This is a genomic window from Bacteroidia bacterium, assembly GCA_023228875.1.
In the GTDB taxonomy this organism is placed as follows: domain Bacteria; phylum Bacteroidota; class Bacteroidia; order NS11-12g; family UBA955; genus JALOAG01.
The window spans coordinates 1-57,671 of the sequence record JALOAG010000006.1; the positions used below are offsets into that span (position 1 = coordinate 1).

At 35.3% G+C, this 57,671-nt stretch carries 51 protein-coding genes, 2 tRNA genes and 1 pseudogene (1 of these 54 running past the window's edge); 30 read left to right on the forward strand and 24 right to left on the reverse strand.

Features of this window, described 5'->3' with window-relative positions; all coding sequences use genetic code 11:
• A partial coding sequence (locus tag M0R38_07565) for a hypothetical protein (GenBank protein ID MCK9481600.1) occupies positions 1-1,504 on the reverse strand: 1,504 nt, incomplete at its 3' end.
• Between the two features lie 156 nt (positions 1,505-1,660).
• Here M0R38_07565 and M0R38_07570 point away from each other — a divergent pair.
• On the forward strand, positions 1,661-2,509 hold the full coding sequence (locus M0R38_07570; GenBank protein MCK9481601.1) for a S1-like domain-containing RNA-binding protein: 849 nt from the start codon (positions 1,661-1,663) through the stop codon (positions 2,507-2,509).
• 68 nt (positions 2,510-2,577) lie between these two features.
• On the opposite strand, the gene M0R38_07575 is transcribed toward M0R38_07570, so the two are convergent.
• From M0R38_07575 to mltG, 5 genes are all read right to left on the reverse strand, one after another.
• Positions 2,578-4,557, reverse strand: coding sequence for a T9SS type A sorting domain-containing protein (locus M0R38_07575; GenBank protein MCK9481602.1), 1,980 nt, complete (start codon positions 4,555-4,557; stop codon positions 2,578-2,580).
• A gap of 8 nt (positions 4,558-4,565) precedes the next feature.
• The gene (locus M0R38_07580; GenBank protein MCK9481603.1) at positions 4,566-5,210 is read right to left on the reverse strand and encodes a PASTA domain-containing protein; all 645 of its coding nucleotides are present in this window, start codon (positions 5,208-5,210) and stop codon (positions 4,566-4,568) included.
• Positions 5,194-7,899: a D-alanine--D-alanine ligase gene (locus tag M0R38_07585; protein MCK9481604.1), complete on the reverse strand. Its 2,706-nt coding sequence runs from the start codon at positions 7,897-7,899 to the stop codon at positions 5,194-5,196. Before M0R38_07585 ends, M0R38_07580 begins: the two co-directional genes overlap by 17 nt.
• A gap of 317 nt (positions 7,900-8,216) precedes the next feature.
• Positions 8,217-8,732, reverse strand: a complete 516-nt coding sequence (locus tag M0R38_07590; protein MCK9481605.1) for a hemerythrin domain-containing protein — start codon at positions 8,730-8,732, stop codon at positions 8,217-8,219.
• Between the two features lie 32 nt (positions 8,733-8,764).
• Positions 8,765-9,811 (reverse strand): endolytic transglycosylase MltG, encoded by a 1,047-nt coding sequence (mltG, locus tag M0R38_07595; GenBank protein MCK9481606.1) that lies wholly within the window; start codon positions 9,809-9,811, stop codon positions 8,765-8,767.
• Positions 9,812-9,881: 70 nt separating this feature from the next.
• On the opposite strand from mltG, the gene dapB reads away from it, so the two are divergent.
• From dapB to M0R38_07640, 9 genes are all read left to right on the forward strand, one after another.
• Positions 9,882-10,622: a 4-hydroxy-tetrahydrodipicolinate reductase gene (gene dapB, locus M0R38_07600; GenBank protein MCK9481607.1), complete on the forward strand. Its 741-nt coding sequence runs from the start codon at positions 9,882-9,884 to the stop codon at positions 10,620-10,622.
• Positions 10,623-10,653: 31 nt separating this feature from the next.
• The gene (locus tag M0R38_07605) at positions 10,654-11,457 is read left to right on the forward strand and encodes a hypothetical protein (protein ID MCK9481608.1); all 804 of its coding nucleotides are present in this window, start codon (positions 10,654-10,656) and stop codon (positions 11,455-11,457) included.
• 13 nt (positions 11,458-11,470) lie between these two features.
• Positions 11,471-13,951, forward strand: a complete 2,481-nt coding sequence (locus M0R38_07610; protein ID MCK9481609.1) for a M1 family metallopeptidase — start codon at positions 11,471-11,473, stop codon at positions 13,949-13,951.
• An 89-nt stretch (positions 13,952-14,040) separates the two neighbouring features.
• Positions 14,041-14,373 (forward strand): hypothetical protein, encoded by a 333-nt coding sequence (locus M0R38_07615; protein ID MCK9481610.1) that lies wholly within the window; start codon positions 14,041-14,043, stop codon positions 14,371-14,373.
• A gap of 86 nt (positions 14,374-14,459) precedes the next feature.
• On the forward strand, positions 14,460-14,630 hold the full coding sequence (locus M0R38_07620; protein ID MCK9481611.1) for a hypothetical protein: 171 nt from the start codon (positions 14,460-14,462) through the stop codon (positions 14,628-14,630).
• Between the two features lie 99 nt (positions 14,631-14,729).
• Entirely contained in the window at positions 14,730-14,924 is a 195-nt protein-coding gene (locus M0R38_07625) for a hypothetical protein (protein ID MCK9481612.1), read from the forward strand.
• Positions 14,921-15,322, forward strand: coding sequence for a lactoylglutathione lyase (locus M0R38_07630; GenBank protein ID MCK9481613.1), 402 nt, complete (start codon positions 14,921-14,923; stop codon positions 15,320-15,322). The genes M0R38_07625 and M0R38_07630 overlap by 4 nt, the downstream gene beginning before the upstream one ends.
• A gap of 373 nt (positions 15,323-15,695) precedes the next feature.
• Entirely contained in the window at positions 15,696-15,860 is a 165-nt protein-coding gene (locus M0R38_07635; GenBank protein ID MCK9481614.1) for a hypothetical protein, read from the forward strand.
• Between the two features lie 207 nt (positions 15,861-16,067).
• On the forward strand, positions 16,068-16,793 hold the full coding sequence (locus M0R38_07640; GenBank protein ID MCK9481615.1) for an NERD domain-containing protein: 726 nt from the start codon (positions 16,068-16,070) through the stop codon (positions 16,791-16,793).
• A gap of 43 nt (positions 16,794-16,836) precedes the next feature.
• Here the strand turns inward: M0R38_07640 and M0R38_07645 are convergent.
• Positions 16,837-16,907: transfer RNA gene (locus M0R38_07645), tRNA-Cys, on the reverse strand.
• Between the two features lie 143 nt (positions 16,908-17,050).
• Between M0R38_07645 and M0R38_07650 the strand changes: the two genes are divergently transcribed.
• Positions 17,051-17,728, forward strand: a complete 678-nt coding sequence (locus M0R38_07650; GenBank protein ID MCK9481616.1) for an SDR family NAD(P)-dependent oxidoreductase — start codon at positions 17,051-17,053, stop codon at positions 17,726-17,728.
• A 210-nt stretch (positions 17,729-17,938) separates the two neighbouring features.
• On the opposite strand, the gene recA is transcribed toward M0R38_07650, so the two are convergent.
• The gene (recA, locus tag M0R38_07655) at positions 17,939-18,961 is read right to left on the reverse strand and encodes a recombinase RecA (GenBank protein MCK9481617.1); all 1,023 of its coding nucleotides are present in this window, start codon (positions 18,959-18,961) and stop codon (positions 17,939-17,941) included.
• A 214-nt stretch (positions 18,962-19,175) separates the two neighbouring features.
• Between recA and M0R38_07660 the strand changes: the two genes are divergently transcribed.
• Positions 19,176-20,849 carry a hypothetical protein gene (locus M0R38_07660; GenBank protein ID MCK9481618.1) on the forward strand — a complete coding sequence of 558 codons (1,674 nt, stop codon included), beginning with the start codon at positions 19,176-19,178 and terminating at the stop codon, positions 20,847-20,849.
• A gap of 6 nt (positions 20,850-20,855) precedes the next feature.
• Here the strand turns inward: M0R38_07660 and M0R38_07665 are convergent, their stop codons facing one another.
• The 3 genes from M0R38_07665 to M0R38_07675 form a co-directional block, all read right to left on the reverse strand.
• On the reverse strand, positions 20,856-21,950 hold the full coding sequence (locus M0R38_07665) for an acyl-CoA desaturase (protein MCK9481619.1): 1,095 nt from the start codon (positions 21,948-21,950) through the stop codon (positions 20,856-20,858).
• A gap of 146 nt (positions 21,951-22,096) precedes the next feature.
• Positions 22,097-22,678, reverse strand: a complete 582-nt coding sequence (locus M0R38_07670) for a 7-carboxy-7-deazaguanine synthase QueE (protein MCK9481620.1) — start codon at positions 22,676-22,678, stop codon at positions 22,097-22,099.
• Between the two features lie 19 nt (positions 22,679-22,697).
• Positions 22,698-23,582 (reverse strand): bifunctional 5,10-methylenetetrahydrofolate dehydrogenase/5,10-methenyltetrahydrofolate cyclohydrolase, encoded by an 885-nt coding sequence (locus M0R38_07675; GenBank protein ID MCK9481621.1) that lies wholly within the window; start codon positions 23,580-23,582, stop codon positions 22,698-22,700.
• Positions 23,583-23,774: 192 nt separating this feature from the next.
• Between M0R38_07675 and M0R38_07680 the strand changes: the two genes are divergently transcribed.
• Positions 23,775-25,616 carry a S9 family peptidase gene (locus tag M0R38_07680; protein MCK9481622.1) on the forward strand — a complete coding sequence of 614 codons (1,842 nt, stop codon included), beginning with the start codon at positions 23,775-23,777 and terminating at the stop codon, positions 25,614-25,616.
• Positions 25,617-25,675: 59 nt separating this feature from the next.
• Here M0R38_07680 and M0R38_07685 read toward each other — a convergent pair.
• A tRNA-His gene (locus M0R38_07685) sits at positions 25,676-25,751 on the reverse strand.
• A 136-nt stretch (positions 25,752-25,887) separates the two neighbouring features.
• Here M0R38_07685 and M0R38_07690 point away from each other — a divergent pair.
• The 5 genes from M0R38_07690 to M0R38_07710 all read left to right on the forward strand — a co-directional run bounded on the left by M0R38_07690 (position 25,888) and on the right by M0R38_07710 (position 31,491).
• Complete coding sequence (locus M0R38_07690) at positions 25,888-26,769, forward strand: DMT family transporter (GenBank protein MCK9481623.1); 882 nt, start codon at positions 25,888-25,890, stop codon at positions 26,767-26,769.
• A 72-nt stretch (positions 26,770-26,841) separates the two neighbouring features.
• Entirely contained in the window at positions 26,842-28,041 is a 1,200-nt protein-coding gene (locus M0R38_07695) for an acetyl-CoA C-acyltransferase (GenBank protein MCK9481624.1), read from the forward strand.
• Entirely contained in the window at positions 28,041-28,796 is a 756-nt protein-coding gene (truA, locus tag M0R38_07700) for a tRNA pseudouridine(38-40) synthase TruA (GenBank protein MCK9481625.1), read from the forward strand. The genes M0R38_07695 and truA overlap by 1 nt, the downstream gene beginning before the upstream one ends.
• A complete protein-coding gene (locus tag M0R38_07705; protein ID MCK9481626.1) occupies positions 28,789-30,558 on the forward strand; it encodes an ABC transporter ATP-binding protein/permease in 1,770 nt (589 codons plus the stop codon). The genes truA and M0R38_07705 overlap by 8 nt, the downstream gene beginning before the upstream one ends.
• A gap of 60 nt (positions 30,559-30,618) precedes the next feature.
• Complete coding sequence (locus tag M0R38_07710; GenBank protein ID MCK9481627.1) at positions 30,619-31,491, forward strand: hypothetical protein; 873 nt, start codon at positions 30,619-30,621, stop codon at positions 31,489-31,491.
• Between the two features lie 3 nt (positions 31,492-31,494).
• Here M0R38_07710 and rho read toward each other — a convergent pair whose 3' ends face one another.
• Entirely contained in the window at positions 31,495-33,102 is a 1,608-nt protein-coding gene (gene rho / locus M0R38_07715; GenBank protein ID MCK9481628.1) for a transcription termination factor Rho, read from the reverse strand.
• A 241-nt stretch (positions 33,103-33,343) separates the two neighbouring features.
• On the opposite strand from rho, the gene rbfA reads away from it, so the two are divergent.
• The 5 genes from rbfA to pth are packed head-to-tail and all read left to right on the forward strand — an operon-like array spanning position 33,344 to position 37,054.
• On the forward strand, positions 33,344-33,697 hold the full coding sequence (gene rbfA / locus M0R38_07720; GenBank protein MCK9481629.1) for a 30S ribosome-binding factor RbfA: 354 nt from the start codon (positions 33,344-33,346) through the stop codon (positions 33,695-33,697).
• Positions 33,698-33,746: 49 nt separating this feature from the next.
• The gene (locus tag M0R38_07725; protein ID MCK9481630.1) at positions 33,747-34,511 is read left to right on the forward strand and encodes a class I SAM-dependent methyltransferase; all 765 of its coding nucleotides are present in this window, start codon (positions 33,747-33,749) and stop codon (positions 34,509-34,511) included.
• On the forward strand, positions 34,508-35,704 hold the full coding sequence (locus tag M0R38_07730; GenBank protein ID MCK9481631.1) for an FtsX-like permease family protein: 1,197 nt from the start codon (positions 34,508-34,510) through the stop codon (positions 35,702-35,704). Before M0R38_07725 ends, M0R38_07730 begins: the two co-directional genes overlap by 4 nt.
• Complete coding sequence (locus M0R38_07735) at positions 35,680-36,531, forward strand: hypothetical protein (GenBank protein ID MCK9481632.1); 852 nt, start codon at positions 35,680-35,682, stop codon at positions 36,529-36,531. The genes M0R38_07730 and M0R38_07735 overlap by 25 nt, the downstream gene beginning before the upstream one ends.
• On the forward strand, positions 36,494-37,054 hold the full coding sequence (pth, locus tag M0R38_07740; protein MCK9481633.1) for an aminoacyl-tRNA hydrolase: 561 nt from the start codon (positions 36,494-36,496) through the stop codon (positions 37,052-37,054). The genes M0R38_07735 and pth overlap by 38 nt, the downstream gene beginning before the upstream one ends.
• Here pth and ftcD read toward each other — a convergent pair.
• The 9 genes from ftcD to serS form a co-directional block, all read right to left on the reverse strand.
• Positions 37,051-38,082, reverse strand: a complete 1,032-nt coding sequence (gene ftcD / locus M0R38_07745; protein MCK9481634.1) for a glutamate formimidoyltransferase — start codon at positions 38,080-38,082, stop codon at positions 37,051-37,053. The two genes, pth and ftcD, sit on opposite strands and share 4 nt — an antisense overlap.
• Before the next feature lie 65 nt (positions 38,083-38,147).
• Positions 38,148-39,002 carry a gliding motility protein GldN gene (gene gldN / locus M0R38_07750; protein MCK9481635.1) on the reverse strand — a complete coding sequence of 285 codons (855 nt, stop codon included), beginning with the start codon at positions 39,000-39,002 and terminating at the stop codon, positions 38,148-38,150.
• Between the two features lie 20 nt (positions 39,003-39,022).
• Positions 39,023-40,621 carry a gliding motility protein GldM gene (gene gldM / locus M0R38_07755; GenBank protein ID MCK9481636.1) on the reverse strand — a complete coding sequence of 533 codons (1,599 nt, stop codon included), beginning with the start codon at positions 40,619-40,621 and terminating at the stop codon, positions 39,023-39,025.
• A 37-nt stretch (positions 40,622-40,658) separates the two neighbouring features.
• Positions 40,659-41,321, reverse strand: a complete 663-nt coding sequence (gene gldL, locus M0R38_07760) for a gliding motility protein GldL (protein ID MCK9481637.1) — start codon at positions 41,319-41,321, stop codon at positions 40,659-40,661.
• A gap of 46 nt (positions 41,322-41,367) precedes the next feature.
• On the reverse strand, positions 41,368-42,699 hold the full coding sequence (locus M0R38_07765) for an SUMF1/EgtB/PvdO family nonheme iron enzyme (protein ID MCK9481638.1): 1,332 nt from the start codon (positions 42,697-42,699) through the stop codon (positions 41,368-41,370).
• Between the two features lie 165 nt (positions 42,700-42,864).
• Positions 42,865-43,953 (reverse strand): PorP/SprF family type IX secretion system membrane protein, encoded by a 1,089-nt coding sequence (locus M0R38_07770; protein MCK9481639.1) that lies wholly within the window; start codon positions 43,951-43,953, stop codon positions 42,865-42,867.
• 93 nt (positions 43,954-44,046) lie between these two features.
• The gene (locus tag M0R38_07775; protein MCK9481640.1) at positions 44,047-44,892 is read right to left on the reverse strand and encodes an MBL fold metallo-hydrolase; all 846 of its coding nucleotides are present in this window, start codon (positions 44,890-44,892) and stop codon (positions 44,047-44,049) included.
• The gene (locus tag M0R38_07780; protein ID MCK9481641.1) at positions 44,889-45,380 is read right to left on the reverse strand and encodes a T9SS type A sorting domain-containing protein; all 492 of its coding nucleotides are present in this window, start codon (positions 45,378-45,380) and stop codon (positions 44,889-44,891) included. The genes M0R38_07775 and M0R38_07780 overlap by 4 nt, the downstream gene beginning before the upstream one ends.
• Before the next feature lie 3 nt (positions 45,381-45,383).
• Positions 45,384-46,652 carry a serine--tRNA ligase gene (gene serS, locus M0R38_07785; protein MCK9481642.1) on the reverse strand — a complete coding sequence of 423 codons (1,269 nt, stop codon included), beginning with the start codon at positions 46,650-46,652 and terminating at the stop codon, positions 45,384-45,386.
• 89 nt (positions 46,653-46,741) lie between these two features.
• Here serS and M0R38_07790 point away from each other — a divergent pair, with 89 nt between their 5' ends.
• From M0R38_07790 to M0R38_07800, 3 genes are read left to right on the forward strand one after another with little or no spacing between them, the layout of a single operon-like run.
• Positions 46,742-49,726 (forward strand): tetratricopeptide repeat protein, encoded by a 2,985-nt coding sequence (locus M0R38_07790; protein ID MCK9481643.1) that lies wholly within the window; start codon positions 46,742-46,744, stop codon positions 49,724-49,726.
• Between the two features lie 23 nt (positions 49,727-49,749).
• On the forward strand, positions 49,750-51,534 hold the full coding sequence (gene argS / locus M0R38_07795) for an arginine--tRNA ligase (GenBank protein ID MCK9481644.1): 1,785 nt from the start codon (positions 49,750-49,752) through the stop codon (positions 51,532-51,534).
• A gap of 6 nt (positions 51,535-51,540) precedes the next feature.
• The gene (locus M0R38_07800) at positions 51,541-52,683 is read left to right on the forward strand and encodes a glycosyltransferase (protein ID MCK9481645.1); all 1,143 of its coding nucleotides are present in this window, start codon (positions 51,541-51,543) and stop codon (positions 52,681-52,683) included.
• Between the two features lie 21 nt (positions 52,684-52,704).
• On the opposite strand, the gene M0R38_07805 is transcribed toward M0R38_07800, so the two are convergent.
• Positions 52,705-53,868, reverse strand: a complete 1,164-nt coding sequence (locus tag M0R38_07805) for a DUF1343 domain-containing protein (GenBank protein ID MCK9481646.1) — start codon at positions 53,866-53,868, stop codon at positions 52,705-52,707.
• 65 nt (positions 53,869-53,933) lie between these two features.
• Here M0R38_07805 and M0R38_07810 point away from each other — a divergent pair, with 65 nt between their 5' ends.
• Positions 53,934-55,136, forward strand: a complete 1,203-nt coding sequence (locus M0R38_07810) for an ABC transporter permease (GenBank protein ID MCK9481647.1) — start codon at positions 53,934-53,936, stop codon at positions 55,134-55,136.
• A gap of 11 nt (positions 55,137-55,147) precedes the next feature.
• Here the strand turns inward: M0R38_07810 and M0R38_07815 are convergent, their stop codons facing one another.
• Entirely contained in the window at positions 55,148-55,846 is a 699-nt protein-coding gene (locus tag M0R38_07815; protein ID MCK9481648.1) for an SMUG2 DNA glycosylase family protein, read from the reverse strand.
• Between the two features lie 178 nt (positions 55,847-56,024).
• On the opposite strand from M0R38_07815, the gene M0R38_07820 reads away from it, so the two are divergent.
• The 3 genes and pseudogenes from M0R38_07820 to plsX form a co-directional block, all read left to right on the forward strand.
• Positions 56,025-56,564, forward strand: coding sequence for a DUF177 domain-containing protein (locus M0R38_07820; protein ID MCK9481649.1), 540 nt, complete (start codon positions 56,025-56,027; stop codon positions 56,562-56,564).
• Positions 56,565-56,576: 12 nt separating this feature from the next.
• Positions 56,577-56,699 (forward strand): annotated as a pseudogene (rpmF, locus tag M0R38_07825) (50S ribosomal protein L32).
• An 83-nt stretch (positions 56,700-56,782) separates the two neighbouring features.
• Positions 56,783-57,671, forward strand: partial view of a phosphate acyltransferase PlsX gene (gene plsX, locus M0R38_07830; protein MCK9481650.1) — the 5' portion only. The gene runs 62 nt beyond the window's last position; the window shows 889 of its 951 coding nt (coding positions 1-889); it begins with the start codon at positions 56,783-56,785; its stop codon lies beyond the right edge, outside the window.

The window sequence follows — 57,671 nt, forward strand, 5'->3', positions numbered from 1 at the left end:
TTGATGAGTTTATATAGCTTGCAGTGAGCGTACCTCCGGCACTTGGCGCAGATGAAAATTCAACCGTAACGAATTTTTTGTTATTATTTGATTCCAAAGGAAAAAGACCTGAACTGCTTCCTGAATTGGTGCCATCAAACCAACGAACAAATGTACCTTTGATTGAACCACTGGTATAACTTAGACTTCCTTTATTCGCAGTGGACGTTCCTAAGCATAGTTTGAATGTGTCTGTAATAATTACACCTTGATTTAGTTTGAGTGTTCCTGATATGGTCAAATCATCTTCCAAATACAATAATGAATCAATATCTATTTCCAATGTTTTACAAACGGTTGGGATTGAGCCTGTACGTTGTGATTGGGCTGCATTGAAAATCAAATACTGTTCAAATGGAGTTTCAAAATTTACATTTCCAAAAATATCAACGCCATTCTTATGATTCGTCTGTAAAACCGCTTGAGAATGTATAAAAACAACACTACTGAGTTTAGTTAGCACTGTAGCGTCTCCATTGTAAATTAACTTGGCATTATTTTCCACAACAAGATTGCGGTTTGCAGCATCGAAAACAGTGATATTGCATTGTGAAAAACTAAGTGTGCCACCGCTTTGGACTAATATCCTGTCCAAATCGGCTGCATGTTCGATTTGTACATGATGCCCACTTTGGATAATAACGGAATCAAGAAAATGAGAAGGAAGTAACGTAGCGTTTACCCAATTAATACTACTTGTCGGAGAAAATTCCCATATTGCGGTATCGTGCCAAGATCCACTTTTCTTAGTTCTAAAAATAAGAGCTTCATTTTTAAGCGTAAGATGAACATTATCAATTGCAATCGCTTGGGCATTTGTTGTTCCGCCAACACCTTGATAAACCCATTTTAGATAATAATCAGTGCCATTGGCTATTGAAAGACCCGAAATCACAACGTGTTTTGTAAAAGTTAGAGGAGGATTCACCGCAGTATTTCCGGCATCGGCAATAAAATATTGATCTCCTTGTGTAGCAGCGTTGCTTATAGATAATGGATTGTCGCCATGGAACAAGGAAAGCGACCAATCGCGTGTACCTTCACGGTATTTCTCATAATCAAACCATAAATCTAAAATATCAACAGTAGCGCCTGTATTATTAGTAAATGAGCAAATCAACTCATAAGCAGACGGGCTACTTATATTGGATGAAGTAATAAATCCTAAAGCTCTGTCTGTTGCTGTAGAATTGACTCCATGACCACAATTATATACGCCAAAAGAACTAATAGCACTAAAGGCATTTAATCCGGTTGTTCCGGCAAATTCTGTTGTCTGAGAAAAATTTCCTTTAGAAGATTGAACTTCAAAACCTAGAGGTAGATTAGCTGTTTTTGAAGTTCCTAAAGAGTCAAATTTTTCTTCATAAATTGTATTCAATTTAGAAAATACAATTTGAGCAAAAGAAATTTGTATAGAACTCCAAAAGAACACACCCGATAGCAGTAAGCATTTTTTATGCATAATGAACTACAATTTTGGATTCATACAAATTACAGTAAATAGACATACATAAGCAAACTTTAAATAATACTTTTAGAGCATATAATTAATATTATGTTAAGTATAAGAAAAACAGAAATAGATATATATTGAATTTTGCACCCTACTTTTGCAAGCATGTTTGATGTTGGAAATTATAATGAACTTGTTGCAGATGAGTTTACTACGCATGGTTTGTTTTTTGTGAATGAAAACGTTCAAGATAAAAGAATACTTCTTCCCGGTGTAGAATTATCTCAAAGAGAAATTCAAATTGGAGAAAAACTTAATCTCTTTGTTTATTTGGATTCAGAAAATCGTCCAACAGTTACACTTAAAAAACCACATCTCACTCTTTTTACATTTGGATATTTATATATCAAGGATTTAAATCAATTAGGTGCATTTGCTGATTGTGGACTTCCTAAGGATTTATTTATTCCATACAGAGAATTAAGTGAATCCGTTGCTCAGGGAAACTACGCGATTGTATTCATGTATTTTGACACTGAAACCAAAAGATTAGTTGGAACTACAAGAGTAAACGCTGTGCTCAGCAATGAAAAAATTGACTTAACTGTTGGTCAAGAAGTTGATGCAATGGTTTGGAAAAGAACTGATTTAGGATATAAACTCATTTTGAATGACTTATACGAAGGTTTGGTATTTCATTCAGACATCTTTAAGGATATTCAAATAGGACAAAAACTAAAAGCATATATCAAGCAAATTAGACCTGACAACAAGATTGATGTATCCTTTCAAAAGATTGGAGAAGATCAAATCAAAGAGGATGCATACTTTATTTATGGAGAACTTTTAAAAAATGAAGGAAAACTACCCTATTCAGACAAGTCCGATCCTGATGCAATTAAAGAAAGATTCGCGCTTAGTAAAAAAGCGTTTAAGAGAGCCATTGGAAGTCTTTACAGAGACAAAAAGATTCAGATAGAAGAAGATTCCATTCTATTGGTTAAAAAAAACTAAAGGATCCAAAGTAAATGAAGTAAAAGGGGCTAAATTGCTTTTAAGCCCTGCTCCTACACCACAAATAGTCATTCCTTGATTAACTTTTCAAATTGCAAATTATCTCCTTCTTGGATATAAAGAACGTAAATACCGCTTGCAAGTGAACTCATGTCAATTAAATTTCCGGTTATCACCTCACCGTGCATTATCTCACGCCCTTCTATTGTTCTAATCGAATAGAAAGTATTAAGGCTTTGTTGATGAATATTTCTAATCTCAAAGAAACCTTGATTAGGATTAGGCAATACAACAAACCTATTGTGTATATTTTCCTTGCAGGAAGGATTTTTTACTTGCAGCGCCCATTGTGAGTATTCACCAATTAAAGGTCTAATCATAGGAGCACCTTTTATACTTATATCTACATTTTGCCACACTCCTGTCAGGTTATACAAGATATTAGAATTTCTTTGCTCCTTTCCTTCTAATCTGTAGTTATTGTCATATCCTACGTTCAAGTTAAAAATGGCGATTTGAGACCACCCTACATAATAATCACCTTTAGGCAGTACAATGGTTGTATCAAAAACATAATAATGAAACCCATTAATGGAGTCAGTATAAGCCGGTGCTAATACAGAATACTCATAAATAGGTTCATCAATGACACTGCCGTTGCTTAAATTCTTCCAAACACATAACTTGAATTGTCGCGCACTCACATCTTCTTTAGATTGATTGAAAAATATTGCTAATCCTGCAAGAGTGTCAGCTTTTGTCAAATTGTATTTTACAGCAAATGTTCCCCTACCGGCCGGCAGTCCTTCATAATTTAACCCAATACCTCCTTCTGCGGTGCCATCATCATAAGCATAATAATTCTTGAAGTCCTGGTATTGGATGTATTCATCGTTATTTCCAAGTGAATTATAACCGGACGGGGTGTTATTACCTGCCTGTGGGTTAATTTTAAATACATTTTTTATATGGACATATTCATTTTGTTGCAAATTGCCAAAACCAAATATATTGAATGACTCAGAGGTGTCTGATGTGGCAAAAATATTTCTGCTGCTAACCGAAAAAGGATATAGTGCGAGTTGATTACTTTTGTGATAGGCTTCAAACTGAAATTGTGTGTTGATTATGTCCACATCATTATTGCGAATCCCAATTGAAAACTTGTCGGTTTTTTGGTTTGAAGAATCAGCTACAAAATGCGTATAAGGCATTGCATGATAGTTTTTTAATAAAGACCATGCTCCTTTGTTTATTGCCACATCCCTGATTAACGTATCATTCGCATTGCGATTTCTATTCATTCTGACATAATCAATATGCAGTTGATTAAGATTGCCCAAGGCTGACGTGTAATACAGTAATCTAAATTGAAAGGCTTCCCAAAGATAGTTTGAGTCTAAGACTCCAACTAACACTTGCTTAAAAGGGTTCATGCCAATTTGTGAAGTATTCCATACGCTGCGCCAGTTATTATTTTTTAGACGGAACTGCAGGACAAGTGAATCTTGCGTTTCAGGTCGGTCTCCTACCCCCCCTCCTTGATAGAAAAAACTTAAGTAAATGGAATCCGTCAAAGTATAGTTAAACTCATTAGGTCCAACAAAGTAAGTTTTCAAATTAATAGGTTTAGAAGTCAGTGTATCCCATGCTTGAAAAAGGTTTGCGTTTAGTTGACCCGAATACGGGTTTCCTTGTTTGTCAAGATTGTCAAATGTTGCAACACCATAAGACGGAGGGGAAATTGGAAAATTATTATTTACAAAAACAAAACTATCCATCCACAAACGCATATCAGGGTAAATAACACTTGAAGTAAAATCATCGAAAAAAGGCAATGTAAGCGTGTCACCGGCATCGCGTCTTTCTATATGCAGATTTGTTGGTACAGCCATTTGAGGGTAAATAGCACCCTGAATTGCAGCTTTTAAAGTTTGGTTATTATTCAGCGGAGAGATGAGAACTCCGGGTTTGTTTTGGGCTTGTATTAAAGAGCCGATTATAAGTAAATTGAACAAACTGAAATATCGCATAAATTGTAAACGCATCCTCTGTCTTAATTGTTGTCCGGTAAAATTGTAGAGCTATCATCGGGTAGAATCAGATTGCCGTTTTCGTCAAAAACATCATTTGCTTCAGGTTTGATACTCACAATGAGGTCAATGGCGGTACCTTTATATACCATAGTATTAGGTCTGATAGTGTCTCCGTGATAGAGTTGAGCTAAAACAAGATTGTCTCCAAATATAGTTTTCTTTGTTTCAATATTCCCCACCCTTAATCCGGCATTCTTTAATAAAATCTTGGCTAAATTTAATGATTTATTAGTCAGTCTTGGCACTTGTACTTTAGGTCTATCAAGCGAATTTACAATCAGATAAATCTTTCTACCTTTCTTAACAAAACTGCCTGCTGCAGGGTCTTGCTCTACAATATCCATCTTTTTCATCGAATCTCTATAAACAGAGTCAATGATTTCATACCTGAATTTACCATCTTCTAACATCTCAATTGCCTTATCCATCCTCACTCCAATAAGATTAGGGACTTCAATAGCTTCCCCATGTCGGGTAAAGCTATGCATCCATGTATTAATGCCCCATATTACAATAACAAATGCAATAAAAGCAGCTAATATATTCAGTGCTACAATTAAATAATTTCTTCGCTTTGGCGGTTGATTCTCAAATAGTTTTTTCATTAGCTCTATATGCTTTTCTTGCCTTGCCAAATTTAAGAATACTGTCAATAAATTCAAATGGCTTTAGATTTTCAATTGCAGCCTGATGATAAATACAGGTGGCAGGAGTCATACCGGGTAGAGAATTAACCTCAATCACAATCACTTCAGCCTTTGGACCATCAAAAATTCTGACAAAAGCATCAATGCGGCAGTACCCTTCTATGTTTAGCAACTTAGCAACACTTAACAGTTGTGCTCTTACTTGTTTTGAAATTTCGGTTTGTTCGGATTTATCTGACGCATATCTGGCAGGTGTGATATTTTGTCCTTGACCGGCTAAAAACTTCTCCTCTAAAGAAAGTATTTCTCCTTCTGCTAAGGCTTCACTCGGTTCAAAAACCAAATATTCCACTGTACCTTCCGGTGTAAAGTGAGTAAGTAATCCTCCGGTAATTTCTAAAAAGTGCTTTGCCCCTGCCCTGTCAATAAATGTTTCTACTAAAAAAGAATCTTTCTTTGGAAATTCATCACATTCTCTCACACCTAAAGCCTTTCGTGCATCCAAAAACTCAGAATCATTTTGTCTAAAAATCAAATTTGCATAGTGTCTGATTGACTCCTCATTTTTAATTTTAATTACAGCTGCACTACAACCATCGTCATGCGGTTTAAGAATCAGCGGAAAGCCCATCTTTTGTTCAATTTCAGAAATTATATGATTGGGGTTTGAAATCCAGTCTTGTTTATAAATCATTTTTTGAGCAGTAACCGGGAACCCTGAATCCTTGAGCAATTGAATGGTTGCATATTTATCAATAGTTGTTGCAGAACTATTGTATCCTGAACCATTATAATAGATTCCCAATCTGTCAAATTCTTTTTGAATTGTTCCATCTTCACCCGGACGACCATGTAACGCAATAAAAGCACCATCAAACAATCTCGGCAACTCATCAAGCGGTATTTCTTCCGGTTCAAAAATAATTTGTCCTTTCACGTATTTCTTTGTAATGATATCAAAGTCATGGCGAATGTTCTTTAGTACTTGGTTTTCCTTAAAATTCATCACCTTATCTCTAATGTCATCTGCATTATCTTTTAACAACATGCTAATCGGCAATTTGAAAAACCTCATACGATTGTTTGTATAATCAAGGAATAAAGGTATTGCATTGTATTTTCCGGATGAATTTATTTTTTCAAACACATTGCGCCCACTCTCCACTGAAATGTGTCTTTCAAAAGAATTTCCACCCAGAATCACGGCTAAATTCTCATTCTCCCCTTGTCTGCTTTTCATGCTTTCAATTGAATCATTCAGTATTGAGAGCAACTTTTCAATTTCAAAACTCACTCCTCTTGTTCTCATTCGTTCGGCTAGCGAAGTCCTGATGATGTAGGTTAGAAATTCAGAAGGACTCAATCCAATTTCTGCTGCTTGATGAAAGAAAAATGAAGAAGGCATCATGCCTGAAGTAGTATTGGGGTCATTTAGAAAGATTGCATGATTACTTGTTAAAAAACCATCAATTCTTGCATAAACCCTGAATTCAAAAAACTTCATTAACTCTTCACAGCTTGAGCGTATTGCATTTACAATTAGCTCGTCTACATTCATTGGTGTAACTTTTCTTGAAAGTCCCGGTAGATATTTAGAACGATAATCAAAGAAATCTTGTCTTTTAACAATCTCTGTAGGCGGTAGTGCAAGGACACTTCCATCCTCTTGTCTTAATACAATACAGCTAAATTCCCGTCCTTGAATATAAGGTTCAAACAGTACTTCGGTATCATGTTCAAACGCGATTAATTCAATGAAAGCCTGCTTGTCAGCCAATGCAGAGAGTGAGTCAATTAATGTTTGTGGATTCCTAACAATTTTATTTCCGACAATAACCGGCAACCCTAATCCTGAACGTAAGTCTATCAATTCTCGAACAAAGTCTATCTGTTGTTCATTTGAAAGTGAATTCCAATAAGTGGAGTCAATGCGTTCACAAAATAATGAGTGATTTACTTTCTTCTCAAAGTCATCAAAGTCATCTTCTTTTATAAAAGAGACCCCAATGCTTGAACCTTGGTTAGCAGATTTAACCACAATTGGTAGTCCAATCTCTTTTTTAATGCTTTCAAAAAATGCCTTTCTATCAAACTTTTCGTAAAACCAATGTTCTTTATCAATAGATTGGCATTGTAACATATTAAACCCCTTTCCGGTGGGAGCAAGTTGCTTTTGCAATCTCTTGTTCATCCCAAGTGAAGTTCCAAACACACCACTTCCCGAATAAGGAATATCATACCATTCCAACAACCCTTGTATCGAGCCATCTTCGCCATAACTACCATGTAAAGCCAAAAAAGCAAAATCAAATTCATTGGCAAAATCTTGCGGTTGAATGATTCTACCAACCGAAGCCGCCATGGCTTCTTTCTCTGTTGAATTTAGTTCCAGACTCTCTGCATAAATCTGAACTTTAGGAGGTAACACAGGCAAGAAAGCTGAAGGAGGATAAAAATCTCTGATTGTGCCTTTGTAAACATAGTGCCAATCCAACACAATGAATTGATTAAAACTATCCACAAAAATTGGTATAGCTTCAAATATAGTTTTGTCTAAATTGTCATAAACAGTGCGACCGCCTGCAAAAGATACTTCTCTTTCGCGCGACCTGCCTCCAAAAAAGATTCCTACTCTAATCTTGTCCATTCAGGCAACAAATATAAAGTTCCAAATTGCACAAGATATTTTGTTTTTCCACTAAGGTGTTTGCAAATACTGACAATGAGATAATCCATACTTCAATTTAATGGGAGGTCAATGTTTATTAGGAAACGCAAAACACTATTCCTTCACTTTGTTTACATTACTTGGAGAATGAATTAAAATAGTTCATTTTCAAAAGCACGTAATATGTTATTTCAACTCTCAATCTCATTATCTTACTTGTCAAGCAGCCCTCTAATTCTTAATAGAGAGAGAACTCTGCCTTTTTAATTTTATTCAACTAGGTATCTATTGAACATTTATATTACTCCTTTTACAATGATATCATAGTCAAACCCTGCCCTCTTTAGTGACCTTTTAGCTGATTCTAAGGCAAAAGGAGCCGGGTTAAATTTAACAACGGGAACAGGAGGAGTTTGTCTTAAGTTGTTCAAGAGTTCTTCTGTCTTCGCTTCTGTTAAATTTTCGCAAATCTCATACATCCCTCCTGCATCTTCTTCTAATCGGTCATGCGCTTCAAGCACAAAACGAATCACTCTTATCAATTCCTTTGTAGGCGGAGGCACCATTAAAGCAGTGATGGCACCATGATCCAATCTTAATTTTGCTTGCAATGCTAATGCTACTCCCCCATTGGCTTCTTGTGCTGCCGGAAACAATACTTTTTCTTCCATTTTTATATGAGTTAACAAACGTGTTCTGAATTCATTATAAGGTTGCATCTTGATTGCATCACTTGCGGAGTCTGCACTGTCTAATAATGATTCAATTTCTCTGTGGTCGTTAGTAAAAAAGTGAAAAAGAGCCTTGTTCATCTTACATGCAAAGGTATGGCTATACGGTAGATTTACTTTGGGTTAGCATTTTTTTCTTTTTCAAGTTTATTCAGAAACTTGTGATAAATAGCTGCATTGCGATTGTGTGCATCAAGCGAAACAGCAAAAACATGGTAGCCTGAAAAATCAGGTCTGGCACAGAAATACATAAAATTATGTTTTGTGTAATTTAATACTGCTTCTTGAGATTGTACCGAAGGAATACAAATAGGACTCGGTGGCAATCCATCAATAAAATATGTATTAAAAGGATGTTCTATTTTGGTGTCTGAATTGTAAATGCGTGTCATTGACATGCTGTCAAGTGCAAACTTAACAGTAGGATCTGCTTGTAATTTCCATCCATTTTTCAAACGATTCAAATAAACTCCGGCTATCATGGGCATCTCATCAACTTGATTTGTCTCTTTGTCAATGATTGAGGCTAATACGGCTACTTGTAAGGGACTCAGACCAAGAGAGTCTGCTTTTGCTTTTTTAGTAGAATCCCAAAATTTTAAATACTCTTGGTGTAATTTAGTTAGCACCTCGTCAGCGGTTGTGTACCAATACATATTGTATGTGTTGGGAATAAACATAGCGGCTACCGACATTGAATCAAATCCGAAGTTTGATAAATACTTGTTGTCATTCAACAAGGCTTGAATCTCATCTTCAGCGGGTTCTATTTTATCACTTAATACTTTTGCTATTTTCCTCACGTCTTGTGATCCTCTAATAACCACATCCACAGTGTAAGTGCCACCCTTCCTAAACAATATCGCCAATTCGCGATTGTTCATACCGGGCTTTATTTCAAATTTACCCGGACGCAAATTCTTCTCTACATTCATTCTTTGAGCAAGCAACATGAACACTTGAGGATATTCCAAACCGGCACCATCTGACAAACGTTCTGCTATACTTTGTAAATTATCTTGCCTGTTTACAACAAATTGTATTGGTTCTGAAATGTTGATTGCCGGTGAAAAAATCAAGTGCCATACCAAAGCGGCAATACCGCCTGCAAGCAAAGTTAAACTAACAATAACCCAAAGGAGAATTTTCAGTATTTTCATTTCTTTAAGTGAGTTAGCAAAAGTAAGAATACAACGTGAGCAAAGACACAAAATAAATTAGTTTTGTGCCATGAATAAAGCATTAAAAATTGCACTTGTGGGTTATGGAAAGATGGGTAAAGAAATAGAAAAAATCATTGTAGAGCGTGGACATACAGTAGCTGCCATTATTAATTCTAAAAACAATATTAATGATTTGTTGAAAGTGCAATGCGATGCAGTGATTGAGTTTACACAACCTGATGTGGCAAAAACAAACATTGAATTTTGTGTGCAACATCAAATTCCTATTGTGGTGGGCACAACAGGCTGGTATCAAGATTTTGAAAGAATTAAGCAACTAACGGTACAACATAATGCAGCTTTGTTTACCGCAACTAACTACAGTATTGGAGTAAATATTTTTTTTCATATCAATACTCGTTTAGCCAAAATCATGAACCGATATAAAGAATATCAAGTCACAATAGAAGAAATACACCACAAACAAAAGAAAGATGCTCCAAGTGGTACAGCAATTACAACAGCAGAGCAAATTTTATCTCAGCTTGATTCACACAAAAAATGGATTAGTATTGAAGAAGGGAATTATCATGACGTGAGCAAAGACGAATTGCCCATATACTCATTCAGAGAAGACAATGTCCCGGGTTTTCATAAGGTAAAATGGGAAAGCGATATTGATGAAATAGAGTTGTCTCACAATGCGCACAACCGAAGGGGGTTTGCATTAGGCTCTGTGCTTGCAGCAGAGTGGCTTGTGGACAAACAAGGTGTATTTGACATGAATGACATGTTAGGGTTTGACTAAAAAAGTTACTTTTGCAAAGCAATTTAAGAAAATGAAAAAGATACTTCTATTTACAGCCTTATTCAGCTTTACGCTTGTAGGATATTCACAAGCGAATCCCATTTTAAAGTCCAAAAAAGGAACTTACATTTTGCCACAAACCGGAGATTGGGGAATTGGAGCGAGTGTCAATCCGTTTTTTTCCTATTTAGGAAACATGTTTACATCCAACAATGTGGTACCGGGTTTAGATTTTCAAAATATCAATTTTAAATATTTTAAAGATGAAAAGAATGTTAGAAGAGCCGGAATCACCATTCAAAGCCACTTTCATACAGAGAAAATACAAGTTAACAATTTAGACCCTGATGCAGAACCTGGTTCAACTGTTTATGATAAAATCTCTCAATCAGAATTAAATATCAATCTTACTTATGGACTTGAGAAAAGACGCGGTTCAGGCAGATTGCAAGGTGTTTATGGCATTGAAGGACTTGTGGGATATGGAACAGGAAGCAAAACAAGAACAAAATACGGAAACAGCATGGAGTTTTACGCTAACGCAATTGGACCTAACCGTCCTACCTTAAACTCTTCTACTCCTTCTGCATTAACATTGGGCGCACAAGCATTTTTGGGATTTGAATACTTTTTTGCACCTAAAATTTCTGTTGGCGGGGAGGTTTATTTAAATGCAAGTTACACATTCGGAGGTAAAGCAATCAACAAATCAGAGGTTTGGGATTCAAATGAAGGCAAGTCTAACATTGTGATGTCAAGCCTCAATAACAGAACAGGTGACTTTAACTTTGGTATCAGAAACTGGAGTAACCTCAGGTTCATGTTTTATTTTTAATAATTAACACAAAATGAAAAAGCTATTTTTTACCGGGCTGATTTTATTAATTGGCGGGGTTCTACACGCCCAACAAGAATTCTCAATTTACTATGCTGACCCTAATGCTGCCGAGAGAGAGCACTACGCAGACATTACCAATATGAAGGTTGAAGTCAGTTTTGATGTCAACCATAAAGACGGAGGCATGGTAATTGGAAAAGTTACCCATAGTTTTAAACCATTAATCCCTGCGGTGGATTCAATGTTTTTTGATGGTCCCGGTATTGTAATCAAGCAAGCTAAGTTGGATGGAAAAGAGGTTCAATATAAAACCAATAAAGAGGGTGTTACAGTTTACTTCTCTCCTGCCCTTTCATGGGACAAGAGTTACAATCTTGTTTTTGATTATGAAGCACATCCGCGCAAAGGACTTTATTTTATCGGCTGGGATAGACCGGAGGCAAGTGGCAAGCCGGACTTATTCAAAGTAAGAAGGCAAATTTGGTCACAAGGTCAAGGCATCGACAACAGATATTGGATTCCGATGTATGACAACATGAATGATAAATACACAACAGAAACTGTTATTACATTCAAAGAACCATATAAAGTGCTGTCAAATGGGAAATTAATTTCTCAAAAGAAAAACAAAGACGGAACAATCACTTGGAATTACAAACTCGAAAAACCACATGCCGGCTATCTGTTGATGATTGCAATCGGAATTTATGAAGTAAAATCTACAAAGACAAAGCGAGGCACACCCGTTAATTTTTGGTATTACCCTGAATTTAAAGACAGAGTTGAGCCAACGAGTAAATATACAGAACGTATTATAGAATTTTTGGAAGATGAAACTGGAGTCCCCTATCAATGGGGTTCATATAGCCAAGTTATGGTACAAGACTTTTTGTATGGTGCAATGGAAAATACATCTGCAACTGTTTTTGGAGATTTCTTTTTTGTAGATGACAGAGCTTATGAAGACAGAAATTATATTGGAGTAAATGCACATGAATTAACCCATCAATGGTTTGGCGACCTGATTACTGCTCGTTCTGCTAATGACATTTGGATGCAAGAAAACTTTGCAACTTATTATGCCAAAATATTTATTGGTTCTCTTCCCGAATTTGGCGCAGATGAAGCAAAATTGAACGAATTAGGTGAATACAACTCTGCATTTGCCGCCACTGAAAAGGACAACTACCCTATTCGTCATACGCAATCAGGCTCTGCTCGCGCTTATCCTAAAGGATCTGCTGTACTCCAAATGTTGCGCTATGTTGTAGGAGATGAACAATTTAAGCAGGCAATTAAATTTTACTTAGAAAAACATGCTTTTACCAATGTCGAAGCTGCAGACTTTCAGAATGCTTTTAAAGACCGTTTAGGAATGAACTTAGATTGGTTCTTTGACCAATGGATTTTGAGAGGTGGAGAACCTCAATACAAAGTGAGATGGAATGCCATAGATAAAGCCACGCTTGTTACTGTAGAACAGATACACAAAATGGATTACACAACCGGTGTGTTTAAGATGCCTATTCAACTTGCAGTTTACTATACAGATGGAAGTGTAGCAAGGCAAAGAGTGATGATTGACCAACGTTTTCAACAAGTTTCAATACCTAATCCCGGTAACAAGAAAGTAAATTTTGTTGTTTTTGATGAGAATGCCGAGATCATGAAAAAGTTGTCCTTTGAAAGAACAGCGCAAGAGTTATCTGAACAAGCTATCAAGGCAGTAAACATGGCAGACAGATTAGAAGCAGTACAATCCTTAGCCTCTTTTAGTTTTTCAGAAAAGAAAGAGGTATTGGAGAAAATAATTTCGAATGAACAAGAATTTCATGCAGTAAAAGCGGAGGCATGGAGACAATGGCTGAAAGCAAATAGAAATTCTAGCAAATTGCCCTTTGTGGATTTTAAAAAAGAACATAGAAACGTACGTCAAACCATAGCATCCAACCTCAACCCAAATCAAAATGAACAAAGAGCATTGTTGCAACAATTATTACAAGATAATTCTTACCAAGTAATTGAATCTGCATTGGATAACCTATTCTCTTCTATCGCAATGCGTGTAGATGGAGGATTTGAACAGATTGCACGCTTATGGCTTTCAACAGTAAAAGATGTGGAAGGCATGGGCAAAGCCATTAGGATTAAATATTTGGAATATTCATTGACCTTGTCAAATACAAAAGAAGATGCCAATAAATTACTTGCAGAAATCATTAGTTACAGCAGCCCGGATTACGAATTTAGGACCAGAGTGAATGCAATCGAAGCACTGGGACGTTTGAACCTTGCAAATGAAACTTTGTTTAACAATATTTTTGAAGCAATCTCTCGCCCAAACTCGAGGTTAGCAGGACCCGCAATGGCAGTATTTAGAAAGTTTGAAGCTCAATATCCATTTAAATTGACCATATACTTGACATTGCAAAATCAGTCCCCGTTGATGAAGCAGTACCTCAAAGCAAAAGGCATCTCTGTGGATGACTAAACTTGTAGCTTATCATGCGTCACTGACCATTTGAAAAACGGGGCGGACACCTAAAAGCCCCACGAGTAGGAATTTTAAAATTTAATAAAATGAAAAAAATAATTTTAGGAAGTTTAATAGGTATGACTTTGACATTATTAGTTGCTTTTACGGTTGCTAATTACGAGCCTAAAAAATCGACAGCCGAAGTAGACCAAATACAAGGTTTTTACCTTTTTGCAAAAAGTAAACCAATGAAAGAATTTGAATATTTAGGGACAGTTAAAGGACCTTTAATTGGAAATCATGAATTTGACAACTTAGTTGAACTCATGGTGAAAATTGCGAAAAAGAATTTTCCAAATGCAAACGCTTTAATTTTTGACGGAGTAATTAAACAAACGCATAATACCAAAGTGAGTGCTGTAAGAATTAAGGACTAAATAAAAACCTACCACTACATAGGTAACCGTTGCACAATTCTCCACAACTCTCTAATTAGCTGTAAACCGTTCCAAACTAACGCACAATGAGAATTATCAGACAAACTGAATTAAAAGACAAACAAAAGGAAGAAATCTTAAAACTCTGGAACAACGAATATCCTGAAAAACTTGCATACAACTCAATTGCAGATTTTGAAAATTATCTAAACAAATTGACTAAACAAAACCACTATTTGTTGGTGGACGAAAATTGAAAAATTAATGGTTGGGCGACAACTTTTATTAGAGAAAACGAAAAATGGTTTGCAATTATCATTTCAGAAAAACTTCACGGTAAATGTTTCGGAACAAAAATGCTAAATGAACTAAAAAGCGATGAAAATGTTTTAAACGGTTGGGTAATTGACCATAATTCTGACATAAAAATAAACGGGAACTTTTATCAATCACCTTTGAATTTTTATTTGAAAAATGAATTTGAAATATTAAATGAAACAAGACTTGAACTAGAAATAATGTCAGCTGTAAAAATAAAATGGAAAAAATGAAGCATATTCAATTTATAGAAACAATACTTTATGTAAATGACCAACAAGCAAGTGCTGACTTTTACACAAATTTATTTCGACAAAATCCTGATTTGAACGTACCCGGAATGACAGAATTTAAACTTGCCGGAAACTACAAGTTAGGATTAATGCCTAATAATGGAATTGCAAAAATACTTTCTGACAAAACACCACATCCAGAAAAAGGAAACGGAATTCCAAGATGTGAACTTTACTTTTATGTTGAAAACATTGAATTCGAATTTGACAACGCAACAAAAATTGGAGCAAAACTGATAAGTGAAATTAAAGACCAAGAATGGGGCGACAAAGTTTGTTACTTTGCAGATATTGATGGACACATAATTGCATTTGCAGAAAAACTGAATAAAAAATAAGACGATGGCAAATCGGGCTATAGCTAACATGAGTAGCCATTGCACAACTCTCTAAAAATGAAAATAGAAGCAAGGACGGCTTCATTTGAAGCGTTTTATGCACACTTGATTTTTGGATGGTTTATATTGGAGTTGTGAGCGTTGTGATGTAGTCAATAATAAAAGACATTGTAAATCATCGTATTTTTAATTTTAGGAAATATACTTTTGAAAAAAGGTTCTCTAAAGTGGTTTAAATTAGGACTAAATGAGTAGTTTAGCAGCGGAATTAACGGAGAAAGGAAGTTTTGAGACAGACTGCCGTTATAGGTTACGCCCAGACAGCAGCAGTCAGTTGTTTCAGCGATAGCCAACAGTAAAAAATAGTGACAATATGAAGAGTATTATAATTTTTATAAGTGGCTGCGTAGTAGGAGTTGTTGCAACGTTATTAGTTCTCTTTGTCATTAGCATTGGAATTAGACAAAATGCGACAGATAGCGAATCGTCCTTTTACGAAAGGACAGCAGAAATTCAGTACATTGAAATTAGGGGCTAGAAAGGAGAAGTTATTTTGCATACAGGTATGCCAAAAGATTCCGTAAAAATTCTCGTAGGAAAACCTGACGATATATATTTACACTCAATCGGGGTAGTACAGCATACGAAAAATGGGGTTACAAAATTCGCAATCAATATCTTTTATACTTGAATATAGATTTAAAAGACGGCAAACTTGAATAGGTGCAACAAAATTAAAATTTGAATGGAAGCCATAGTTGCAGTTATTATTCTTGTTTTTTTTTTAGTTGTACTTCGTTTTTTAAAATCACCGAAAACAAAAGGGGCGGTAGGCGAATTATTAGTAGAATTAAGCTTGGGTGGAGACATTCCAAATGAAAAATATATTATCAACGATTTGTTGCTATATAATGACAGCAAATCACACCAAATAGACCACATAATTATCCGTAAGACAGGTGTTTTCGTTATAGAAACAAAACACTATTCAGGACAAATATACGGACAAGACAACCAAAAGGAATGGACACAAGTTTTAGCTTACGGACGAGAAAAATACCGATTTTACAATCCAATACACCAAAACAAAAGCCACATTTACGCATTGAGTAAAATTGTAGGCAGAAAGGATTGCTTTGTTTCTATTATCGTGTTTCCAAAAGCCGCTATAATGACATATTTTGATGCTTATGTAGGCTCTATTTCTGATATGAAACGGTGGCTCAAACAAGACAGAGAAGAAATATTAACAGTGACAGAGATTGAACAAATTTACAACCTACTAATTGACCACAAAAACAATCCTCAACTGACAAATGTTCAACATATTGACAACATTTCCAAAATGCGGCAAAACATTGAAAATAACATTTGTCCGAGATGTGGCAAAAAACTTGTGATACGAAAAGGAAAATATGGCTCATTTTATGGTTGTAGTGGATACCCATATTGTAAATTCATAAAAAAATAGAACAAACAAAAAACGCTATCTTTTGGGATAGCGTTTTTTGTAGAGGTCGGAACCGGATTCGAACCGGTGTAAAGGGTTTTGCAGACCCGTGCCTAGCCCCTCGGCCATCCGACCTTTTCTTCTTTAAAGGTCTGCAAAAATAGTGTTTTACTTCTGCTTTTTCCAAATTGTTTTATAGATTATTTCTTTGGTGATGTCGCAATGAGTTTGAACAAAAAGGCAGATTGAAAAATAATGTATTTTCGCAAACGAGAGCTATGAATACAATCGTTGTAAGTGGAGCCAATGGGAATTTGGGACAAGCTGTTGTTTTACACTTTCTCAATATAGGTTGGCAAGTAGCGGGTCTTGTGTATAGCAAACACTCCCCTATTTGTGAGCATCAACATTATCGCGAATTTAGGGTTGATCTAAAAAGTGAGTCAGAAAGTGAAAAATGCGTACAACAACTCATTGATATTTACAAAAAGATTGATGCTGTTGTAATGACAGCAGGAGGATTTCGAATGGGTGAGTTTGCTCATACTACGCTTCAAGATTTAGATTTTTTATACAAACTCAACTTTACAACTGCGTACAACTTGTCTAGGCATTTAATCACGCATTTAGAAGGTGTTGGAGGAAAGTTTGTATTTATTGGGTCGGCACAAGGATTTGACACAAAAAAAGGAAAGTCAGCAGTAGCATATAGCCTTTCTAAGTCCCATCTTTTTCAATTGGCAAATATTATTAATGCAAGCTATGCAAACAAAGATGTTAGAGCTTGTGTCATAGTGCCAAGTATTATTGACACACCTCAAAATAGAGATGATATGCCTAATGCTGATTTTAGCAAATGGGAAAAAACAGAAGATATAGCCCGGGTTATTGCAGATTTTATATACAATAAAATAACGGATTCTGTAATTGTGGTGCAAGCGGTTTTGAAGCAATAGGGTTTCAATCGTCATGGTTCGATACATTCAGCTGCGATGAACACTCTCCATGACAGGGCGGTTACAACTGCGTTTCATACTCGCATGAAAGATTGGGTGAAGCTGTGCTGGATATTCACTAAGAAAGAGAGTTGTGGCTAATAAAAACAGGAAAGCCCCTTGGGGAGAGGGGCTTTTATTCCTGTTTTGCATATAAATAATAATGAAGAATCATTCATTCTCTTCAGGCAATGGAGCACCACCCAATATTTTTTCTTTTAGTTTGGATTCAATGTCTGCAAGTAGCTCCGGATTGTCTGCTAATAGGTCTTTAACCGCATCTCTACCCTGCCCTAATTTAGTATCAGCATAACTGAACCATGAACCACTTTTGTTCACAACACCGGTATCTACAGCCATATCTAAAATTTCGCCAACGCGAGAAATCCCTTGTCCATAAATGATGTCAAACTCTACCACTTTAAATGGAGGCGCTAATTTGTTTTTGGCAACTTTCACTTTGGTTCTGTTTCCGGTAATATCATCTCCACTTTTAATCTGACCTATTCTTCGAATGTCTATTCTAATAGAGGAATAGAATTTTAGAGCATTACCTCCTGTTGTTGTTTCAGGATTTCCAAACATCACTCCAATCTTATCTCTAAGTTGGTTGATAAAGATGCAAATACAACCGGTTTTATTGATGGTACCCGTTAATTTTCTCAATGCTTGTGACATTAAACGCGCTTGTAATCCCATTTTTGAATCACCCATATCGCCTTCAATCTCTGCTTTAGGTACTAAGGCTGCAACAGAATCGATTACAACTACATCCAAAGCACCGGAACGGATTAAATTGTCAGTCACTTCTAACGCTTGTTCTCCATCGTCAGGTTGGGACACTAAAAGATCGTCAACATTAATTCCTAATTTTTGTGCATACAATTTATCAAAGGCGTGTTCAGCATCAATAAATGCACACAATCCGCCATTCTTTTGTGCTTGTGCAATACAGCTAAGAGCTAATGTGGTTTTACCTGAAGACTCAGGTCCGTATATTTCCACAATTCTGCCTCGTGGAAATCCTCCTATGCCTAATGCTAAATCTAATCCAAACGAACCGGTAGAAATCACGGATACATCAGCAATTCCATGCTCATCCATTTTCATCACGACTCCCTTTCCATAAGTTTTTTCAAGTCTGTCAATAGTTAACTTAAGTGCCTTAATCTTTTCTGCTTTGCTGTCTGCCATTTCTATACGTAAAATTCAAGCATGCAAATACGTATAATTAGATGGGGCATTATCAACATTTATAGAAAGGATATTCACAATTTTTACCATTAAAAGACAGTGCTGACCGGTGTTCTTATATTTATACAGAAACGTGTATAGCTCTCAACATTGTTGAGAAGTTCAATCTGATTCCAACTTTGAATAGATTCACTTTTGTGAAGTTATGTATGCAATGAAAAACAAGAAGATTCTTCTACTTACTTCGCTTTCAATATTCTGTACTCAAAGCACTGAGTTGTTTGCACAAAAAGATACTTCAGGAGATAATGTATATATTATAGTCCCAACAAATCCTTCTTTGTCTGAAGGGCGCAAACTTGAAATGCTTCCTAATACAACAAGGAATACACGTCAAAATTTACCGATTTTCACTTTTAAAACATTGGATAAATTTTCTCAAACAGGCAAAGAGATATCAGTGTTTCCCCCTGTAACATTCTTTCCTGAACATAAGCAAGTGCTACCGAATGGATTAGCTCAACTTGGATATGGTAATCTTAATGCTATTACCGGAAACATCATTTTCAACAATTTCAGCAACCCTAACAATGCTTATGGCGGTAAATATTCTCACTATTCAACAAATATCCCTAAATCTAATAAGGATTTTAGCAGAAATGAAGCAGGAGCTTTTGCTAAGATTTTTAGCGGCAAAGAGGAATTTGGAGTAGCGTTTGATTTTGCAAGAGATGTGTTGCATTATTACAATTTACCGGACTCTGTTGTCAATTATAGCAAAAGAGATATTACCCGTTATATGGAACAATGGAATGTAAATACATATTACAAGTTTGGGAACATTAACTACGTTGGCAAGAAACCCTATTTTAGGACAGATGCCGGTTTCCAACGATTCAACATGAGCAATTATGTGTATGAAAACAGTTTCCAAGTTAAAGGGCACATGCGTATGGAGCATGAGAGTTTTATTAAAGAAGGAGAAACAATGCCTTTAGATATTAAACTTTCTACTAATATAGATCAACTTAGGTATTGGGAGGCGGCTAAATATAGTCGCTATTTTGTTTGGTTTACTGCGAATGAGGAAGCAACTTTTGAAGTTGGAGGAAAAAAGTTGACTGCGAACGTTGGTTTTAACTTTGATGTTTTTGGTGACTCTCTGGAGCCTAAAGCATATATAACCCCGAACATTTCACTTAAAATTCCATTGATTGAAAAGAAGGTTGTTTTACTTCTTGGTACAGATGGTGGTTATGAGAAACAAGGTTTGCAAACTTTGTATGGGATGAATCCTTTTCTACAAGAAAGACCGGAATTAAAAAATAAATTTACAAGTTTTAGAGGCTTTGGAAGTCTTGAAGCAAATGTTGCTCCTGGAACAGTATTTATGATAGAAGGCTCAAGCGCTCAGATTGCAAATTTTCCTCTTTTTGTGGGTAGTGATGACCCATTTAGAAGATTTGCAATTAAATATGATAATGGCATTTATTCTTATATTTCAATAGGTGCTAATTATAATCTGGGGGACAAACTATGGCTTAATTTAACAGGAAAATATAACAACTACCAAATGGAAACAGAAGAAGAGGCATGGCTGTATCCTGATTTTGAAGTGAAATTAAGCACACACTACACTATGTCAAAGAAATTATTTACCCATTTAGATGTAATTGCACTTGGCAACAGAACTGCAATAGATCAAAATCTGAATAAGATAACCCTAAAGCCATTGGTTGACGTGAACTTAGGAGCTGATTACATATTAAAAAACGGATTTCTTGTATTTATTCAACTAAATAACCTAGCAGGCACTATGTATCAACGCTGGTACCAATTTCCGGTTTATGGATTTAACGCAACTGCCGGTGTAGGATATAGATTCTAATTGATTTTATGCAGTTTGTTTGCTTAGTTTGTTAAGCAATTTAAAATGACTGATAACTGCACTTAAAAAGGTCTTTTCTTGAAAGTAAGGGAGATTAAATTCTTGAGCTGTCTGTTTAACAATAGGAGAAATATTTTTGTAATGAACATGACAAATTCCGGGGAATAAATGATGTTCGATTTGATAATTCAACCCACCAATATACCATGAGAAAACACGGCTTCCGTGAGCAAAATTTGAAGTGGTTTTCATTTGGTGGATAGCCCAACTGTTTTCAATATTTCCGGTTTCGGTATCAGGGATATAAAAATCAGTACTTTCGTTTACATGTGCAGTTTGAAAAATCAATGCCAGTGTAAGCCCCCCAATGATGTGCATAATGAGAAATCCCAATAAAATATGCCACCATGCAAATGGTAAAATTATCAGAGGCAAAACGACAGTTAAAACAAAATAAACTGCTTTTGTCAAAATGATTTCGAACAGGGCTTGATTAAATGTCTTTCCTTGTGCTTTGAATAATCCTTTTCTGTTGTATCGGAATAATTGTTCAAAGTCTTTTGAAACAATCCAGTAAAAAGTCATTATTGAATAAAGCAGAGGAGTGTAGAGCAACTGAAATCTGTGTATTTTGCGATAGTTTTGATCGGGTGTCATTCTGATAATAGATTTCTCAATATCTTCATCGTATCCAAAAATATTAGTATAAGTGTGGTGCAGTACATTATGTTGAATGCGCCAATTGATATGATATCCTCCGGCTAAATTCAGCATCAAGCTTAAGAAATTATTTACTTTCTTATTTTTGGAATATGCACCATGGTTTGCATCGTGCATGATTGACAACCCAACACCTGCAAACCCAAAACCCATCAATACCCAAAGCAAATACATCACCCAAACATTATCGGTTAGATTTGCTAACATAATTACTAAAGGAACAATATATAAAAGTAACATGAAAACTGTTTTGATTTTCATTGAAAGATTGGCTGTTGGTGCAATCTGATTACTTTCAAAATATTGATTGACTCTTTTTTTTACCTCTGTAAAAAATTCAGGTTGGTCGTTCTTGTTAAATCTGATTGCTTTAAATTGCATTGTAATAAGGTGTTTAATAATGAGGATGAGTGTAGGGACAAATGTAGAACTATTCAACAAAAAAAATAACAAACGTTTACAAATATACAAAATAGGTTTTTTAGTGTAGGAAAAGAGCTGTGTTTGTTAAACAGCCTATTAAAACCCTAAGGTATTTGCATATACTTATGGGTTTGAAGAGAAATTTGCCATTCAGGATGCGACTTGACATACTCTATGATTTTTGGCAACATTTGCGTTGTTTTACTCCATTCAGGCTGCAATAACAATTTGCATTTTTTGTTAACTTCTTTGCCAAATTCTTCTGCCCATTTGAAATCGGATTGATTAAACACGATAATTTTAAGTTCATTTGCCTTTTGCAATTGAGACATAATAGGCTTTTTGAATTTTTTAGGAGAAATACAAATCCAGTCAAAACTTCCGCGTATATAAGAGGACGCAGATGTTTCTAAGTGTATTTTAAGTCCTTTATCATGCAGTTCGTTACACAAATTAGTCAAATCATATAGACAGGGTTCGCCACCTGTAATAACAACAATTTGTGCTCCGCTTTTTTCGGCTTCCTCTGCTAAAAATTGAGGCGTCAACATAGGAAAACCCCCAGCATTCCAGCTTTCTTTGACATCACACCATACACATCCTACATCACAACCGGCAAGTCGAATAAACCAAGAAGCATATCCGCTATACGTTCCTTCACCTTGAATGGTGTAGAAGCGTTCCATTACCGGCAATAAAGTTGATTCAGACAAGGTTGTTTTTCTTTTTAAAGGCTTCTAAAGTATTTATCATCAGTCCAATTCGAGTCATTGGGCCTACCCCACCGGGCACTGGTGTTGCAGCATAACAAATACCTTCTAATGATGAATAATCTGCATCTCCTTTTAGTGTGTATCCTTTGGGCTTTTGGCTGTCTGACACACGTGTAATACCAACATCTATAACAGTTGCCCCTTCTTTTAACATTGAACCTTTTAGAAAATCTGCAATACCAATAGCTACAACAACAATATCAGCATGCCTGGTGAAAAATTCCAAGTTCTTAGTTTTGCTATGACATAAAGTAACAGTTGCATTTCCTGTTTGAGAAGACTGTGATAACAAAATACTCATTGGTCTTCCAACAATATTGCTTCTTCCAATGACAACAACATGTTTGCCTTGAGTATCAATTTTATAAGCTTCAATCAATTTTAAAATACCAAATGGAGTTGCAGGAATAAAACCGCCCTCTCCTCTTGCTACCAACCCGAAATTTGCAGGAGTAAACCCATCTACATCTTTTAGAGGTGAAATGGTATCCGTTACTTTTTTCTCAGAAATATGCTTTGGCAATGGTAGCTGAACAATCAATCCGTCTGTATGTTCCGACATATTGATTTGTTTGATGATTGAAAGCAATTCAATCTCTGTGGTTGATTCAGGTAATCTAATTACTTTGGAGCCAAAACCAATTTCATGACAATCCTTTTCTTTTGAAGCAACATAAGTTTGACTTGCTCCATCATCCCCAACTAAAATGGCTGTTAAATGAGGTGCACGTTTACCGGAAGCAATGATAGCAGATGTTTCTTGTTTTAATTGTTCCTTAATTTCCTTGGCTACCTTAACACCATCAATTTTTATCATGTTTTGCTCTTTTTTAGGGTGTGCAAAGTTAAGACAAGACAAACAGATAAATTTATATTTGCCCAAAATTAAAAACGCAATATGAATAAATTAAAGGTATTTGCAATAGCTGCTATTTTTAACTTCAATATAGTAGCCATTGCTCAAGAAATCAGTCTTATCAATCCTGTAAGTGCATCCGAAGTACAAGTTATGACACCTGAACTGCTTTGGCAATTGGGTAGAGTTTCGGCTTTGGGGATAAGCAAGGATAAAAAACATATTATATATAAAGTATCAACTCCATCGGTTGCTAACAATAACTTTAGCAGTAAATACTATCAAATTCCTCTTGAGGGTGGGAACGCTACGGAAATAAAGAATTTCAATGAATTGCTTCCTAATAAAAATATTTCACCTGACGGTAAATATATTTTATATACAATGGATATCATGTTGCAACCGGTTCTTGGTAAAGACCTATACCCCAACTATGCATATTCTGACGTAAAGATTTATAATGGGTTAGACTATCGTCATTGGAGTTCTTGGTTTGAGGGTAAATATACACATCTATTCTACAAATCAGTTGGCGAGCCTGACACTTACGGGACAGATTTGCTTCAAGGCGAGCGATTCTATTGCCCTCAACAACCTTTCGGTGGTGACAATGATTATACATGGTCTCCTGATGGAAAGAAAATACTCTATGTTACAAAAAAGAGCGAAGGAACTGCTTATGCAACAAGCACCAATACCGATATTTATCAGTATGATATAGCCGGTAAAACAACTACAAATCTGACAGTAGGTATGAAAGGGTATGATACCGACCCTGCTTTTAATAAAAAAGGTGCTTTAGCATGGCTCAGTATGGAAAGAGATGGTTATGAAGCAGATAAAAATGATATTTATGTTCTTGAGAATGACATTAAATTAAACCTTACTAAACAGTGGGATGGAACAGTAAAGCAATTTATTTGGGCAGATGATGACAGAACGCTTTACTTTACTGCAGCAATTGGAGGTACCATACAACTGTTTTCAGTTGACTATCCCGGAAAAACTAAAAAACTACCTTTGGTTACCCAGTTATCAGATGGTCAATTTGATATTACCGGAATTGTTGGACAAGCAGGTAACAACTTGATTGTTACAGTAACAGACATGAATACAGCAACAGAGATTTATAGCTTCAACTTGCAAACTAAAAAACTCAAAAAGCTTACCGGGGTTAACGACCAATATTACAACAATATTCAGACTAGTGAAATCAAGAAAAGAATAGTAAAAACCACAGACAACAAAGACATGGTGGTATGGGTCATTTATCCTCCAAACTTTGACCCGAATAAAAAGTACCCGACCCTACTCTATTGCCAAGGCGGACCACAATCTGCATTGTCTCAATTTTATTCATTCCGTTGGAATTTTCAATTGATGGCAGCAAAAGGATATATAGTGGTTGCGCCCAACCGTAGGGGAATGCCCGGACATGGAGTCGAATGGAATGAAGCCATTAGCAAAGATTGGGGTGGTCAAGTAATGAAAGATTATCTGTCTGCTATTGATGATGTTGCTAAGGAGTCTTATGTAGATAATAAAAGGTTGGGAGCAATTGGCGCAAGTTATGGAGGTTATTCAGTCTTTTATTTAGCCGGAATGCATCAAGGTAGATTTAAGACTTTCATTGCACATGCCGGTGTGTTTAACACAACAAGTATGTATGGCACAACAGAAGAAGTCTGGTTTCCAAACTTTGATGCAGGTGGAGCTTATTGGGAGACTGAGAATAAAATAGCTCAGAAAACATACAAAGAGTTTAACCCCGTCAATTATGTACAAAATTGGAATACCCCAATATTAATTACCCAAGGAGGCATTGATTACAGGGTTCCAATTGGGCAAGCACAAGAGGCTTTTCAAGCAGCACAATTACGTGGAATCAAGAGTAGGTTTGTGTTATTCCCCGAAGAAAACCATTGGATTTTATCCCCTCAAAATGCAATGATTTGGCAAAGTGAATTTTTTAAATGGCTTGATGAAACATTGTGATATGAATCTATCTGTCTTCAAAAAGAAAAGCCTCTCAATTACTGAGAGGCTTTTTTGTTGGGTGAATGATGGGATTCGAACCCACGACCCCCTGAACCACAATCAGGTGCTCTAACCAACTGAGCTACAATCACCGTTTGGGGGTGCAAATATAACCTTATACTTTCAATTTCAATAGTTGTACAAATATTTTTCTTGTAAACTTTTATCTCAAAGAAATTTATAAAGCGGACAAAGCAAAAAACTAATATTGCGCCTTAAATTTCAAACCATGCTCAACACTAAATTTGGTCAATTTTTCATTTTGATTGTGTTGGGCGTAGTTTGGGGTAGTTCATTTATATTGATGAAAAAAGGCTTAATAGCTTTTAACAGCTGGCAAGTAGCTTCCTTACGACTATTCTTTGCAGGGATGATTGCTGTCCCCTTTTTTATTAAACATAGAGAGTCAATTAAAAAAAAAGATTGGTTGTGGTTAATCTTAGCCGGATTTATAGGAAATGGTATCCCTGCATTTATGTTTACCTACGCACAACAAGCAGGATTAGAGAGTTCACTTGCAGGTGCGCTCAATGCTTTGACACCGGTATTTACATTAATTGTGGGAGTAAGTTTTTTTAATATTCAATCAAACAAAAAACAAGTTTTAGGGCTGTTGATAGGATTGTGTGGTGCAATATATTTGATATATAACAAAGTAGGTATCAACTTCAACAACTTTTCAATCTTTCCTTTCTTGATAGTCTTTTTAGCTACATTCTTTTATGGAATTAACCTCAATATAATCAAATCAAAGATTGGACATATTAAGCCGGTCTTAGCTGGGATGATTCCATTAAGTATTGTTGCATTTCCTGCTACCGGAGTAGTTTTTGCGAGCGGTGCGCCACAAGTGCTACAAGAATCTACACAAATATGGAGTGTTTCCTTGTTGTCAATACTTTTATTGGGTATTGTTGGCACAGCAATGTCTTTGTTTGTTTACAATGCATTAATTCAAAAAACGAATGCGCTATTTGGTGCAGCAGTAAATTATATGCTCCCTTTTGTTGCAGCACTCTGGGGTGTTATAGATGGAGAAGCATTTGGAAAATCAGAACTCCTCTCCTTGCTATTTATTATGGGTGGCATTTATTTAATCAGGGGTAAATAAGCTGTTGAGATTAATTCATTTCCAATAATTGCAGTTTGAACCCTACCTTTGCGCCACGAAAAATTTGTACAAATGAATTCTGTTTATGTAATTGATGCTGTTAGAACAGCGATTGGCAAATATGCAGGCACTCTTTCGTCAGTTCGTCCTGATGATATGGCTGCACATGTTATAAAGAGTTTAATTGATAGAAATCCCAAAGTTGATTTTTCTAAAACAGAAGAAGTCATTTTGGGTGCTGCCAATCAAGCAGGAGAAGACAATAGAAATGTGGCTCGTATGGCAAGTCTATTGGCAGGACTCCCTACAGAAGTTTCAGGATTTACGGTTAATCGCTTATGTGCCAGTGGCTTGCATGCAATTGCAGATGGTTTTTTAGCCATAAGTCAAGGCTATGGCGATTTATATATTGCCGGAGGTGTTGAAAGCATGAGTCGTGCGCCATTCGTAATGGCTAAATCTGAAAAAGCATTTGACAGAGTTCCCGAAGTATTTGATACTACCATTGGTTGGAGGTTTACAAATCCGGCATTGTCTGCTTTGCACCATCCTTTTACTATGGGTGAAACTGCTGAAAATGTTGCAACAAAATGGAACCTAACTCGTGAACAGCAAGATGCTTTCGCATATAACAGTCAAGTAAAATGGGATATGGCTAATAATGCAGGGAAGTTCAAAGATGAAATAACACCCTATATTCTAAACGGAAAGAAGGGCGAAAAAACGGTTTTTGACACTGATGAACATCCTAGACTTAGCTCACTTGAGATATTAGCTTCATTAAAACCTGCATTTAAAAAAGATGGTTCAGTTACAGCAGGAAATTCATCCGGTGTGAATGACGGTGCAGCTGTACTCTTGTTAGCATCTGAAAAGTTTATAAAAGAAAATAATATTACACCGCTGGCTCGTATTGTTTCTTTTGCGGCAGCAGGAGTTGCCCCGGAGATCATGGGAATCGGTCCTATTCCGGCAACACAAAAGGCACTCAAGAGAGCAGGATTAACAATCAATGACCTTGGGTTGGTTGAATTAAATGAGGCATTTGCAAGCCAAAGTATTGTTTGCATGCATGAATTAGGACTAAATCCTGAAATAGTCAATGTAAATGGCGGGTCGATAGCAATTGGACACCCATTAGGATGCAGTGGAGCACGCATTTCTTCTACACTTTTACATGAAATGAAAAAGAGAGCAAATGTTCGCTATGGTCTTGCAACTATGTGCGTAGGCGTAGGCCAAGGAATGGCAATGATTTTTGAGAAATCTTAATGAGATACTTTCTCCAAATTGCATTTGACGGGCAACCTTTTTGTGGCTGGCAACTACAAGCCAATGGCAATACTGTGCAAGCAGAAGTAGATAAAGCGTTAAGCATTATTCTCAGAAAAGATATTTATTGTTTGGGATGCGGCAGGACTGATTCTGGAGTACATGCAAAGCAGTTTTTTTTGCATTTTGATACTGAAAATCTCATTGAGGACATTCCCTTGTTTATTAGAAAATTTAATGGTGTTACACCTCGCGAGATTGCCGCTTATAAACTCTTTCGTGTAAAAGATAATGCAAATGCTCGTTTTGATGCTATTTCCAGAACTTATGAATACAAAATAAGTTTACAAAAAGACCCTTTTGAAATAGGCAAGTCATATTTCATTTGGCATCAACCGGATTTGTCACGCATGCAGGATGCTGCTAAATTATTGGTGGGCAAGATGGATTTTAAAGCTTTTAGCAGGGTAAATGATTTAAAACACCATATATGCGACCTTACTGAAGCGCGTTTTGAAGAAAATCAAAACACAATCATCTTTACTATCAGCGCAAACCGCTTTCTTCGCAATATGGTGAGAGCCATTGTGGGTACATTATTAGATATTGGATATGGGAGAATGGAACCGGATACGATAGTAAGTATATTAGAAAGTAAAGACAGGAGAAAAGCCGGTCAAAGTGTGCCTTCTGATGGTTTGTATTTGACTAAGGTTGTGTACCCTGAAAATATTTTTATCAATCATAATGAGTAAAGAAGGTAAGAATAAAAGGATGTTTGATGGAATGCTCCTATGGAGGATTATTAAGCTTGCATCTCCATATAAAAAGCAATTCTGGCTTGCAATCATCAGTACTATTTTGGTTGCTGTAACTGCTCCTTTGCGTCCATACCTTATCCAACTTGCCTTAGAAGATTATGTAGCACAAGCCGATAAAATAGGACTTCTTTGGATTACTATCATAACCATAGCTCTACTTGTCATTCAGACTTTATTACAGTTTTGGAATAGCTATATAACGGGGTGGATTGGTCAAAGTGTAATTAATGACATGCGGAACAAGGTTTTTGCTAAAATAAATTTAATGAAGCAAAAGTTTTTTGACAAGACTCCCGTTGGCGAACTTGTTACCCGATGTGTCAATGATATAGAAACGATTGCAGATCTCTTTGCCGCAGGTATTATTACAATTACAGGCGACATTTTGCAACTGATTGCAATCACAGGGTTTATGTTTTACATAGATTGGAAACTAACCCTCATAACTTTGTCGGTTTTGCCTCTCTTACTCTACGCTTCTCATATTTTCAGAATTAAAGTGAAAGAATCTTTCCAAGATGTAAGAGTAGCGGTAGCAAAAATTAATTCGTTTGTGCAAGAACGAATAACGGGAATGCAAGTAGTTCAGTTGTATAATCGTGAAGATATTGAATATGAAAAATTCAAAGAAATCAATATGGGACACTATGAAGCAAATCAGCGTTCTGTACTTTATTATTCAGTATTTTTCCCTGTAATTGAAATTATTACCGCCATTTCATTGGCTTTATTGGTTTGGTGGGGAACAAAGGAAATGTTAGGTGTAGGAGTTGCAACATTTGGAAAATTGACTGCATTCATTCTCTATATCAATATGTTTTTTCGTCCTGTGAGAATGTTAGCAGACCGCTTTAACAATGTACAGATGGGAATGGTTGCAGCGTCCAGAGTATTTAAGTTAATTGACAATAAAGAAAATTTGGAAGATTCGGAAGGTAGTTACGTTGCTGAACCTATTGGCAATATTGTCTTTGATAAGGTTTGGTTTGCTTATAATGACGAAAATTATGTAATCAAAGATTTATCTTTTACTCTGAATGAAGGAAAAACGTTGGCAATTGTTGGCGAGACAGGTTCGGGTAAAAGTTCCATAATCAACTTGTTGATGAAATTTTATCCCTACAACAAAGGACAAATTACAATAGATGGAGTGTCACTGACAGAATGGAATGCGCTCTTCTTACGGAAAAGAATTGCAATTGTAATGCAGGATGTTTTCTTGTTTTCAGGGTCTATATTAGAGAATATCACTTTGAATATGCCGGAAATAAGCAGAGAACAAGTGATTGAAACTTCCAAATTATTGGGAGCAAATACCTTTATTGAGAAATTACCGGGCGCTTATGATTACAAAGTCATGGAACGTGGCAACACCTTGTCTATGGGGCAAAGACAATTAATATCTTTTGTACGTGCAATGGTTGTAAACCCTAAAATATTAGTACTTGATGAAGCAACTTCCTCTGTTGACTCGGAAACTGAAGATGTAATTCAGAAGGCAATTGAAAAAATGATGTTCAATAGAACTTCTATTGTTATTGCACACAGGCTTTCAACTATTGAAAAAGCAGACAATATTATTGTAATGAGTCATGGTGAAATTGTGGAATCAGGCACTCATAAAGAGTTAGTGAAACAACGTGGCAGATATTATCAATTACAAAAGTCCGGAACACAAGAAATCCTCACAGAATAATGTTTTGATTAAAGTTGTAATACAATGATATTTGTCTCCTATTTTAATGTACTGTAACTGATGAAGTCATTTGTAATCAAGATAGTTTTAGGTATTACAATTTTAATGGTGGGTTCATTAACCGGTTGGGCGCAAAACAATATCATGTTTGAGCCTTTTACTTCATTTTCTTGGTCTGCAAGTAATTCATATACATCCAAATCTGATTTTATTCAAAATGGACAATCATGGAACAGTGAAAAAGGTATTGGCTTTGGATCTGGTAATGAATTTGGGATTTTAGCAAAAAGGTCTTTCGATTCTTCCATGTTAACTGTAAATGCAGGCGTTTCTGCACTCATTGGAAAGAAACAGCAAACATATCTTATGGAAAACTACGACTCCGGTCAAAAAGTCGTGAAGATGATGGATGCGTATCAACTCAATGCTTTATTAGGAATTGGTTTGCAAAATAAATTTAACAACAAAATATTAATTGGTTCTGATGTTTTGCTTGTCATTCCTTTAATTACAAGATTCAAAGAAGTAATAATTAACAAACAAGGCAACATAAACTCACAAACAAGTTTGCAGTATAAATCTCGAATTACAGTTGGTCTGAATCTAAGGTGTGGCATAGGGTATCAACTCTCAGAGCACTTATTAATCAAAGGTGATGTTGTATATACCTTTATGAGTATTTCAAATAAAAGTTCAATCATTAGAAATTACACCTCCTCTGATGGTACTTCGCTTGCACAACGTTACCCAACTACTTCCGACCTTGAAACCATTTTTTATAAGGATATGAAGGATGTTAAAAACGATCCGATACTTAACCCCTCGGGGTTTGACAAGAATAAACCTTCAGAAAGTATATCAACCCAACTTCCATTCAGCAGAATGGGGCTGAGCATTTCACTTGTTTGGATTTTAAATTTGAAGAAGGGTTAACAACTAACCATTCATACTAATCAGGAACTCTTTATTGTCAAGCGTGGTTTCCATGTACCTAAGCATGGTAGTCATAGCTTCCTCAGATGTCATATCCGCAAGATGATTTCTAAGAACCCACATTTTTTGCAGTGTATTTTTGTCATACAACAAATCTTCTCTCCGAGTACTTGAGGATACAATATCAATAGCAGGATAAATTCTTTTGTTAGAAAGTTTTCTATCAAGTTGAAGTTCCATATTCCCGGTTCCTTTAAACTCTTCAAAAATCACTTCATCCATTTTAGAACCGGTATCAATTAATGCAGTAGCAATAATAGTAAGCGAACCGCCATTTTCTATGTTTCTAGCTGCACCGAAGAATCTTTTTGGTTTTTGTAATGCATTTGCATCTACCCCTCCAGACAAAATTTTACCTGATGCCGGCTGTACAGTATTATAAGCTCTGGCAAGTCTGGTGATTGAGTCAAGTAATATTACCACATCATGACCACACTCGACCAACCTTTTTGATTTTTCAAGCACAATATTCGCAAGTTTTACATGTTTTTCAGCAGGTTCGTCAAATGTAGATGCAACAACCTCAGCTTTAACATTTCGAGCCATTTCTGTAACCTCTTCAGGTCTTTCGTCAACCAGCAGAATAATCATATATATTTCAGGATGATTTGCTGCAATTGCATTAGCAATGCCTTGTAATAAGTTGGTTTTACCTGTTTTGGGTTGTGCCACAATTAGTCCACGTTGTCCCTTACCAATAGGAGAAACTAAATCAATAATTCTATTACTAAAATTGCGAGGGTTGTCAACAAGGTTTATCTTACTATTTGGAAAAAGCGGAGTTAAATGTTCAAATGATATTCTATCCCTGATTTCAGCAGGCGTTTTACCATTTACTTTTTGAATCTGGACTAAGCCGAAATATTTTTCATTATCCTTTGGCAACCTAATAGTACCAACGACTGTGTCGCCTGTTTTAAGTCCATAAGAGCGAATTTGTTGAGGAGATACATAAACATCATCCGGTGATGACATGTAGTTATAGTCAGCAGAACGCAAGAATCCATACCCTTCTTGGATCACTTCCAGCACACCAATCGAAGTAACCAAACCTTCTAATTCCATGATTTGATTAATTCTCTCTTGTCTTTGTTTATCTCTTTCAGATTGTTCTGATCTCTGTCTATCTATAATTTTGGTTTCGTTGTTTTCCTTATCTTCTACTTGCGATTCAGCTTTAATTTCACTATTTATCGCTGTGTTAACATCAACATTTTCTTCTATTTTTTTTTCAATAGCTTGATTTGTGTTTTCAGTTGAGTGCACCTTCTTGCCTTGTTCTAAAACTTTATTATGAGATTGCTCAGTATTATGGTTGATAGGTCTGCGCTTGCGTTCATGTTTGTGTTCATGACCGTTCCTTTGATTGGATGCAGCTTCTATTTTAGCAGGTTCCGGCTCTGGTTTTAGTTCCGTTTCGGATTTTTTACTGCCAATGGCATCAATTAGCTCATTCTTTTTTAACCCGGTTGCATTTTCAACACCCAATGCAATAGCAATTTCACGCAATTCGGAAATTTTCTTTTCCTTTAAAATATCAATCTCAGACATTGATTATATTGATTATAAATATGATTCAGTATTGGCTCTAAAAATTCTTTCTAAAATAAAATCGGATTAAATTTTCAGAAAAGAAAATAATCTGAGACCCAGATTAGTTCTGGGTGCAATTTTACATCAAATATTTGAAATAGCAAGAGATTTATTTCATAGTGTATAACATTGAAATGTTAGTAAAGGATTCTTACATTCTGTTAATTCTCTATATCTTTGCACTATATCACTAAAAGAGATGGCAGGAGTAAGAATTGAGAAGTTTGAAAAGCAAATGCAACGTGATTTAGGTGAGATTTTTCAACAAAATAGTTGCACTTGGTTTGGAGGTGCATTCATAACAGTTTCACAAGTAAAAAGTAGTCCTGATTTAGGCTATATTAAATGTTATATCAGTATTTTGAACGAGAAAGAACCTGCGAAGTTGTTGATGCTTGTGGAAGAGAAATCAAAAGAAATAAGAATGGAACTTGCTCACCGTAATAAACATTTACGTAAAACTCCAGAGATTTCTTTTATGGAAGACACATCGTTAGATTATGTAAATAAAATGGAAGCTCTTTTTGCTTCAATTAAAAACAACAAGAAATAACTCGCCCATGCTTGTAACCTATGTAGAGGAACAACACGTCAAAAGCATTATGAAGAATCGCTTTTATAGGTGGGTTTTCTTTAATTATACCAAGCATTTAGACTTAAAAAATATTTTAATCAGGAAATTTACCAAGCAAATTGTAAAACAAAAAGACCTGAAAATACCAAGAGTCCTAGATGTGGGCTTTGGATTTGGGCAACGGATTTATTATTTAATTAAACATTATCCCAAAGCAGGTGTATTGGGAATAGATGTCTCAGACAAAGCAGTTTCATACGCAACAAAATACTTTAATCAAAAAGATTTTCCGAATGTGTACTGTATGAAAAAAGATGTAAAGGATTTGGACGATAAAGATTCGTTTGATATTGCTTATGCTGTCAAAGCTTTAAACTATATTGAAGATGACAAAGGTGCATTACAGAAGATATATGACTCATTAAAACCGGGGGGCACTCTCCTATTGCTTAATAGTTATTCTGCTAAACAGCAACATGAGAAAATTTATGACAGAATTTATGCACTCCCAAGATTACGAGATGGATATTCACTAGAGTCTTTAGAAGAAATAATGCACGAAGTTGGATTTTCAAAAATTGAAGCACGTTATATATACGGTACTACTGGTAATTTGGCATGGGAAATTGTAATTGCATTGCCGATTAAGATTGCTCGAAAGTCAAAATTGTTTCTTCCGTTTTTGCCTATATATATGCTCCTTGTTACACCAATTGCCGGTATCCTGAATTTTTACGATTACTACATTGGTCATACTTCCGGTAGAAGTATTTTTATTAAAGCAGAAAAATGAGAAAAAGTCTGTTTTTTGCCATTCGCTATTTATTTTCTAAGAAAACACACAACGCTGTCAACTATATATCGTGGATTTCTGCATTAGGATTTTTTGGCGGTTCGTTAGCATTGATAGTTATATTATCAACTCTTAACGGCTTTGAAAATCTAATTCTTTCAATGTATTCACACTTTGACCCTGATTTTAAAATTGAATCTGTTGAAGGCAAAATGCTAAATCAAGGAGATATCGATTTCTCTATATTAGAGCAAACACCGGGTCTGATTAGTCTTAATAAAGTGTTAGAAGACCAAGCCGTAATCAAACATTACGATTATCAAGCAGCGGTATATGTTAAAGGAGTGGATGATGACTATTTTTTCAAAACAGGATTAGACCAATATGTGCAAGATGGAGTAGCAGACTTAAAAAGCGAAGGAATTAATCTGGCGATTTTAGGAGCAGGTGTTGATTTTAAATTACAAACAAGAGTCAACAACCCACAGAGTATTGCAACTCTATATACCCCCAGAAGAGAAAATTTGTCAATTAACGACCCTAATTTATTGCAAGCTTTATTAATCAAACCTTCCGGTGTAGTATATCTGGATGATTTAATTAATCAGAAATATGTTTTCGTTCCTTTGAGTTATGCAAGAGAACTATTTGACCGCGAATCCGAGATTTCATATATTGAAATACGCATAGCTCCCAATAAAATCAACCAAGCACAACATTATCTTCAGCAAAATATTTCACCCACTTTAAAAGTTAAAAATAGGATTGAACAACAGTCCTCACTTTATCAAATGTTTAAAACTGAAAAATGGGTTGCCTATGCTTTACTCGCATTTGTTCTATTTCTTGCAAGTTTCAACGTTACAGGTTCATTATCGATGCTTGTAGTAGAGAAAAAGGATGATATATTTACATTAAAAACGCTTGGTGCAGATGCTGCATTTATCAGAAAAATATTTCTAACCGAAGGTATGTTAATTTCTGTTGTCGGTGGTCTAATTGGTTTAATGGTGGGATGTCTCTTAGTTTTATTGCAAGATTATTTTGGATTAATTAAGATGTCCGGTGCAATAGTTGAGAGTTATCCGGTTAAACTATTGTGGTCTGATATTGGGATTATTATTCTCACAAATATTTTTTTAGGATTTATTACCTCGCTTTACCCCACATGGAAGTCATATACAGAAAATTAATCTCTTCGGTTCTGCTTCTAATAACTACTTGTGTTGTATATGGACAAAATGAAGACAGTACAGTTGAAGCTGATTGGAATCTATTAATTCAATTACAAAATCAACGAGTATATGATGCCGGACTTACGAGTGAATCAAATCTCAAACAAACATTTGAATCAAAAGGAATTATATATCCTCCCAGGTATATTTATTGGAGGGCATTCAAAGCAGAAAAAGAACTTGAATTATGGGCTAAAGATTCCCAAAGTCAATCTTTTACACTCATCAAGACATACCCTATTGCTAATCTTTGTGGAGATCTTGGTCCAAAACGCAAACAAGGCGACCATCAAATTCCGGAAGGATTTTACAAAGTCATTAAATTTAATCCTTTATCATCATTCTGGTTGTCATTTCAAATCAACTACCCAAACGGCTCAGATTCAATTTTAGGATTAAAGAAGAATCTCGGGGGCGATATATTCATACATGGAGATACAGTAACTATAGGATGTTTGCCTATGACAGATTCCATTATCAAAGAAATATATTGGATTACATTGCTTAATAAAAATCAAATAGATTCCAATGAAATCATTCCTTTTCATATTTTCCCAATTAGGCTAACAAATGATAATTGGCAGCTCCTATACAAGGAATATTGGGGAGATCAAAGTAAAATAACATTTTGGAACTCACTTCAAGGTGTTTATAATTACTTTGAAGACAGTTATAAGTTACCGGAAATTATGATAGACGATAAAGGATTTTACAAGGTTATTTACCCTAAAAAACAACAAACAAACAATGAATTACCTCATAGTGGGACTGGGAAATCCGGGTGAACAATATATCCATACAAGACATAATATTGGTTTTGACATTATAGACAATATTGCGTCAAATTATAACCTCAGTTTTAAAACAGTACAATTTGCCCAAAAATGTGAATGGGATTTTCATGGCAATAAAATCATTCTGTTAAAACCGGATACATTTATGAACCTCAGTGGGAGAGCTGTTCAATATTGGTTAAATTGGTATAAAATACCACTAGATAAATTATTAATACTTGTAGATGACCTTGCATTGCCAATTGGTAAAATAAGAATCAGAAAAAATGGAAGTGCCGGAGGACACAATGGATTAAAGGATATTGAAAGAGCCCTAGCTACCAAGGACTATAACAGACTTCGTTTTGGTGTAGGAAATAATTTTAAAAAAGGAAGTCAAGTAAATTTTGTTTTAGGAAAATTTACAGAACCTGAAAAGGCAATTACAAAGACTTCAATTGAAAAATCAAGTAAAGCTGTGGAGCATTTTATATTACATGGAATTGATAAAACAATGGAACAATATAATCATTAGTTCCCTTGCTGGCGCTTAATTGCATATTCAATTATTCGTTCATCCGGGTTAAATAGCTCACAATCTGTCAACCCAAGTCTTTCTACTGCTATACTCACTAACTCCCTTTCAGATAAATTAGAATGATTGTGAAGTATCTCCGCATAATACCTTCCAGCCATAAGCATTGCCTCTAATGGAATCAATGCTATTAATTCACTTCCTGTTACATCAGCACCTTTCGCTATTGCTCTCATTTTAATTTCTTCAAAAACTTTATGAATTGGTGTTTCCCTATAATTAGTTAGATTACATGAAACTTGTGCAATACCAAAGTGTTCCATGTACCATCCAATTGCTTTTACATATCGCAATGCCCCAGGTATTCTTTCTTTATCGCCTTTCCCTTCTCTGTTTACTAAGTATCCTGATTCTCTTATTTCTGCCGCAATCTCGTTAGCTATTTCTACAGATTTTGTATTTAAATTTACATTATAGGCAATTAAAAAATCTCTGGCTCCAATAACTGTTGCCCCTGACTTTTCATTAAAAAAAATACCAAAATCCGGTTTCCATTCAGGAAGAATCATCTTAGAAGGCAGCATCTCATATTCTCCCTTTCTTATAATTGACAAATTGCTTCTTGCTTTATTAGGTTGCGAATGTTCATATAGATATACAGGAATATTCAACTCTCTAGCAACTCTTGCTGCTAATTTTTTAGATAAGAGTATAGCATCTTCCATAGAAACTCCTTCAATAGGTACAATAGGACAAACATCACATGCACCAATACGAGGATGTTCACCCTTATGATTTCTCATATCAATTAATATACTGGCACATTTAATTGCAAGAAATGCAGCTTCAATCACTTTCGATGGTTCTCCAACAAAAGTATAGACTGTTCTATTTGCATCAAACCCTTTATCTATATATAAAAGAGTAACTCCTTGAACTGATGAAATTACATTTGCGATTTTCGTAATTATTTCATAATTTCTTCCTTCACTGAAATTTGGAACACATTCAATTAGTTGATTTTTCATTGACATGCAAAATTAAAAAAAAAGCCCCCCAATACATGGAGGGCTTTAAAACTAATTAAATGATATTAATATTCCCAAAGGTCGTGTTCCCAAATGAATAGGTCGTTCTTAATCTCTTCACTTTTTAGTAAAGCTGCCATATTATCATCTTTGAACTCTTCGTAATCCTTAACATATAAGTCATACATATTTGACTCTTTAACGATGTAACTATCAAATAATCTAAACTGGAAGAAATGGTCATAAGATATTCTTGCAGCATCATTTTCAGTATTAAATACCTCAATATTTTTTAACAAGGGTCTCAAATCATCCATTTTAAGCCAAAACATAGGTTGTTCACCTATCTCCACTCCTCCGAATTCTAACATATAAAGAGGAGCAATAGCCATAATACGTGGTTTAAATACAGAATGTTTGTGATCAAAGAACCAGTCCTCTAGAAGCATATACTTTCTAATTTTATAGAACTCAAACTTTTCTCTTATAGTAGAGTCAATAACATCAAATGGATCATCAGGATCACCGAGAGGATTTGGAACTTGAATTGTATATTCACGAGAACCAATTGTTTGAGCATGTTCCGGTGTCATCCAAGAATATAAAGAGTCGTTATTGTAAGCTTTAACAGAGCCATCAATTGCATATCCATATATATATTGATTTAAAGGATTCTTAGGCCATTCAAGAATCTTATTCATCTTTTGACGACAATCAATAATGCGATGAATCTTCCGTTGATACTTTACATCGGCTTCTTGTAAAAAAGGATATTTTACAACAGGTCTCTCTTTAATTGCCATTTTATCGTATGGATTTTGCTCACCGCTTATTGGAACAAACTCCTCAAAATTTGGCTGCTGAGCATACGCAGAAAGACTCAACAATGATGATATAATTACTACAAAAGACTTCTTCATATTTTATATGTTACAATAATTTATTTTATATCTATAACTAAACTGGCAGTCAACTTTTTTGTAATACCACCAGGTCCGTTTGCTTCAACATTAGCAATAATTAATTTGTCCCCAGATCGAGCACTAGCAATTCTAGAGTTAACACTTGATAATGAATTACCTGTAACAGTTATAGGAATTGCATTACCTACTTTCGGAACGAGTAGGGCTGTATATCTAGTAACAACAAATCTAACACCTTCGAAAGCAAATCCGGAACCTAAGGACGCATTTAATGTAGATTGTGCCATTAGCGCTCCTTTACCTTGTGCACCACTACCCAAGCTTCCAAACAGAGGCTCAGGATTAGGAACTTCACGAATTCTGTATTCCATTTGGCCCATTTGTCTTGAAGTACCGTCAGGCATTTTTACACTGGCAGAAATTTTAGTTTTACTCCCTTGTACTCTAGATACTTTAGCTATATATTTACCGGTACCTGAAGCTTTTGATAAAACACAACCAGGTCCTGCAGATACAACAACATCTTCTGCTCTAAATCCGGGAACAGACACAGAAATTGGATTTTCAAGTCCAATATAAAGTACATTCATGGCTTCTGCAGAAATAGTCGCTGCAGGTTGAAATGATTGCCATTCAGTAGAAAATTCTTTCTTTTCAAGTCCATCGGGTCCTTCAACTTCGATGTAACCTTTAACAGGGTGAATACCTGAACCTGAGGCTGGAACCTTATAGATACCTTTTCCACCTTGAACAGGAATCTTCTCACCATTTACATATATGGTAGGTTCAGCAGTTGTATTTAATGCCATTAAAACAATCTCTGCTTCATAATTAGTCCCCTGCATAATATAACTTGATGGTGCAATTATCTTAGCTTCAACTGCATCAAATTTTATTGTAGCAGCATTAATTTGTTTTATTAATACATTCAAAACTTCAGCTTCTAAATTCTTAGCATCACTTTCAGTTTTAGAAAGCAAAGCAGTAACACCGGCTAAAGGAGAGTGTACTAAATACGAAGAAACCCAACTCTGTTTATTTGTACCACCTTTAGGATCTTCAGCTCTTAGAGAAGAATTCTGATCTAAATTTGTTAGGATATCTTTTGAAATTTTTGGATGATTTAAGACTGCAATCATATCTTTTCTTGCTTTTTCTATAGCATCTTGCAACTCCTTACCATGTCCTTGTTTTCCTGATCCTGTTTCAAAATAATTTGCATGTTTTTCCATTTGATCAGGAGCAGCCAACTCAGTTAATGTACCTGCTGAATGACCTGGTTCAACAGGCAATCTTCCACCTGCATTAGTTTCAATATCTTTTTTAATCTTTTCAACGTAAGTACAGAAATCTTTGGATATCTTTCTTACTTCTTTTGCTTTGTCAAACCATTCTTTTGTTCTATTAGCATTTGACTCCATAGAAGCTTGAAATTGTTGCATCACAATATCATTCTTTGCGTCAATATTGCCTTTTGAATTCTCAAATGAAACTTCCATTAAATGGAAGGATTTAAGAATCTCCTTCGACACGTTCAAAGCAAGAAGAGCGAGTAACACGAGATACATCATGTTAATCATCCTCTGCCTCGCATTTAAATCACTTACTCCAGACATATTATAAAATTAATTAAATTAAACAATTGATTTCCTATTAGCGAGATGAGTTACTACCAGTCATTGCACTCAACATATTTCCATAAATATTGTTTAAGTTGGAAATATTATTATTTAATTTAGAAAGGTTAGTTTTAAACTCACCAGCCTGACTACCTGTACTTGACAGATTATCAACAAGATTTGACAATCCTCCTGAGAAGGAATTTAATGACTGGGAAATATTCTCACTAACAGTTCCAACGCTCTCAATAGATTTAGAAGCTTTTTGAATGTTTTGAGCAAATTCATTAGTTGCAACAGTAGTGCTACTTAAATTAGCCATTTCATTAACGTGTGCACTTAATGATTTTAAGCCGGCTCCTAAACTATTAATCAACTCGGGTCCAACCTTAGCATCTTCCAGCATTTTGTCCAATTGCTGAGTAACGGAACCTTTATTCTTACTTTCTTTCTCCATAGGATCCATTCCTGCAAATTCTGGATAAACTAAAGACCAATCCCATTCTTTCTTTGCAGGCTCATAAGCCGATAGAGCGAAAAGGAATGCCTCAGTTCCTAAACCTATGATAAGCATGATGTCAGCACCTGGCCAGTGTAAAATTTTAAATAATGCACCGATAATAACTACTGATGCACCATAACCATAAGCAAGTCCCATGAACTTCTTAAACCCTTTTGATTCTGTAAAATTAGCCATAATTTTAATTTTTAATTGATTTGATTTATATAATTTAGTTGTTTGTTTATTTTGAATCTCTATTTGAACGACCTATATATGATTGTACATTTCTAAATCCAATGAATGATCTGCAAGAATCCTGATACTCATATGTACGAGCACCATTTTCAATGAAATAAGCAATATCTTTCCAAGAACCACCTCTAATCACTTTTCTTTTCAAAGTAATATCAGAACCTTCACGTGTAAATTTACCATTTTGTTGAACGTATTCTGGTATTGATATTCTATAATCACCATTTAAATCATGTGTAAAAATGTTTGAAGATATTTCAAAAGCATTTCTTGTCCATTCACTCACATTTCCAGCCATATTATACAAGCCATAATCATTCGGGAAATAAGAGTCTGCTCTAACAGGATATAAACCTCCGTCAGCACCATAATTACCACGTAAAGGCTTGAAGTTAGCTAGCATACAACCTTTTGAGTTACGTGTATATGGTCCTCCCCAAGGATATTTATTTCCAATTCTACCACCTCTTGCAGCATATTCCCATTCATATTCTGTTGGAAGTCTGTAATCTTCTGTAGGAGGTGCACCAAGACTATTCCAATAGTCTTCCTTGTAATAAGTTCTCCAATAAGAAAAAGCATTTGCCATGTGCCAGTTTACACCCACTACCGGATAGTCATCATATTTTACATGGTGAAAATAGTGACGTGCCATAGGCTCATTATATGAATAGGTAAAATCTCTAATAAAGCACAATGTATCAGGATATATTAAAGTACGTTCCTTTCTAATAAACTTCTTACGTGGTGCAGGATTGTATCTGTCTAAATTTTCAGCGTTAGTTGCTGCATCATGATAATCTATCCATTCATAGCTATAAAAAAGTTTTCTTGTGTCAATTTCTTTTTTATGTCTAAAACGCTCGTCTTCTGCCACGTACATATCTTGAACATCATCCCTTATTTCAGGATTATCAATATAAAAGCTTCTTCTAACTTCTCTCCAATTAATAAATCTTTCTCCGGTTTCTTCATCTTCTATGAAGTAGAGATCATTATCTAGCATTTCTATGGCAATCGAGTCAATCACATATTGAACAAATTGACGATATTCATTATTTGTGATTTCTGTCTCATCCATCCAAAAACCTGCAATTGTCATTTGCTTGTTAGGAGCTAAATAGCTATGAAAGATATCTTCATCGCTTTGACCGGTATTAAATGAACCGGTTGGTACATACACCATACCAAATGGAGTTGGATGGAACCATACACGCCTTCCTTGAACACCAATTACGTCACCTGTGTTTCCTGGTCCGCATCCTATGATTGAAAAGGCGCTAACCAATCCTATCATTTTTAATGAATGAATTAGCTTCATGTTTTTTGAACTATTTTCAGCAACAAATAAATTCCCCAATTTACTTGTCCACTTTGAAAATAACATCGATTTAATTTGTTTCATCTTCAGTTTCTTCAATTATTTTTATGCTGTCAGACTTACTAAACGTAGCTTTTCTTTATATATTGTCTTTGTTTTCTTTTTTTATTCTTGGCTGCTTTCTCTATCTATCCATAAAGGAGTCAAGATAGGAATAATACCTGGAGGCGGAGGAGGTACAATGACCCAACAATAGTTGGCAACAATTTCAAATGTACCATTACTTACCTTCCTTAGTCTACTTAATGTAACATCATAACTTAATCCTACCCTTACACCTTTATATTTATATCCAAACATTAATGAGAGTGCATCACTTATAGAACGATAGCCTAAACCACCACTTATCGTTTCCATATATTCCACCAATGCTGTCGCATCAGCTTGAAACTTAGCATTATATTTAAACAATACAGAAGGCATTAAGGTTAGTGCAGGATTACCAATAAAATTAGTAAATTCCATACTTCCCAACATGTAGTAATGTCTTGCAGTACGTGAAAACACATTTCCATTGGCTCCAAATCTATAATCATGTGGCAACAAGTTTGTTGAACTTAAGCCAACAATCAAATTATTAAATCGCTGATTATTATAAAACAACCCAAAAGAAGCTGTAACACCTCCGTCAGACTCAAGTCCGGTAGGTATAAAGGGGTCATTGGGATCAATTGCACGTAACTTAGCACCGTCTAATCCTTTTTGCAAATAACCAACATCCACACCTAAAGCAATTGAAGACTCTTCGTCCATAAAATATCTATAAGCTAATTGACCTCGTACCACATTATTCACTTCATACCCTAGCCTATCATTATAAAATATCAATCCGGCACCACCATAGTTTTTTGATTCACCGGTAGATCTATTAAATTTATTGATTGGAATACTTACACCTGCACCATTAGTCTTTGGTCCCACTCCCGGTACAGCTTGCATCTTTGGGTTGTTAGGTGTTTCGTATAATGGTGTCCTATCCTCTAAACCCATGTACTGACTGTGTGAAATGCCAAATGCACACCATTTGCCATCTAATCCAATTGCTGCAGGATTATAGAGAGGGCGTACAAAATTATAATGTGTATAATAAGGGTCTTGTTGCGCGTTTACTCTGCTTACCATCATCAAGCCCAATGCTGCCATAGAAAGCAAGCTTAATGGTTTTAAAGTCATCTTGTAGTTTTCTACACCCATACTCTATTGCGTTAAGATAATTTTTAAAGGTAGCAAATATGCAGTGTTAATAGATACAATGCAAATTTTTTATTTCGCAACTTTTCAATACAGTCATCCAACTTCTAATATTTTAAACACTTCATCTACAACCACCCTGCCATTTTCATTTTCCTTAACACTGACTAATTCTATTTCTTTATCATGTTCAAAAAACAAATAGCTATTGTTGCTTAATGCTCTCTTAAGAATTTTCTCCCTTTCTGACATAACATCCAACGGTCTTATGTCATAACCCATAACAAAATTTAAAGGTAAATGGGCTGCTGAAGGAAATAAGTCAGCACAATAAATGATTTCTTTATTTTTATATTGTATTATTGGTAAAAGCATTGATTCTGTATGTCCATAACACACTTCAAATGTAATCTCAGGTAAAACAAAAAGATTGTTTTTAACAAACTTAACCTTATTTTGTTCAATTAAAGGGACAATGTTTTCAGATAAGAAAGAAGCTTTCTCTCTAGGATTGGGATGCAATGCACTCTGCAAATGCGTCTCATGCATCCAATATATAGCATTTGAAAATGTCGGAATAAGATGTGTTTTATTGTCATCCCACCTAACGGCTCCTCCACAATGGTCAAAATGTAGATGTGTTAAAATCACATCTGTTACATCACTTAAGCTGAAACCAGCTTCATTTATTGACTTCTCAAGATTGGCTTCTCCATGGGGTGAATAATAGCTAAAAAACTTTTCGCTCTGTTTATTCCCCATTCCCGTGTCAATTAAAATTAATTTGTCCTCGTGTTCTATAAGAAGACAACGCATAGCCCACGTACATAAGTTGTTATCATCAGCAGGGTTGAGTTTGTTCCAAATTACTTTTGGAACAACTCCAAACATAGCCCCTCCATCCAATTTAAAGAAACCTGTTTCTATTGTATATAATTTCATAGTCGTAAAAATCTTTCAGCCCAATACTGTCCTTGACCGGATTCAACAATTAATACATACATTCCTTGCTTGACAAATTTTAAATCAATTTGTGTTTCTATTTTATGTACCCCAATAAATAACTGCTGAAAAACCAACTGACCAAAGTAATCTATTATTCTGATGTTTAAACTGCTTATTGTGTTGTCTTGAAATTGAATATTTAAATTCATTGGATCAAGGTTAGTAATGGGATTAGGATAAAAATCTAAGAAGAATCCTTGACAAACCCCACCTGTCCAATTTGATATTCCATAATTATTATATGCTGTACACAAGTTACGGTATGTTTGTCCATCACACCCGCAAACCGGATCAAATAATGCTTGATGACATTGATATAGAGGTTGTACACGGGTTTGATCAATACACTGAAACCATTGCCCACTTGAGGTCTCCGAACCGATGATGAGAAACAACAGAAACCATATATGCCTTATCCGACACATTGACTAAATTTTTCCAAAGCCCAAATAAGGATGCAAGCAGTCAGGTATATTAATGCCACCATTGTCTTGATTGTTTTCTAATAAAGCAGCAACTATACGAGGTAATGCCATTGCGCTTCCATTTAATGTATGTGCCAATTCGTTTTTACCTTCAATACTTTTATATCTTAATTTCAATCTATTACTCTGAAAAGATTCAAAATTTGATACTGAGCTCACTTCTAGCCATCGCTTCTGTGCAGTTGAATATACCTCAAAATCAAATGTTAATGCACTGGCAAATCCCATATCACCTCCACAAAGTCTTAAAATTCTGAATGGTAGGTTCAATGCCATAAGCAGCGATTTCACATGTTCAATCATTTCATCTAATACTTGATACGAGTGTGCCGGATGGGCTACTTGTACTATTTCTACTTTATCAAACTGATGTAATCGGTTTAATCCGCGAACATGTGCACCATAAGAACCGGCCTCTCGTCTAAAGCAAGGGGTGTAACCTACATTTTTTATAGGCAATTCATCTTCTTTTAATAAAACATCTCTATATAAGTTAGTGATTGGAACTTCGGCTGTTGGAATCAAATATAAATCATCCAAACCGACATAATACATCTGACCTTCTTTGTCAGGTAATTGTCCTGTCCCGTAACCTGACGCTTCATTAACCACAATTGGAGGTTGAATTTCATAATAGCCTGCTTGAATTGCTTTGTCAAGAAAAAAGTTTATTAATGCTCTTTGTAAACGCGCTCCTTTGCCTTTATAAACCGGGAATCCAGCTCCTGTAATCTTATTGCCTAACTCAAAATCAATTAGATCATATTTTGATGCTAAATCCCAATGTGGTAAGGCGTCTTCAGACAAGGTTGGGATCTCACCCCAATGAAATACCTCTTCGTTTTCTTTGGCACTCGTGCCAAATGGTACTGAAGCATGTGGTGCATTAGGTATGTTATACATTAGTTGCAGAATCTCTTCGCTTAAACTTTTATATAGATTTTCAGCTTCCTTGATTTCATCTTTCATGGATGCAGATTCCTGTTTTAATTGCTCAGCTTTATCTTTTTCACCATTCTTAAATGCTAACGCAATGTCTTTTGAATAAGAATTTGACTTTGCCAACAATTCGTCTAATTTCTTCTGACATTTCCTTCTTTCTTCATCTAAATTGATTAAGGAGTTTATATCTGCACTATAATCTTTTCCTCTTTTACTCAATCGTTGAATTATCTCGTCTCTTGAGTTTCTGATTTGCTGTAATGGTATCATATCAAAATAGTCCTGCAAAGCTAATTGATTTCCACAGTTGTTTACAAGTAAAAGTTATGCAATCATTACCTACACTATTTATTTGAACTATGTTTTTGAGAATATATGCGACCATACTTCTTTGTTTAGGAGTAACTACTATTAATGCACAAGTAAACTTAAATTATGACAAGCCGGATGTTGAATTTGAAAAGGCTTTGAATGCTTTCGAGAAAGGACTGTACAACAAGTCTATCAGGGGGTTTGAAAGATATATCACCACACATCCTTCCGGAGATTATATTCACGAAGCAGAGTATTATATTGTCTCGGCAAAACTTCGGGTGGACCAAACCAATGCTTATGAATATGCTAAAAAATATTTGGACGAACATCCTGTGAGTCAACGTGCAGAATTTGTCAAAAAGGAAATTGCAGATTACTTTTTCTATAAAAGTAAATTCAAAATGGCTGCTCGTTATTATAAACAAGTAAATATCAGCATTTTGGATAGAGATGAAACAGATGACTTCCTGTTTAGAAAAGGATACAGTTTGTTTGAAGCAGGTAAATATGATGACGCAAAAGATGCACTCTACCCTCTCACACTTCGTCCCACAGCGAACTATGCTAAGGCAACATATTATTATGGATATGTTTGTTACAAAACTGGTGATTATGCTTCTGCCTTAGATGCTTTCTTAAAGATTGAGGAAAAAGGTCCTCAGTCTATGAAACTCTATATATGCCAAATGTATTATCTAAATGGAGAATACAGAAAAGCTATTGAATATGCAGATAAAACAAATCTTGGAAAACTGGAAGATGACAAGAATATATTGAAAGCAAAATCCTATTATAGATTACATGACTTTGAAAATGCTGCAAACTATTTTGCAAAAGGCTATAGCTCCTATGACAGTCTTACCGAAGAAGAACTTTATGAGGTTGGCTATTCTTTTTATAAAACCAATCGATGCAGCGAAGCATTTGTGGCTTTTTCAAGAATAGCTAATGTTGGAACTGCACTTGCACAAATGGCTAGTTACCATTTAGGAGAATGTTTTATTAAAGAAGGTAAAAAACAAAACGCATACAATGCATTCTTTGAAGCTCAAAGAACTGATTTTGATAAAGAAATCAAAGAAAATGCAATGTTTAATTTGGCAAAAATTTCATTTGAGTTAGAGGATTACAAAACTGCTATTGAGACTTTTAGTAAATTTATTGAGACTTTTCCTCAATCCAGAAACAAACAAGAAGCACAAACCAATCTCGCCAAACTATTCCTTTTTACCAACGACTACAAATCAGCCATTCCAATATTAGAGGCTATACCTAATTTAGACAAAGATTCCAGACTTGTATTGCATCAAATCTTGATTTTGAGAGGCGAAGAACTTGTTTTAAATAAAGATTATGCAGACGCTAAAATTGTATTGAAAAAAGCTGCTGCTATGAACGATAATCCAGCATATACTGCTATTGCTAATTTTTGGTTAGGTGAGATTGAGTTTAATGCAAAGAATAAAGCAGAAGCACTTACTTATTTTCAAACTTTCCTCAATTCAAGCCAAGCAAAAGAAACAGGTTATTATGTATATGCACATTATGCCGCAGGATATGCTTTGTTTGACCTCAAGAGATATGCTGAGGCACTGACCTACTTTAATAGATATAAATCATTGAATGTTTCCAAACCTTTAGACATGAGCTACTTGAATGATGTTTATATGCGCGTAGCTGATTGCAATTATATGCTACGTAATTATAAAGATGCGCTTGATAATTACAGTTATATTTCTGCAAAAAAGACTGCCGGAAGCGACTACGCTCTTTTTCAACAAGGAATGATTTTAGGTATTCAAAACAAGGGAAGTCAAAAAATCGCTATGATGAAAAGAATTCCAATTGAATACCCTAACTCTGTTTATATTGAACATTCAATCTATGAGATAGCAACAGAATGGATGCAAATGGAAAACTATCTTGAAGCAGAGAGGAATTTTAGATACTTACTAGAAGATTTTCCTAACAGTAATTATAGTAAGAACTGTTTGCTTGCCTTAGGAGTCATGTATTATACTCTTGAAAAAGACAAACTTGCATTGGATGAATTTAAAAAATTAGTTCATACATACCCTGGAACCCAAGAATCCAAAAGCGGCATAAGTTATATAGAAAGAATATATGTTTCCCGAGGCGAATCAGATAAATATCTGACTTGGCTGGAAACTATACCAAATGCAGACATTAGCAATTCATTCAGAGATTCCGTTACCTATCAAGGAGCATTTAATCTATATATGAACAACAACTGTCCTGGCGCAATTGATAATTTTAGAAACTACCTTAACGAATTTCCTAAAGGATTCTTTAACATCAGTGCACGATTCTATTTGGCGACATGTATTGACAAAACAATGATTACGGATGAATCAATTGCAGAATACAGATACATCACCGAAAGCACTCCTAACGAATTTAGAAAAGAGTCAGCAAAAAGACTTGCAACTTATTATTACTCTAAGGAAAATTATGACTCTGCTTTGTATTATTATGACAAATTAGAATCTTTCAGTTCAGAAAAACAAACGCTGATGAGTGCATATCTCGGTCAGGTGAGATGTGCCTACGAGTTATCCAACATACAAATCACTGAAACAAAAGGTTTGAGACTACTACGAATGGACAATGTTCCTCAAAATATTCAAGGTGAGGTATTTAATAAAATTGGTATTCTCTACTATGAAAGTCAAGATGCTGCAACAGCTGAGAACTATTTTACTCAAACTCTCAAAGCAAATAAAGACGAATATGGAGCAGAAGCTTACTATTTTATCTGTCAGATATTGTTTGACAAGTCGGATTTGTCTGCTGCTAAAGCTAGAATTTTTGAATACAATAAACAGTTCGTATCTTTTGAATATTGGCAAGCAAGATGCTTCCTACTATTGTCAGAAATTTATCATAGAGAAGCTGATGATTTCCAAGCCAAAGCTACTCTCAATTTTGTGTTAAGCAACTACAATGATGCAGATATATTAGAAAGGGCTAATAAATTGAAAGCAACTATCGAAGGTATTGAAGGATAGCTGTATTTTTGTGCCCTCAAGTAATGGAATTAGAAAAAGAATTAGCACAGGAACTCGCACTTGCCTTTAATGACTTATTTGGTTATAGTGTTGAGTCAAAAAACATCATTTTAGAAGCAACAAAAAAGGACTTCGAGGGAAATCTAACTCTTGTTGTATTTCCTTATATCAAATATACTCAAAAAAGCCCTGAGCAAACCGCGCAACTATTGGGTGAATATTTAGTTAATGTAGGTAAATATATTTCTAAATTTCAGGTAGTTAAAGGTTTTTTGAACTTAACATTCAAAGATGAAATTTGGATAAAATTTCTCAATACTAATTATAATACTGATTTTCAAAAAGCGATTAACCAAATTGGTAATGGACAGAAAGTAATGGTAGAATACTCCTCTCCTAATACTAATAAGCCCTTGCATCTTGGACATATTCGAAATAATTTATTGGGATATTCAATTGCAGAATTGATGAAAGCTAATGGTTACCACGTAGTCAAAGTAAATTTGATTAATGATCGGGGAATCCATATTTGTAAATCAATGTTGGCATGGCAGAAATTTGGCAATGGCGAAACTCCTAAAAGTACAGGCGTTAAAGGTGACCATTTGGTGGGAAAATACTATGTTGAGTTTGACAAAGCTTACAAAAAAGAGATTGAGTTGCTAATGTCTCAAGGAATGGACAAAGAAACTGCTGAAAAAGAAGCTCCTATTTTAAAAGAAGCAAATGAAATGTTAGTCAAATGGGAACAAGGCGATTCAGAAGTGATTGCACTTTGGTCGATGATGAATGCATGGGTTTATGCAGGATTTGACATTACATACAAAACACTGGGAGTTGATTTTGATCATACCTATTATGAATCAAATACATATACACTCGGTAAAGAAATTGTGGATGAAGGTTTGAATAATGGTGTTTTTTATAAGGAGAAAGATAATTCGGTTTGGATTGACCTCACAGCAGATAAATTAGACAAGAAACTATTACTACGCGGCAATGGAACTTCTGTTTATATTACCCAAGACTTAGGAACTGCCGAATTAAAATACAAGGATTTCAATGTAAATAAGAGTATTTATGTGGTAGGCAACGAACAAGACTACCATTTTAAGGTACTCTTTAAAATCTTAGAAAAACTGAACCGCCCTTATTCAAATGGTCTTTATCATTTATCTTATGGCATGGTAGATTTGCCTAGCGGTAAAATGAAATCCAGAGAAGGTACTGTTGTAGATGCTGATGATTTATTACAAGAGATGTTTGAAACAGCACACCAGAAATCTGAAGAGTTAGGTAAAACGGAAGGCATGACAACAGAGGAGAAAGAATCTTTATATAAAATGTTAGGTTTGGCTGCTCTGAAATTCTTCATTCTCAAAGTAGATCCTCAAAAAAGAATGCTCTTTAATCCTGATGAATCTATTGACTTTCAAGGAGACACTGGCACTTTTGTTCAATACACTCATGCAAGAATCCGTTCTTTATTGCGTCAAGCCGGAAATGACTGGAAAAACTTCTCTCTTCAAAATGTTAAACTACATGATACTGAACGTGAAGCACTGTTTATTCTTTATCAATACAAAAATGAAATTGCCAAAGCAGCACAATCATATAATCCGGCTTCTATTGCAGCTTACTGTATTCAATTGGCTAAATCTTTTAACAGAATTTACAAAGAGGTTTCATTTTTACACGAACCTAATGAGGCTATCAAAAATCAGCGTATGAAATTAGCATTTTTAACCGGAAATACTCTTAAATCTGCTATGGGAATGTTAGGTATTGAAGTCCCTGAACAAATGTAAGATTTCATGGATGCCAATAAGAAACATATTTTAATTTTGGCTTCTTGGTTTCCAAATCGTTACACACCTTTTAACGGAGATTTCGTCCAAAGAATTGCTGAACAAACTGCATTAAATAATAAAGTTACTGTACTCCATATTTGTAATAAAAGTGAAACCGGTAAGAGTGAGCAAATCATAACAAAAAAACAACACGACCTCGAAGAACGTATTTATTATCTTGAAAAAGTTCCATTGCCACTGCGCTTCCCATTTTTTCTCTTTACAGGTTCAATGTTGTTCGAACAAATTGAAAAAGAACGTGGAAAGGTGGATTGCTGTCATGTTCAAGTAGTTTGGAAAATGGGGCTCCTTGCCTATCGTTTCAAAAGAAAATACCAAACACCCTATTTTGTAACTGAACATTGGACTGGTTATTTGCCACAACATTATCAACTCAAAAAATTTGGTTTAAAATACTTGTCTAAACTCGTGCTACGCAATGCTTCACAAGTTTTTACTGTTTCAAAAAACTTAGGAATTCGTATTCTTCAATTAGGTATGACCAAGTCTCAACCTATTGTCATGCATAACATTGTTCGTTGGTCTGATCCGGTTATCAATACAAACCCTGACAAACTTTTCACTTTTGTACACTTATCTAATTTTAGAGATGAACAAAAGAATGTAAGTGGGATAATCAATGCTTTTGCAAATGCTCTTAAGCGAAATAATAAAATTAAATTATTGTTGGGTGGGTCAAACCAGACGGGAGAATTTGAAAAATTAGTTCGAGCATTACAAATACCGCTCAAACATTTGCAGTTTCTACCTGAAATGTCTCACGAATATGCACTCTCAACTATTGCACAGTCAGACGCATTAATATGTTTTAGTAATTTTGAGACATTCGGAATCACATGTGCAGAAGCAATTTGTATGGGGGTTCCAGTTATTTATACTCCATGTGGTGGACCTGAGGAGTATATAGAAGACAATATGGGTATTCAAGTACCTATAAACAATCAAGAAGCATTAACCAATGCAATTATTGCTATCAGTAGAGGCGAAATTGTCTTTGATAGAGAATCGATAAAAAAGAAGGCGCAACTACGGTTTGACTCTGTACTTTGGTCGAATGAAATGCAAAAGTTTTATTCATCCATCTAAACTCATCTACTGTCGTTAAAATCAATCATAAAGTAAATACTTCTTACGCATTTCCTTATAAGCATCCAGTTCTGCTTGCCACGACTCTCTTATTGCCGAGGCTGATTTACCAGCAATAATTTGCTTGCGAAGTTCATCAGTGCCGACAAGTTTGTCAAAAAACAAATTTGGAAGAAAGAACTTGCTTTTATCGAGATAAGCATCATACGCTATAAGCAACCAATTAATATTGAGTTGCTTGTGTTTAAAAATATCTAATGGACTAGAATCAGATAAGTCATATCCAACACATTCAACATTTTTAAAGGGTGGATTATCTGCCACACCGGGAATTGAACGAGGAGTAAATACATAATTTGCATCACGCCAATTTGGAAAACCAAATAACTGGAACGGTTTGTTTGTACCCCGCCCTAAACTCACATTAGTTCCTTCAAACAAACATAGCCCCGGATAATATAAAACCGATAGTTGAATTGGTAAATTGGGAGATGGTGCAATGGGAAGTTCATAATAAGTTCCGTGTGTGTAATGCTTTGTCTTAATTATTATCAATTCACATTGAACACTATTTTTAAGCCAGCCTTCACCATTAATCATCTGAGCAAGTTCTGCTACTGTCAATCCATGAACTATCGGGACAGGATGCATACCAACAAAAGAACTGAAGCCACTTTTTAATACAGGACCATCAATGTAATTCCCGTTTGGATTAGGCCTATCTAGAATCATGAGTGGAATATGTTGTTCGGCACATGCCTCCATCACATAATGCATAGTAGAAATATAGGTATAGAACCTTACACCTACATCTTGAATGTCAAATAGAACAAGGTCTAAACCCTGCATTTGCTCAACACTCGGTTTCTTATTCTTGCCATACAGAGATATTAATGGCAATCCTGTTTTTGTGTCCTTACCTGATTCCACAACCGCACCGGCACTGTGATCTCCTCTAAACCCATGTTCAGGAGCAAAAATGTGTTTAATATGCACTCCCAATTTAAGTAAAGTATCAACAAGATGGGTTTGGTTGATGGTAGAAGTTTGATTGACAACTAACGCAATCGTTTTCCCTTTCAACAAAGGAATATATTCTTGGGTGGAAAAGGCAGCTGGAATTGGTTGAGAATTTAACCGGATAGTACCTGTTTGTAAAAGAAGAAATAAAAGGATGTATTTCACCACCTTTTTTGTGCAATTTTGAAGCCACAAAACCATTGCACAATGTTAGTGTAATTATAGCAATAATGAATCTGCCATTTTTTATAGTAAATCGTTTATCCGGTAGCAACAAAGGAAATTTTGCAGGCAGGATTGTCAATATTGCAATTGCAGGTGTTGCGCTTGGTTTTGCGGTTATTGTAATAGCAATTGCGGCTGTCAATGGTTTTCAAAAAGAGATTGAAAGTAAAGTCAAAGGATTTAGTGGCGAAATTGAAGTACGAAAAACCGGTACTACTGACAACTATGACTATCCGCTATTTGATGATTCAGATTCACTCAACAAAACAATTGCTGTTGTAGAGGGTGTTAAATTCATAAACAAAGTTGCTGCAAAACCTGCAATCATCAAGGTTAATGACGAACTTTTGGGGATTATTTATAAAGGTGTTGATTCTACCTATAATTCTGAGTACTTCAAAAGATTCATTAAAGAAGGAAGCATGCCAAAGGGGACCAATGATATACTTATTTCTGAGTACATGTCTAAAAAACTTTTGCTCAAAGTGGGTGATAAAATGAGGGTGTATTTTATTAAACAACCGGTAAGAGCAATCGCCTCCAACGTATGTGGAATCTATCAAACAGGGCTTGAAGAACAAGACAAAATGCTGGCATTAGGCAGTATGGCAGACATTCAAAGGATATATGCTGAAAACAGAAATCAAATTACACATTTAGAAATTTTCATTAATCCAGAGTCCAACCCCGAAACTGTACGCGAAGAATTATTAAGTATTTTGGATTACGATCTTGATTGTCATCTTATTACAGAACTACAACCGCAAATCTTTCAATGGTTGGAATACCTTGATGTAAATAAATATATCATCCTTTCGTTAATGATATTTGTTTCCGGAATCAGCCTTATAACTGCATTATTGATTTTGGTAATAGAAAGAACCAATATGATAGGCATTCTTAAAACATTAGGAGCAAGCAACGCTCTTATCAAAAAAATCTTTTTATATAAAATTGCCTACATTGCCGTAGTGGGCATAACGATTGGAAACGTCTTGGGAGTGGGACTTTGTTTACTACAACTGAAAACCGGATTTTTAAAACTAAATCAAGAGACATATTACATTGACACTGTGCCAATTGATTTAAACATGAATGTAATTTTGTTGGTTAACGCTACTTGTTTTGCAATCTGTTTTATTGCGCTTTTGCTTCCGGTGCAAATGGTAAGCAAAGTAACTCCTGCAAAAAGTGTTCGTTTTGATTAAAAACAGTGTTCTCAAGAACTCCCACTCAAAGTCGTAATGTATTTATCTATGAAAAATGCTTTTTCTTTAGACTTATACTGCTGAATGTATCGCGGATGTTCAAGTACTTCAATATGCTTAAACAGTTTTGCTTCTTGGTTTATCTTAAGAATAAATTGTGCATTTTTAGTACCCAAGACAAAAACCCTTGAACAATCAAGCCCAACTTTTATATGCTTTTTAAGCGACTCAACCATATAATCTTTAAGCATTAGAAACAACGTCTTATCATCGTAGTAATTAGCATTTAACCATGTTCCGTTAGGAGATTTTTTAAGTATTGCCAATGGGAATGGGGAATTGATATAGAACTCACTATAAAAGTGCTTTACACCTCCATAAGACTGAATCATATCATACAAAAACACAGATGATACTTCATGCGTATGTGCAGAATACATTTTAATGCCGCATATTGACTCTAATCGTTTTGTGTCAGTAAATGGTACGCCTGTAACCCCTGCCCCATGTCTGCTGGGATTTATTCCAATGATAAATTTTCTTTGATGATTATCATTGTAAAATTTCTGATAAAACTGATTCATCACGCTAAATGTTTCAGGGTTATCAATAAAAGGATTCATTACTTTATACCCGATAGGCAATTTGCCATGGTATGCCAAATTCTTATTAAAATTGACTACATAATCAGCGATCATCCTCTTATCCATTTCTACATAATTATGCCAGCAAAAATATATTTAAAAAACGATAAGTGATTTTTACTATGAACTTCAATCACAGCAAGGCAGTCCAATATATTAATCATCTAATATTTCAAATTGCGCTAATGATTATTGAATAAGGATTTTTTTTCTATCTTTGCGCCCTCAAATTTTAGGAGGTAGTATGGCTGTGAATCTCAAAGACTTTGAAATCGAGTTTGTTAAGTTCAAAGAAGGAGTTCACGAACTTGAATACAAAGTTAAAGACAACTTTTTCCAACAATTTGAAAATAGTTCTTTAGAATCAGGATACTTTAATGCAACTGTAATTTTTGAAAAGAAGGTTCATTCTCTTCAGTTTGATATTAAATTGATGGGGAACGTTGAATTATCATGTGATAGATGTTTAACAAAAATCAGCTACCCAATTGAAACTGAATTTAAGCTTCATGTAAAAATCACTGAACACATTGGAGAAGATGAAGAAGATTTAACCTACATACTTCCCAGTGAACACAGTTTCAATATTGCATTTTACATTTACGAAATGATAAATCTTGCCTTGCCAATGAGAAAAACTTGTGAAGATATTGGTGAAAAATGTGACGAGGCAGTGATAGAAAATTTACATAAAATTGCTGTTGACAAAGAGGTGAACGAAGATTCAAAAGAAAACAACCCTGAATGGGATAAACTTAAAGACATTTTAGACAACTTAAAATAAACATATAAAGAGATGGCACATCCAAAGCGAAAAACATCAAAGACCAGAAGAGACAAAGGTAGAACTCACCACAATCTTGGCACAAAACCTTTGATTGCAGACCCTGTTACCGGTGATGCAGGCGTTTACCACAGAGTAAACCTTGAAACCGGTATGTACAAAGGGGTGAAAGTAATGAAAGGTAAGAACGAAGAATAATCATTCTTAGTCATATACTCGTGAATACGACTAGAGTAGGTATCGATGCAATGGGAGGTGATTATGCCCCTCTCGAAGCAATAAAGGCTGTTGTCAATATTGCAAACAGTGAATTAACTAATTCAATTACTCCTGTTTTGTATGGACACCAAGAGACTCTAAATAAACACCTCGTTGACTTAGAAGCTAATCCGGACAACTTTGAAATCATTCATTGTAATGATGTAATCAAAATGGGAGAACATCCCACAAAAGCACTTACTCAAAAACGCAACTCAAGTATTGCAGTAGGATTCCAACAACTTGCAGAAGGTAAAATAGATGCCTTCATCGGTGCAGGCAATACAGGAGCTATGCATGTTGGTGCAATGTTTTCGGTTAAAGCAATCGAAGGGGTTTTGCGACCTACTATTACAACTGTATTACCTAGGCCTGATGGGTCAGTGGGTATCATGCTAGATGTTGGCGCAAATGCCGACTGCAAACCAGAAGTCTTAAATCAATTTGCAACCTTGGGCTCACTCTTTTATAAAGCAGTATATAGTACCAACAATCAAGCTAAGGTTGGATTGCTAAATATTGGGGAAGAAAAAGAAAAAGGTAACATACTTACACAAGCCACCTATCCCCTATTAGAAGCAAATCAAAGAATTGAGTTTATTGGTAATATTGAGGGTAGAGACTTATTGTCAAACAAAGCAGATGTAATTGTCTGTGATGGCTTTACCGGTAACATCTTGTTGAAATTTGCAGAAGGCTTATATTACAACTTGGTAAAACGAGGTGTGAATGATGAGTATCTAAACAGGTTTAACTTTAAATATTACGGAGGCACTCCCATTCTTGGCGTGAACGCTCCGGTGATTATAGGTCATGGAATTTCAAAAGCAGAAACATTTGTCAAATTGA

Bases quoted from the DNA above. Each gene is read 5' to 3' on its own strand.
- M0R38_07570 (MCK9481601.1), top strand. From the start codon at position 1,661: ATGTTTGATGTTGGAAATTATAATGAACTTGTTGCAGATGAGTTTACT.
- M0R38_07575 (MCK9481602.1), bottom strand. From the start codon at position 4,557: ATGCGTTTACAATTTATGCGATATTTCAGTTTGTTCAATTTACTTATA.
- M0R38_07580 (MCK9481603.1), bottom strand. From the start codon at position 5,210: ATGAAAAAACTATTTGAGAATCAACCGCCAAAGCGAAGAAATTATTTA.
- M0R38_07585 (MCK9481604.1), bottom strand. From the start codon at position 7,899: ATGGACAAGATTAGAGTAGGAATCTTTTTTGGAGGCAGGTCGCGCGAA.
- M0R38_07590 (MCK9481605.1), bottom strand. From the start codon at position 8,732: ATGAACAAGGCTCTTTTTCACTTTTTTACTAACGACCACAGAGAAATT.
- mltG (MCK9481606.1), bottom strand. From the start codon at position 9,811: ATGAAAATACTGAAAATTCTCCTTTGGGTTATTGTTAGTTTAACTTTG.
- dapB (MCK9481607.1), top strand. From the start codon at position 9,882: ATGAATAAAGCATTAAAAATTGCACTTGTGGGTTATGGAAAGATGGGT.
- M0R38_07605 (MCK9481608.1), top strand. From the start codon at position 10,654: ATGAAAAAGATACTTCTATTTACAGCCTTATTCAGCTTTACGCTTGTA.
- M0R38_07610 (MCK9481609.1), top strand. From the start codon at position 11,471: ATGAAAAAGCTATTTTTTACCGGGCTGATTTTATTAATTGGCGGGGTT.
- M0R38_07615 (MCK9481610.1), top strand. From the start codon at position 14,041: ATGAAAAAAATAATTTTAGGAAGTTTAATAGGTATGACTTTGACATTA.
- M0R38_07620 (MCK9481611.1), top strand. From the start codon at position 14,460: ATGAGAATTATCAGACAAACTGAATTAAAAGACAAACAAAAGGAAGAA.
- M0R38_07625 (MCK9481612.1), top strand. From the start codon at position 14,730: ATGCTAAATGAACTAAAAAGCGATGAAAATGTTTTAAACGGTTGGGTA.
- M0R38_07630 (MCK9481613.1), top strand. From the start codon at position 14,921: ATGAAGCATATTCAATTTATAGAAACAATACTTTATGTAAATGACCAA.
- M0R38_07635 (MCK9481614.1), top strand. From the start codon at position 15,696: ATGAAGAGTATTATAATTTTTATAAGTGGCTGCGTAGTAGGAGTTGTT.
- M0R38_07640 (MCK9481615.1), top strand. From the start codon at position 16,068: ATGGAAGCCATAGTTGCAGTTATTATTCTTGTTTTTTTTTTAGTTGTA.
- M0R38_07650 (MCK9481616.1), top strand. From the start codon at position 17,051: ATGAATACAATCGTTGTAAGTGGAGCCAATGGGAATTTGGGACAAGCT.
- recA (MCK9481617.1), bottom strand. From the start codon at position 18,961: ATGGCAGACAGCAAAGCAGAAAAGATTAAGGCACTTAAGTTAACTATT.
- M0R38_07660 (MCK9481618.1), top strand. From the start codon at position 19,176: ATGAAAAACAAGAAGATTCTTCTACTTACTTCGCTTTCAATATTCTGT.
- M0R38_07665 (MCK9481619.1), bottom strand. From the start codon at position 21,950: ATGCAATTTAAAGCAATCAGATTTAACAAGAACGACCAACCTGAATTT.
- M0R38_07670 (MCK9481620.1), bottom strand. From the start codon at position 22,678: ATGGAACGCTTCTACACCATTCAAGGTGAAGGAACGTATAGCGGATAT.
- M0R38_07675 (MCK9481621.1), bottom strand. From the start codon at position 23,582: ATGATAAAAATTGATGGTGTTAAGGTAGCCAAGGAAATTAAGGAACAA.
- M0R38_07680 (MCK9481622.1), top strand. From the start codon at position 23,775: ATGACACCTGAACTGCTTTGGCAATTGGGTAGAGTTTCGGCTTTGGGG.
- M0R38_07690 (MCK9481623.1), top strand. From the start codon at position 25,888: ATGCTCAACACTAAATTTGGTCAATTTTTCATTTTGATTGTGTTGGGC.
- M0R38_07695 (MCK9481624.1), top strand. From the start codon at position 26,842: ATGAATTCTGTTTATGTAATTGATGCTGTTAGAACAGCGATTGGCAAA.
- truA (MCK9481625.1), top strand. From the start codon at position 28,041: ATGAGATACTTTCTCCAAATTGCATTTGACGGGCAACCTTTTTGTGGC.
- M0R38_07705 (MCK9481626.1), top strand. From the start codon at position 28,789: ATGAGTAAAGAAGGTAAGAATAAAAGGATGTTTGATGGAATGCTCCTA.
- M0R38_07710 (MCK9481627.1), top strand. From the start codon at position 30,619: ATGAAGTCATTTGTAATCAAGATAGTTTTAGGTATTACAATTTTAATG.
- rho (MCK9481628.1), bottom strand. From the start codon at position 33,102: ATGTCTGAGATTGATATTTTAAAGGAAAAGAAAATTTCCGAATTGCGT.
- rbfA (MCK9481629.1), top strand. From the start codon at position 33,344: ATGGCAGGAGTAAGAATTGAGAAGTTTGAAAAGCAAATGCAACGTGAT.
- M0R38_07725 (MCK9481630.1), top strand. From the start codon at position 33,747: ATGAAGAATCGCTTTTATAGGTGGGTTTTCTTTAATTATACCAAGCAT.
- M0R38_07730 (MCK9481631.1), top strand. From the start codon at position 34,508: ATGAGAAAAAGTCTGTTTTTTGCCATTCGCTATTTATTTTCTAAGAAA.
- M0R38_07735 (MCK9481632.1), top strand. From the start codon at position 35,680: ATGGAAGTCATATACAGAAAATTAATCTCTTCGGTTCTGCTTCTAATA.
- pth (MCK9481633.1), top strand. From the start codon at position 36,494: ATGAATTACCTCATAGTGGGACTGGGAAATCCGGGTGAACAATATATC.
- ftcD (MCK9481634.1), bottom strand. From the start codon at position 38,082: ATGAAAAATCAACTAATTGAATGTGTTCCAAATTTCAGTGAAGGAAGA.
- gldN (MCK9481635.1), bottom strand. From the start codon at position 39,002: ATGAAGAAGTCTTTTGTAGTAATTATATCATCATTGTTGAGTCTTTCT.
- gldM (MCK9481636.1), bottom strand. From the start codon at position 40,621: ATGTCTGGAGTAAGTGATTTAAATGCGAGGCAGAGGATGATTAACATG.
- gldL (MCK9481637.1), bottom strand. From the start codon at position 41,321: ATGGCTAATTTTACAGAATCAAAAGGGTTTAAGAAGTTCATGGGACTT.
- M0R38_07765 (MCK9481638.1), bottom strand. From the start codon at position 42,699: ATGAAGCTAATTCATTCATTAAAAATGATAGGATTGGTTAGCGCCTTT.
- M0R38_07770 (MCK9481639.1), bottom strand. From the start codon at position 43,953: ATGGGTGTAGAAAACTACAAGATGACTTTAAAACCATTAAGCTTGCTT.
- M0R38_07775 (MCK9481640.1), bottom strand. From the start codon at position 44,892: ATGAAATTATATACAATAGAAACAGGTTTCTTTAAATTGGATGGAGGG.
- M0R38_07780 (MCK9481641.1), bottom strand. From the start codon at position 45,380: ATGTGTCGGATAAGGCATATATGGTTTCTGTTGTTTCTCATCATCGGT.
- serS (MCK9481642.1), bottom strand. From the start codon at position 46,652: ATGATACCATTACAGCAAATCAGAAACTCAAGAGACGAGATAATTCAA.
- M0R38_07790 (MCK9481643.1), top strand. From the start codon at position 46,742: ATGTTTTTGAGAATATATGCGACCATACTTCTTTGTTTAGGAGTAACT.
- argS (MCK9481644.1), top strand. From the start codon at position 49,750: ATGGAATTAGAAAAAGAATTAGCACAGGAACTCGCACTTGCCTTTAAT.
- M0R38_07800 (MCK9481645.1), top strand. From the start codon at position 51,541: ATGGATGCCAATAAGAAACATATTTTAATTTTGGCTTCTTGGTTTCCA.
- M0R38_07810 (MCK9481647.1), top strand. From the start codon at position 53,934: ATGAATCTGCCATTTTTTATAGTAAATCGTTTATCCGGTAGCAACAAA.
- M0R38_07815 (MCK9481648.1), bottom strand. From the start codon at position 55,846: ATGGATAAGAGGATGATCGCTGATTATGTAGTCAATTTTAATAAGAAT.
- M0R38_07820 (MCK9481649.1), top strand. From the start codon at position 56,025: ATGGCTGTGAATCTCAAAGACTTTGAAATCGAGTTTGTTAAGTTCAAA.